This is a genomic window from Trichocoleus sp. DQ-U1, assembly GCF_039961925.1.
In the GTDB taxonomy this organism is placed as follows: Bacteria; Cyanobacteriota; Cyanobacteriia; order Cyanobacteriales; family FACHB-T130; genus FACHB-T130.
The window spans coordinates 1-57,671 of the sequence record NZ_JAMPKB010000021.1; the positions used below are offsets into that span (position 1 = coordinate 1).

Genomic DNA, 57,671 nt, shown 5'->3' on the forward strand with positions numbered 1-57,671 from the left:
CATCGACAGAGCAAAAAAGTTCTTCTAGACTAAGCATGGGACGAGCCTGTAAAGCTGTTGTGTGATGACTTTTAGCTTACTCGCTTGTCCCCTCCTTATCCCGAACTCAGGTTAATTTATTGAGATTCTCTGGCATGGTACAACGCTCTGAATTAATTTTATAGTTAATCAACAGGTAGGCTAATTAAAGATTACTTGCCTGCACTCAATTATTTATAAATCGGTAATAAAAAACCATTACTTATTCCCATCATCTACAAAAAATCTTGCTTTTTAGAGCATTCTTTAAGATTTTAGCTTTATAAAGTCTACTGTTATTTATACCCCTAGTTTTAGTAGTCTAGGAAATACTGATATTTCGCGAACGCGACAGTGGCGAGGTAAGGTGGGAAGCTTCCAAATACAAAGCGAACTGTAATCTGGGTGTGGGAAGGTTAATCGCTGGCGTTGATTGGTATCTTCTTCTGTGGCTAATGATGAAGAAGTCTGGAAGTTTTTCAAAACGCAATGGGGCGATGACACAGATAGGGAAACTTCTTGTTTTTGCATACAAAAACTGCTAGGGCAGTTTGCCCAACTCCGTAAAAATGCACCTTTGGAACTTTACCCGTTACTGTTTTACCAAACTTCTACCACAGGGCTGGGTTGAATGTTAAATTTACCTGTGATTGGAAGCACAAAACCTATGTTTAGGAAAGATAGCGCTATCGTGGATAGAACAGTAAAGTTGTCAAAACAAGCGTAAGAGCTACAGCTTTGAGACATCTGTTTTATAAAATATAAGAGTTTTAAACGGCGATCGCGAGAATTGCCTTGCACTTCTAAGATAGAATGAACCGACTGGGAAATTATTAGGCGATCGCGCATCCAAAAAAACCTTCTATTGCAGTTTCCCAGGAGGTTTTTATTTGTGTTTGCGACAGATTACAGCTTAGAGAACTTCCAGAAGACGCTGCTACGCGATCGCATACATAACGGTTTCAGTATTTCTAGCAGAGTTTTTAACTGTTTAGCTAAAATTGTATCGCTAATAAATAAACGAAATTATTCTCATTCAACCTGATTTTTCGCTTACACTAGAGGAATCAGCGAACCTTAAATCTATTTGCAATTTTGAATACAAAAAGCCCCTATCAGTTGCTTTCTAGGGGCTTGGTGTTGTCTGTCAGTATATCCCGTTGCAGCTTCTTGCGGCAGGATAACGATTATCTAAGGCTTAACTTTTATTCTCTTCGCCTGCATCCATCTGAAGAAATAGATTGATGTAAACTCATTAAATACTTGTATTAAAAATCACAAGCAATTTTAATTAGGTTCTTTCAAAACTTGTCTTTTCATACCCCGCGTAACTGAACTCTTGATTGCGTTCGTTAACGAAGCGGTGCTTAGTGCAAAGCAACTTTGTGAATCGATCGCAAAGCGTATGCAGAGAGTGATAGAATCTCCCTTGTGCTTTACTCACATTGCGCTCCGTTCCACACTACAGGGTGTTGTACATCAAAGATTTTCCAATCGCTAAATATTTAGTTAGAAAACCCTAATTATTTCCATAATCTCAAAAAATAAGCTTGAATATACATTAGTTAAATAAAATTTACTTTTTGCCGCTATTTGCATATTTAATTTATTCATTTAATAAATAGATAAATAGGGGGAGCAAGGATTGCCTCTTTTGGAAGGGCGCAATTAGAGAAAGGAATGTTAAAAGGAAAAAAGCAGTGAACTTGATAGAGGGTAAGAAGTTCTCAATCATGCCCTTAGTGAAGGTAAAACTATGAAAAATGAAATAAATGTGAACTTATTTGCCCAACAAATTCAGCAAATTAACTGGCGATTAGCTGAGCTGTACAAAGGGGCAACCATCGCTCCGCCTAAAGAGCCAGAGCTACTGCCAGTCGCCTTCAAGGAGTTGGGCATCGCCTCGGAAACGCTACAAGTGGCGCTAGAGGAACTACGCCAGCAGAATGAGGAACTTGTAGCCGCACGACAGGCGTTGGAAGCCGAACGCCACCGCTACCAGGATCTGTTCGAGTTAGCACCGCAAGGCTACCTGGTGACGGATGCAGAAGGGACAATCCGAGAAGCCAACCGCGCTGCTGCTAAACTGCTCAACGTGTCGCCAGAGTTTTTAGTGGGCAAACCGTTTGTCATCTTCATTCCTCAAGAAGAACGTCGAATCTTTCGTAACGAACTGACTCGGCTGCATGAGCAGCAACGAGTATATGAGTGGACAGTACGCCTACAGCCCCGTAAAGGTGAGATTTTTGACGCGGGGATAACAGTCGCCACTACTCATAATAATGGGGAAGGCAAAGCAGTCACATTGCGTTGGCTGATTCGCGATATCACTGAGCGCAAGCGGGTAGAGAAGGCGCTAGAAAAAAATAACTACGACCTCAAGCAAGATCGCCCTGTACAGGCTTACTCCAAAGGAGAAATCATTCCCCTCGACCCTCAAAACCTGTGGTTAGTGTGTCGGGGTTTGGTGAAGCTGAGTACGATGAGTGACAATTGTGAAGAGGTGCTGGTAGGGTTAGTCGGTCCTTCGATGCCTTTTGGCTCTTGTTTAACCGCCCTGTCAACCTATCAAGCAACTGCCGTCTCGGACGTGCAGATAGTTAACATTTCCCTCTCAGAGATAACAGCCTCCCCTCATCTTGCCCAGACTATTTTACCGAAAATTAATTTGCGGTTGCGGCAGACAGAATCGCTTTTGGCGATTTCTGGTCAGCGACGATTGCAAGACCGCTTGCAGAATCTATTGTTGCTGCTGAAACAGGAAGTTGGCGAACCTGTGCCGCAGGGAACTCGTTTGAGCGTTCGTCTCACCCATCAAGACCTTGCCAATGCCTGCTGCGTCACCAGAGTGACAATTACCCGATTGTTAGGGAAGTTACAGCAAGAAGGAAAGATTTCCTTTGACTCCAAATACCACATTATCCTCAAAGAGGGGAGCTTCTAGAGTAAGCGGTTAGGGGTGAGTTATCAGTTGTTGGTTGATTAACAAGTGACAGTGGGTAGCTTGAAATCAAGTCTGAAGACTGTCTATGCCAACGGCGTCAGAGAGGGACGCTAAGCTGTGTTCCTGCAATTTTTGCAACAGACCCTCCAGAATGCGGCGTACCATCCAAGGACCTTCATAAATCCAGCCAGTGTAAACCTGGATCAGGCTAGCACCCGCCGCGATTTTCTCCCAGGCATCTTGGGCAGTGAAGATGCCGCCGACGCCGATAATGGGCAGTTGACCTTGCGTTTGCGTGAAGATAAAGCGAATGACTTCGGTAGAACGTTCTCTTAAAGGGGCACCGCTGATGCCACCGGCTTCTTCACTCACGGGTTTACCAGTTGGGGAAAGCATCTGGGTTTTTAGATGATCGCGCCGGATAGTGGTGTTAGTGGCGATGATCCCAGCCAGTTGGTAATTTTTAGCAAGTTCAATCACAGAAGCGATCGCTTCCCACTCCAAATCTGGGGCAATCTTTACCAGTAGAGGTTTTTGTCCTTGATTTTCCTGTTGCAGGGCATCTAGAATCAGACTCAGCTGATCCGAAGACTGGAGACTTCGCAATCCCGGTGTATTGGGTGAGCTAACGTTAACGACAAAGTAATCTCCCAAATCCTTCAAAAGGCGAAAACTACCCAGATAGTCAGCAGCCGCAGCCTCTAGTGACGTTATCTTAGATTTACCTAGATTAATTCCTAGGGGAATGTTGAAGGTTGAAGGTTGAAGGTTGGAATTTTCAGCTTTTAACTTTCCACTCCAGCTTTCCAACCTTTGCGCCATTGCCGCTGCCCCTTGGTTATTAAATCCCATCCGGTTGAGGGCGGCTTTGTCCATCGGCAAGCGAAACAAGCGAGGACGGGGATTTCCTGGTTGCGCGTGTAAGGTTACGGTACCGAGTTCCGCAAAGCCGAAGCCGAGACTAGGCCAAATCCCAGCCGCGACGCCATCCTTATCAAATCCAGCGGCTAGACCCACTGGATTGGGGAACTTTAGCTTCCACAGAGTTTGTTCTAAGCGAGCATCTCTCTTGGCGTAAGATTGCTGTAATTGTGCAACAATCCAGCTTTTGGGGGGATGAGAAGGCAAACCGGCAAGAGCGCTGAACAGATGGAGCGTTTGTTGATGCAGCCATTCTGGATCGGCTTTCAATCCGGAAAATAATGCCGGACGAATTGCGAGTTGATAGATATCCATAATTTAATCATTCGTCGTTAATCATTAGTCATTGGTAAAAAAGAAAACAAAAATAACTAATAATTGACAACCGACTATCCTCAAGTAAGGGCATTCTAGATATTACAAGCTTTGCAAGAGACACCCACGAACAAAGTTCATACCAAAAACATGAAAGTCTCTTTCCCGCACGCCCGACTTCCGAGTTTTAAGACACTCACCGATGAGCAAAGTTTCACAACGAACAAGCTGAAAATCTTTCTTTTTGAGACGCTCTGGTTTGTTCGGGCAATCCGGGAGTAGAGCGCCGCTACGCTAACAGTCCTACTTTCAAGTGAGAAATCTGACAAGCGACAAGCGATCGCAATGAGTCGGGTCGCGGTTGAATAACATGGATCAACACCACACTCCAGACCAAAGTCCAGCGGACTACGAAAACCAACTTGTTGCCTTGGGGCGCGTCCTTCAGACCATGCGGGAAGAGGAGAATGTTGACGTTCTCATCGAAACCACCCTGAATTATCTCGCCTCCGAGTTTGACTATCGCCTGATTTGGATTGGCCTCTACGATCGCTTAGATCACCGTTTATTTGGCAAAGGCGGCGTCACTCCCACCGGCGACACAAAATTTCTTAAAAGTAAGTTTACCCTAAGTCCCGGCGACCTTCTGGAGCAGGTAGTCATCCAGCAGCGCTCCTTAGGCGTCCCGAATCTCAGCGAAGAAGTGCGGGCTGGAGAATGGCGTCGAGCAGCTCAACAATTTGGAATTCAGGGTGCGTTTTTTTATCCTTTGCGCTGCAAAGACCGTTGTTTTGGTGTCGTGCTACTGGGATCGTCCTTGTGGGGTGCCACTCCTCGACCGGGAGAAAAAGCCCAGATGTCAATGCTATTTGGGGGATTAGCTGCTGCCCTGTACCAGATTGAACTTGACTGGCAGCACTCCTCGACCAAGCGCCCCGACCAGCCGCTATTTCAAGTGCTAGACCAGATGGCGCGGATGCCTGCGATGGATCAACGCCTAGAGGCTGTGGTAGCCATGACGCAGCAATTTATTGGACCAACTCGCACCAGCGTCTACTGGTATTCCCCGGAGCGACGCTACTTTTGGCACCGAGTTGGCAACCGCCAGACATCTAGGGGACTCGCTTCCTCAGCCGCCAGTGCTGCTGCTGGTCTTACCGTCCAAGAAGTCAGCGAATTTTATCTAGCTCTGAATGAAAATCGGCTGATTGCCATTGGCGCGGGTAGAAGCCCCCTAAAAGCCGAAGTAACCGGGCGCTTGCTCTCCAGGTTGCGGGCACGCTCCCTTTTGGCTGCGCCGATTCGGGTAAAGCAGGAACTGGTGGGCTTTCTGGCAGTGGAAGGCAATGAAGCTCGCATCTGGGAAGAAGCGGAAAAAAACTACATTCGTGCGGCTGCTCAGTTGATTTCCCTAGGGGCAGGAAGTGAGGAGATAGAAGGAACGCTTGAGCGTACCCAACAGGATGCCCAACTGGTAGCAGAGTGTGCCCGTATCCTCGCCGACAACACAAACGCTGAGAAAGCCTTAGATGAGTGTGCCCAACTGCTCTTGAAGCGGCTGGGGGCAGAACGTTTTTTGGTACTGCAACAACCCAGAAGTGGTCAGGGGTCATGGTTCGGGAATGGGGAACAAGACTCATTGCCCATTCCCCCAGGTTCAACTGAACACTCAAAACAGAAAGCTGAAAATTATTCGGTTGTTTACCAGCGCCAGCCACTGAATAGAAGACCCCTAACAACTTCCCTCAGCGCTGTTACAGGTGCTGACCGGCAGCTAATCGAGGAAAGTCCTGAAGCCGTGGCGATTGAAGATTGGGAACAAGACCCGCGACTGGGTCGCTGGCGGGAAAGCTTGGCGGGTTTAGGCGTGCGATCGCTTTTAGTCTGCCGGATGTCCAGTCGCGACGCCTCTGAGCTTGACCCAGACGCGGAAGAGAAGTTACCCCTTGTTGTTATTGGTCATAACACCCCCCGAACTTGGAACCAAACCGAGCGCCAATTACTAGCCATCGTCAGCCAACAATTAAGTTTGGCAGTCCGCACCTTGGAGATGAGAACCTCCACCCAACTCTCAGAGTCAGCCCAATCCTTCTTCCAGGCTGGCTTAAAGATTCTCTTATCGGCACCGACAGACCCAGCCGGGTTCGATCGGGCTTGGGTGGAATTCCTCTCTGAGATGCTGCAATCTCCTCTAGCGCTCTTGCTCACTTGGGGAGGCACCCGGAAAGATTCTCGGATTGAAAACGCCAAGGTAGCGGCGGCGGTGATGGCAAACTCGCGGTTTGCCCTTCCCCCCGACCTCTCGGTTCCACTCAACGATGCGTTGATTCAGGAAGCTCTAATGACCGAGGGTCTTCTAGAAAAGCGGGGCACGCAAATCCCCGGTAGATCCCGGCAATGGCTGAGTAGCGCCAGTATCGGCTGCTTGCTGGTCATGGCTCTCCCCCAGGATGAAGGCGGAAGGATGAAGGAGGAAACAACTCCCCTTCATCCTTCCGGTGGTCTGGTTGTGCTGGCAGACAGCCCCCAGCGTCAGTGGCCCGAACACTTACTTCCGGTTGTGGAAACCTTGATAGGACAGTTCGCTCGGATTCGCCAGTACACCTTGGAAAACGCCGCTCTCTATGGGCAAGTCAGAAACCTAGAACAGCTGAACTGGTATAAACATCGTTGTATGGCAAGCTTGCATTCCTCTGCCGCCGATCGACTTAACCGCCTGAATCAACTTGTAGGGGGGGGATTATCAGACATCCCCCTGGGAGAACAAACCAATCGTGCAGACAGTTCTGTACCTTCTAAAGGGCATCCTCCAGATAAATCTTTAGCGCGTATGCATTCCTCACAACTCATCCGCGAACTAGGGAATATCCTTGGGGAGTTCGCCCCGCTCGTGGAGGAGGAGCAGTGGCAGCTGAAGCGCCGACTGACAAAGGTGCCGTTAGTGAATGTGTTGAAGCGATCGCTCTGGTTCGTTCAACCTCTCTACCATCAGCGCCAGATTCAAGTATCCATCGGAGGAGTGGGTAGCAACCTTCACGTATATAGCGACCTGCTTAAGCTGGAATGCGTCCTCTCCGAACTGTTAGCGATCGCAGCTCGTAAGGCAACCGCAAACAGCCGGATTCATCTCAAGGCTGAAGTCAAAATTCCCCAAGAGGACAGCGCTTCCCTCGTGGAATTGTTAATGACCGATTCGGAAAGTTTTGATTTGACAACACCCGTAGGAGCGGGTTTCCATCTCGAACCAACCTTGAAGATTTGCCAACGCTTCGTGCGCTCTTTTGGCGGCGATCTCCAGTTTTACCAGATGGAAGGACACCGCTACTTAACTCGGTTGTTACTACCAATGGTCTAATTAAAAATTAAAAATTGAATGCCCAATTTTTAATTTTTAATTCTTTTACACCGCTTGCGGCTGAACCTGCGGCTGGAACTGGAACAACGAATAAACCACATTCCGGCGGATATCCGTCATCATGTCCAGAAACATCTCATACCCTTCCTGCTTGTACTCAATCAGGGGGTCTTTTTGACCGTAGCCGCGCAAGCCTACCGACTCGCGCAAGGCGTCCATCGCTTGTAGGTGTTCCCGCCAGAGGGTATCAATTTGTTGCAAGATAAAGAACCGCTCGGCTTGGCGCATCAAACCAGGCTGAATTTGATCGACGGTCGATTCTTTGAGGTCGTAGGCTTTTCGCACTTCTTCTTGCAAGAAAGTTTTGATTTCCCCAACGCTCATGTCTTCTAGATGGGACGGCTCCAAATCTGCCAACAGATTGACAAATTCCTTCACCTTGGCGACAAGGCTGTTTAAATCCCATTCTTCCGAAGGTAATTCTGGATTGACGTAAGCCTCCACTATGTCATCCATTGTCCGCTCGGCATACTGAATCACCTGTTCTTTCAAATCCAGTCCTTCCAAGACGCGGCGGCGTTCGGCATAGATAGCGCGACGCTGGTTGTTCATCACCTCGTCGTACTCAAATACCTGCTTCCGGATGTCGTAGTAGTAGGTTTCGACTTTTTTCTGCGCCCCTTCCAGACTCCGGGTTAGCATCCCGGATTCAATGGGCATATCCTCCTCTACCCGCAATCGATCCATCAATCCCGCCACGCGATCGCCGCCAAAAATCCGCAACAAGTTGTCTTCCAAACTCAAGAAAAACTTCGTCGAGCCTGGGTCTCCCTGGCGTCCGGCGCGACCCCGCAACTGGTTGTCAATCCGGCGCGACTCGTGGCGTTCTGTGCCGATAACGTGTAAACCCCCCAGCCGGATCACTTCTTCGTGTTCGGCGCTAGTAAACTGTTCGTATTCTTTGTGAATTAAGTTGTAAACCTCCCGCAGCCTTTGGATTACTGCGTCATCCGTGGGTGCTTTTTCTGAGGCAACGGCTAGCTTATCCTCTGCCTCCAACTCTGGCAGGCTCCGCTCTCCATATCGCTGTACGGCAAAATCCACCGCACTTTTCAGTTTTTGTTCCGTATCCTTTGATAACTGGGTCGGGAAAATTTGCGGGCTAACCTTCCAGCTTTTCACCTTCTTACCGGGAGTAAACCCCTGCGCTGGCGCACGTCCTGACGCTCCCGCCACCTGGCTCAAGGCAAAACTATCTTCTTCTTCCGGCTGCACAATCTTGGGCATCAAGTATTCCCGCAGTTTCAGCCGTGCCATATAGTCCGCATTACCACCCAAAATGATGTCGGTTCCGCGACCCGCCATATTCGTCGCAATCGTTACTTTCCCTTTACGACCGGCTTGGGCGACAATTTCCGACTCCCGCTCCACATTTTCCGGTTTGGCATTCAGCAGGTTGTGCGGCACTTCTCGCTCGCTCAACAGAGTTGACAGCAGTTCCGATTTTTCCACGCTGGTTGTTCCCACAAGCACGGGTCGCCCAATTCTGTGCATTTCGGCACACTCTTCAGCGATCGCCCGCCACTTCCCTGCCTCTACCTTATAGACCACATCGGGCATATCCCCCCGTCCGCTGGCTCGATTGGTGGGAATTTGCGTAACTTCCAGTTTGTAGATTTTTTCAAACTCGGCTTCTTCTGTCTTTGCCGTTCCGGTCATCCCGCCTAGCTTTTCATACAGCAAGAAGAAATTTTGATAAGTAATGGTCGCCAGCGTTTGCGTTTCATTCTGAATTTCTACCCGCTCTTTCGCCTCAATGGCTTGGTGGAGTCCGTCACTCCAGCGACGACCGGGCAGTACCCGCCCCGTAAACTCGTCCACAATCACGACTTCCCCATCGCGGACGATATAGTTTACATCTTTTTTAAACAGCTCTTTTGCCTTAATCGCATTAAAGATATAGTGCGCCCAAGGATCGTTGGGGTCGTACAAATCCTTAACTTCCAGCAACTGTTCTGCTCTGGCAAACCCTTCATCCGTCATCAGAACGTTACGAGCTTTTTCATCTACCTCGTAATGTCCTTGCTTATTCCCGTCGCTCTCAACTTCTTTTTCCAGTGCCGAAGCGATCGCTGCCGCCTTCAGGTACTTCTCGGTTGGGCGCTCGACTTGCCCGGAAATAATCAACGGCGTCCGCGCCTCGTCAATCAACACCGAGTCTACTTCGTCGATGATGCAATAGTTCGGTGGACGCTGTACCACATCCGCCATCGAAGTTGCCATGTTGTCGCGCAGGTAATCAAAACCCAATTCGCTGTTCGTGGCGTAAGTAATATCGCAGGCGTAATTTTTCTGGCGTTCGCTTGGCCCCATTCCCGATTGAATCAGTCCGACGCTCAAGCCCAAGAACCGATGCACCTGACCCATCCACTCGGCATCGCGCCTCGCCAGGTAGTCGTTGACTGTGACCACGTGGACTCCCTTACCAGTCAGGGCGTTGAGGTAAGCCGGTAGGGTTGATACCAGGGTTTTTCCTTCCCCAGTTTTCATTTCGGCGATTTGACCTTTGTGCAGAACAATCCCACCGAGCATCTGCACGTCAAAGTGGCGCATTCCCAAAACTCTTCGCCCTGCTTCCCGCACGACTGCAAAAGCTTCTGGGAGCAACTCATCCAACAGTTCTTGGCGTTCCCGCGCTGTCTTAGTTTTCTCCAGTCGCTGTTTAAATTCTGCGGTTTTGCCCGTCAGTTGTTCGTCGGACAGCGCTTGGATTTCTTCCTCCAAGAGGTTGATATCTACAACATAAGGTTGGTATTTTTTGAGCTTGCGTGCGTTGGGGTCGCCCAGTAATTTTTTAAACATAGCAGCAAAAGGAAACTTTAGAAGGATGAAGGATGTTAGCGATTCGCTGTCGCGTATAGCGGTGCTTTCTTCGCAGGATGAAGGATGAAGGATGAACTTAGGAGTCAGAAGTCAGAAGTCAGCGGAGAAGTCCTACTTGATTCATCTTTCTGCCTAGCGGTTTTATGCCTCCAACGACCTTCGGCATTTATCAATCATCGTATCATTTCCACTTAGGCTGAGATGGTACGGGCATCCCGTCTAACTTTAGGGTGAATTTTCCCATTCAGCAGTCAGATCCCGGAAGTTGTATTGATTAGCGCCAGGGTGACAGGTGACGCAACTAGAGAGTTTTACGGGCTGGGGCAGTTCGACGCGAGGATGAAGTGCTTTTAAATAGCGAGATTCTGTAACCCGATAGGGCACGGTTTCTTTTTCTAGTTGGGGACGAGAGTAAGTCCTCACGTAATCCCAAATCAGTAAAAGTGAGGGAGTGATGATGCGCGGCAACTGCGTCCCGTAATGTTGGTGCGTTTCTTGCAGCAGATTTTTCCAGGTTTCCATCGGCAGAACGGCTGGGGGGACGGCAATGTGACAGGTGGAACAGTTATCCACGTAAAGTTGCTGTCCCAATTCGAGGCGACTGATAACCGGATCGACGGTGCCCATTATTTCTGTCGCTGTGTTGGCAGTGGTTGGGGACATTTGGGCAATGGGGACTTTGCTCTGAACGTCCATCGCCATTGCCATTCCCCATCCCAGGATGATGCTCCAGACTAAGAGCAGCAAAAACAAAGTAAAAAGCGATCGCTTGCGGATGCCCTTAGGCGCGGCTTCTCGCCCAGGGAAAGAGCGGGAGCGGGTTTTTGACCGGACAAGCTTTGGCATAACGGATGCTTGGGTAATGGGTAATGGGTCGTGGGTTGTGGTTTGTGAGTTACACCGACTACCTGCTACCTACTACCTACTACCAAAAGACAACTGACAAGGGACAAAAGTCTATGGAATCGGAATCGAGCGCAGCAGACGCTCCACAATCGTCTTAGCACGGCGACCGCCCGATGGAATGAGACGATGGGAAAGGACGTGAGGTGCCAGGAACTTCACATCATCGGGAATAGCATAATCCCGCCCTTCCAAAAAAGCCAGTGCTTGGGTACTTCGCTGCAAGGCAACGGTACCGCGAGGACTGGCACCGAGCGTAATTTCTTCATCTTCCCTCGTCGCCCGCACCAAGTCGAGAATGTACTGTTGCAAAGACGCCTCTACCTTCACGCCGCCACACAGACGCCGTAACTCCAGCACGTCTTCCAGGGAAATACAGGGCTGTAAATCTTCTACCCTAACGCCTTCAGCGAGCCGTTGCAGCATTTGGAGTTCTTCTTGCTCGCTGGGATAGCCCAAAGTTAAGGAAACTGTGAAGCGATCCATTTGGGCTTCTGGCAACGGAAACGTGCCTTGATACTCAATTGGGTTCTGAGTTGCGATCGCAAAAAACGGATTGGGTACGGTGCGAGAAACCCCATCAACGGTGACTTGTCGCTCTTCCATCACTTCTAATAAAGCAGATTGGGTGCGGGGGGTGGCACGGTTAATTTCGTCTGCCAGCAGCACGTTTGCAAACACGGGTCCCGGCAGAAATTCAAACTCGCGTCCGGCGGGATTCCAGATATTCGTGCCGGTGATATCAGTGGGCAAAAGATCCGGAGTACATTGAATGCGTTGAAACTTTCCGTCAATCGAGCGTGCCAGCGATTTAGCCAACAGGGTTTTACCAACGCCAGGGACATCTTCCAACAGGGCGTGACCACCGGAAAGGAGGGCTACTAGCACTAAGCGAATGGCATCTGCTTTGCCGACAACTGTGCGACCCAGATTTTGCGTCAGCTGCTCAATACGTTGTCTCATAGTCGTTATTTTTTCGTCATTCGTCAGTAGTGAATTCGTCCATTGTCCGTCGTCTGTTGCCTGTTGTCTGCGAACAGTAACAATGACTGATGACGACTGAGGATGGATGAATAAGACCGCTTAGCAATTCACGCTTAAAAAGTAAAAAGGCTCTTGCTGCCTCGCAGTCTGCCTGTATTTGTATCTCACCTCACTCTATTGCAGTCCTCAGTCCTCAACCCTCACTCTTTGGCTCCTCACTCTTCGACTCCTCAGTCCTCAGTCCTCAGTCCTAAATAAGGCTCTTGCTGCCTCGCAGTCTACCTGTATTTGCGTCTTAAGCGCGTCCAGGGAAGCAAATTTTTGTTCGGGGCGCAAAAACTGTTCCAAGCTCACAGTTAAGGTCTTTCCATATAAATCTCCGACCCAATCTAACAGGTGAACTTCTACGGTGGAGGTGGTACCGTCTACCGTGGGGCGATTGCCAATATTCATCACGCCGATGCCCTCTATTGGCAAGGAACAACCATCCGCCGCTACTTTGGCTTCCCCATTCCCTGTTTCTGTTTGCCCGGTGGCTTCCGAACCATCCTCGGTTTCGCTATAAACTCTGACACAATAAACGCCCTGTCGGGGTAAAAACTTTTCTGAAGGAAGTTGTAGGTTGGCGGTAGGAAATCCGATGGTTCTGCCTAGTTGTTGTCCTTTCACGACTAATCCAGTGAGAGTGTAAGGACGCCCTAGTAGCCGGTTTGCCTGCTCTAAGTCTCCTTCTTGGAGCGCCTGACGGATGACTGAACTGCTAATCCGTTCGCCCTCACAGGTTTGCAACGGCACCAGGGTGACATTGATGCCATAAGAGTGCGCGATCGCTTTTAAGTCCGCCCCCGTACCCGCTCTTTGGCACCCAAAGCGAAAATCCTCTCCGACACTCACACTTTGCGCTCTGAGTTGTCCCACCAAAATCTTTTCTACAAACTGCTGCGGACTCAAAGCAGCCAGTTCCCTGTCAAAAGGCAACAGCACCAGCTGTTCCACACCCAATGCCTCTAGTTGTCGTACTTTTTCGGGTCGGGGTGTTAGCAGTCCTCGGCGTTGACCTGTAAAAAACTCTCGCGGATGCGGATTAAACGTCACCACTGTAGCGATGGGATATTCGTTGGAACTGAGAATTTTCGTCTCAGGCGACCGTCCCGTGTCCTCACTTTGGCTTTGCCAATGGTATTCTAACCGCCGATGCAGGGACGATGGAGGAAGCGTTGGTACACCCGGAACGTCAGAAGCCTTCAAAATTGGTTTGACGACCTGTTGATGCCCGCGATGCACACCATCAAAGTTTCCCAAGGCAACAGCGGTTGGTTTTAGAGCAGTGTCAGGAGAAGAAGTTACCCACACGCTTTACATTTTTACATAATTTAGTCGTTCGTCATTAGTCATAAAGGATTAGCCAATGACCAATTTAGGCAGAAACGCCCGCTTCTTGGACAGCGATCGCATTTGGCAGATGATTCTGTGGCACTAGCTGAATTGACAAGCCTTCCCGCGCCATTATCGCTTCGGGAAACTCTTGCGCCACCTGTTCGCCAACCCGATCGAGAAAATCATCATTGTGCAGCGGATCGTGGTGGAAAATTACCAGTTTTTTCACATTCGCGGCACGAGCTACTTTCACGGCTTCCTGCCAGGTCGAATGTCCCCAACCTACTTTAGAAGATTTGGGTGAGTCGTATTCCTCATCCGTGTAGGTAGCATCATAAATTAGGACATCTGCATTCCGAGCCAGCCACAAAACTTTTTCATCCATGCGAGTCGGGGAGTGTTCTGTATCGGTCACGTAGGCAGCAGCACAACCCCGCCAGTTGACGCGGTATCCAACAGCTTCCCCAGGATGGTTTAACAGGGCATTTTCGACTGTAATTTCTCCAATTTGTACCTTTTGCCCGATTGGCAAATCGTAGAATTTCAAATCGGCTCCCATGATTTGTAAAGGCACGGGAAAATTTGGGTGGAGCATTTGGTCGCGCAGGCGCTGCTCAATCGTCGAACCGTTCGGAGCAACCGTTCCATGAATATGAAACCGATTCCCCTTAATAAAGGCAGGAACAAAGAAAGGAAACCCTTGAATGTGGTCCCAGTGGGAGTGGGTGAAGAACATATAAGCTTCCACCGGCATTTGAGATAGCAGGGATTGCCCTAATACTCGTAGGCCAGTGCCGCCATCGAAAATCAGGCGTTCACCACCCACTCTCATCTCAACACAAGGCGTATTGCCGCCATACCGGACTGTCTCCGGCCCCGGACAGGCGATACTTCCTCTTACTCCCCAAAAGTGAATTGTGAATAGGTTTTGCATGCTAGACATGGGTGTTGCCTGTAGGATTCCGATCGCGGGTCATCAAAAAGGTTTTACTGATTGTTCATATAGTTTGATGCCAGAAGCCTGCACGAGATTGGGACCGTGCTTGCTTGAGGAAAGTCCAGCCAATCTCAAAAAGCCTTGGTTGCTCAACCAGGCTCAACAATTCAGCGGCTGACGTAGAGAGTGATCCGGCAGAAGACCCTATTCTTCTATTTGAGTATGACTCAAAACTGCTCCCTGGCATAATTACAGATGCCGCTTTTGCAAGCGTTTTTTACGGAAACTTTTTAAGTTACGCTATTGCCTCTGGTAGGACACGCATCCAAACTAGGAGGACGCTAGCTTTTGGATTAATTTAAAAAGCTTAGCAGTTTAGTCGTAAAAACGTCTGGCACTTGTGCAACAGTAATCTGTGATCTAGCTCACCTTCAAAATATAAACAAGTCGCTAGAGGATAAAACTTGCCTTGTGTAGACAGATGAAGTTGCACACCTGGAGAGCAAAATTTCCTAAGAGGAGCAGATTATCTCTCCCTCTCTATATCGATCTTACCAAGTCTGAGTCTAGATTGCCTGCCGCTTAGTTGAGTGAAACTTTTTTAGTAAGAGTTGATTGAGAATCACAACGCTCTCCTGAACTCGTTGCCCACATATAGATTGAGGGGGATTGAGGGCGTTCTTTGGGAATGCAGCTCATCTATATCAGAATCTGAATCAGAGCAAAATATAAAGCCATCAAAAAACCGCTTTTTGTGACGGGCACTCTGGCACTCAGGTGCTTTCATCAGTCACATCCTCCACTTCTGGCGTCACTGATTATCTAGCGTGCGCCTAGAATATCTGGTTCAACAACCTTCGTCAGCTCGGTATACACAGCCATATTAAGCAAGGAAAGATATCTACCCGCTACCAGCCTCTGCCAGGTCTTGTAAACTCTGAATCATTGTATTTATTGCTTGCCTAGTAACGGGGGCACCCAGCTGACTACTACGATTGCCTTTAACAAGATTGCTCAAGTCGGTAGCAAGACAATAGCCCTTCTCCGTTGAGTACACGCTGGAGGGGCAAACAATTATTTGTCCGAACATCAGCCTTGCAGGGAATACCAGCGAGAACCGCTATAACTGCGCTGTCTCATCCCACTTTAGATTTTGGATTTCAGGTTTTGAATGGCACAAGTCCTGACAGCAAAGACTTTCAGCAATTTACTTGTGGCGACATTCAGGTGAAATAGTCTCAAAACTTGCTTGAAGCGTTGTTCATTTTAGCTAAACCGAATCTCTGTATAGCAGTAATACCACTTCAGGGCTTCGCATACTTACCCTTGGGAAGGCTGCTTACCCTCGGTAAATACTCAAAGCAAGCAGGATTGATTTAGCTAGTCGCGAAATCAATCCGTATTGATATCAGTGCCAAAAAGCATTTACTTATGATTTTGGCGCTAAAGTAACCTACCTAAATTTTTCAACTTCGTGTTTCGACTCGGTAAATACTGAAAAAGGCTTTTATAGGATTTGTATTGCTAAAATAAGTGCGTAGTTCTGCTGAAGACGTTACCCCTATAAATGTGGAACACTTAATATTAAAGCTCTATATTTTGCAATAATTGCAAAATTTTAAGCTCTGGAATAGCAGGCTGGGATTACTAACCAGTAAAGCTTTCAAGCCGCAAGCATCAGTTTTAAGCGTAGTGTCTCTTATAGGTAAGTGCCTAGCGAAATGCTCCGACTTCAGCAAAAATTTACTCAAGGATTGAGTTTAAATAAAGATACGAAGAAGTTTTAAAAAATCGATAGACAACTAAAAAAATAGTCTCTACAGTAGAAGTAACAGCAAAGGAAACATAATTGGTTTTCAGAAAAGTCAGGGGAAATCTACAAGTTCAAGGCATTTCATTGATGTTTAAACATCCTGTGATATACAACCTTGCACTGTAGTGCAAAGATCGCAGATTCCATAGCGCAACTTCAGTTCACTCTTAAATTGGTAAAGGTTTTAATTACGATGAAAAGGACAATCCCAACTCTACTTAGTTATTCCTTCGTGGCTGCTGGTGTTGCGATCGCATCTTCTGCATTTTCCCCAGCCCATGCTGCCTCAATGACTTTTAGCTCCAATGACTTTACAGGTGCTAACGCGAAGGTCAACTTTACATTGGATGACGCCATAGCCGGACCAGGCAAAATTCAGTTCACAGTGGCTGTTGACACGAAATTCTCATTTGGGGACATTCGCGGAATCTTCTTCGACATTCTTGATAACTCGCTCCTAAGTGGTCTGAGCGTAGTTGGTCAAAACCAACTAGGTCAAAACCAATTAATAACCACGACTGCCTATAGCACCAGCGACAACCTTAGCACTGTTGGTCAAGCTAATTTGAATGGCGATGGAGGCAATCACTCATTTGAATTTGGCATAGAAATTGGTGACACAGGTTTGAAGGGCGGTAAGGACGACTTTCAAACGGCCGTTTTTACCCTGTCCCATGCCACAACAGCTTTAACCCTCTCTCAGTTTTACGGTCAGGAATTCGGAGTGCGCCTGATGAGCGTAGGAGATACCAATGATGAAAAATCTCGTCAGGAAAGTAGCAAACTAATCGGAACCGCAGGTCCAGCGCCAGCACCTGCTCCAGCACCCGCACCAGCACCCGCACCAGCGCCAGCACCCGCACCAGCACCCGCACCAGCGCCAGCGCCAGCACCCGCACCAGCGCCAGCACCAGCGCCAGCACCCGCACCAGCGCCAGCACCCGCACCAGCACCCGCACCAGCGCCAGCTCCAGCGCCAGCACCAGCGCCAGCACCCGCGCCAGCACCAGCACCCGCTCCAGCGCCAGCACCAGCACCTGCTCCAGCACCAGCACCTGCTCCAGCGCCAGCACCCGCACCTGCTCCAGCACCCGCACCTGCTCCAGCACCCGCACCAGCACCTGCTCCAGCGCCAGCACCGGCACCAGCTCCAACACCAGGTGGCACCACCGGCGTTGATTACAGCAATGGCGGAACGGGAGTTGACTACGGTTCCGGCACCAATCCCAGTACCGGCGGCACTAAGAGTAACCCTAAACCAGTACCCGAACCCAGTACAGTGGGCGCACTCATGCTGACAAGTTTTGCCGCCATGCGGTTTGGCAAAAGACGGAAGACAAGCGCACAGTAGCGTTAAGCGCTAGTTAAGCGACTGTTTTACCTCCCCTAGAGATACATATTTCAAAAAGAGCTTCTCACTTACGATACGGTGAGAAGCTTTTGCTCAGGGTGAATTTACTTCAAGCCAAAAATCTCAATGCGATAGGTATGTGAAAGTAGGAAAACTTATGGAAACATCTGCTCAAGTCAAGGAGATAAAAGTCAAACTGCTTTTAGCAGGGGGGCATCAATACACTGTCTTTCTAAAGTCAGACGCCCCTATGCTAGAAAATCTGTTAAAAACTGTTGTGGCTCGCTCTTATAAGCAAGAAGATGGTTTTTATGGGTTGTTCCAGATTCCGATTGATGAGGGTCGCGCTTCTCTGTGTTTTCCAAGCGAACATCTGGTTGGTGTAGTTACCGAACCCTCAGTTTTTGTCATGCAAGAGGAACTGAAACCTCAACCAACGGATGTTTTAGCGTCTCCCTACGTGCAAATTGACAATTTTCTGACTCAAGAGGAACACAAACAACTACTCGACTATGTGTTTAAAAAAGAGCCAGCCTTTGTACCTACCAGCATTTCAACCGATGCGACTGATTATCGTCGGTCTATGGCTCTCTACTCTTTCCCTGAGTTTTCAGAACGGATAGTCAATCGCCTGCGAGCAATTTTACCGGATATATTTAGTAAATTAGGGATTCCATCATTTCCTGTATCTCAAATTGAGTCACAATTAACCTCTCACAATGATGGGAATTACTACAAAGTTCACAATGATAATGGTAGTCCTGATACTGCTACCAGAGAATTAACCTATGTTTACTACTTTTACCGAGAACCCAAAGCTTTCTCTGGTGGAGAGCTACTAATTTATGACAGCAAGATTGAAAATAACTTTTACGTGAAGGCTGATTCCTTTAAAACAGTTGAGCCTCGTAATAATAGCATTGTGCTTTTTCTCAGTCGTTATATGCATGAAGTATTACCTGTGCAATGTCCCTCAAAAGCCTTCGCAGATAGTCGCTTTACGATTAACGGATGGGTTCGACGTTGATATTTTTGCGCCTTCAGCCAGATTTTTTTCTCTAGCTTCAGCGCTAAGCAATATTAAATGGCTCTTTTTCCCTTAAGGATTGATTTCTGGGAAATTTCCACAAGAAGCTCTCCGCTTTGATTAAGCGGGGAGCTTTTTAGGATGGAGTGGGACTTCCGGTACGGGACGTGCTAACTAAGCGAACTAAGATTTTCAGTCAACTCTACTCGGAAAACAAGATATAGATGGGTTTGACTAGACTAAGATCAAGAAAAATTACTTAATATTTGAGGACAAGATGGCTCCTAAAGTGGAAATTTATACCTGGAGCAGCTGCCCCTTCTGCATCCGTGCCAAGGCTTTGCTCGATAAAAAAGGGGTTGATTATATCGAATACGGCATTGATGGGGATGAGGCGGCACGGGCGGAGATGGCAAAACGCGCAAATGGGCGGCGTTCCGTACCTCAAGTTTTTATCAACGATCGGCATATTGGGGGGTGCGATGATACCTATGCGCTAGAAGCTCAAGGCAAGCTCGATCCACTCCTGCAATCAGCATAGTCATTCGTTATTCGTCCTGAGTCACTGTTTGCGGACAACGGACAGCGAACAACGGGCAGCGAACAACGGGCAGCGAACAGCGGACAATGGACAAAAGACAAAAAGCTGATAGCGAACATGAAACTTGCTTTTATTATTGACCCCATCGAACGCCTAGATCCCGGTCACGATACCAGCGTGGCGCTGATGGAAGCAGCACAAGCGTTGGGACACGAAGTTTGGATTACTCAGGCGAATTTATTGAGTGTGGGGGATGGCAAGGCTTGGGCGTTGCTTGAGCCGGTGCAACTGACGCCGGTGCAACTGGTGGAAGGACGCTGGGTGGCGGAGTCGCGATGGTTTTCTGTCGGCGATCGCGTTTTACAACCGCTGGAAACAATGGACGCGGTTTTCATGCGAACAGATCCGCCAGTGACCGTTCCTTACCTCTACGCTACCTACATTCTGGACTATATCGATCCAGCAAAAACCTTGGTCATCAACGCCCCCAATGGGTTGCGGGCGGCAAATGAGAAGATGTACGCACTCCAGTTTAAGGAGGCGATTCCAGAAACGATTGTCAGTGCGGATAAGCAGGTGATCCGGCAGTTTCTGGAGGCAAAAGGGGCAGCAATCCTGAAGCCGTTGGGAAATAAGGCGGGGGAAGGAATTTTATTTTTAGATCCGAGCGATCGCAACTTTAATTCCCTGATAGAACTCAGTACCCTTCAGGCACGAGTTCCGGTGATGGTGCAAACTTACTTACCCGCCGCTAAAGAGGGAGACAAGCGAATTATCCTGCTCAATGGCGAACCGATTGGAGCCGTGAATCGCATTCCTACAGGGAAAGAATTTCGCGGCAATATGGCAGTCGGGGGGAGAGTCGCTCAGACAGAAATTACCCAACGAGAGCGCGAAATCTGCGCCCAACTGGCTCCTACACTGCGCCAGGATGGTTTAATTTTTGTCGGGATTGATGTGATTGGCGGCTACCTCACGGAAGTGAATGTCACCAGTCCTACTGGCATCCGAGAAATCGATCGACTTGATGGCACCCGTCTCGGCTATCAAGTGATTGAATGGGTGGAAAAGTTTAGATCGGAAAACCCTGCATGACATTCAGCAATTCAGCCCAAGCATCGAACCCGATTGGCGTAGCAGTGGTGGGGACTGGATTTGGTCAGAAAATCCACATCCCCGGATTCCAGGCACACCCGCGTACTCAGGTGGTTGCCGTTTACAATCGGGATTTGAATAAAGCGATCGCTCTCGCTTCTGCCCAGAATATCCCCCACGCTTGCGACACCCTAGAAAAAATCGTCGCTTTGCCAGATGTCGCCGCTGTCAGTATTTCAACGCCACCCTTTTTGCACTATGAAATGGCGAAGACGGTGTTGCAAGCTGGGAAGCATCTATTATTAGAAAAACCCACAGCCCTGTCAGCGACTGAGGCACGTCAGTTGTATCAGTTGGCGAGAGAAAACGGCGCGATCGCTACCCTCGATTTTGAATTTCGCTTTGTCCCCGCATGGCAGCGATTTGCGGAACTTTTAGCAGAAGGGTATGTGGGGCAACAGCGCCTGATCAAGATTGATTGGCTGGTGTCGAGTCGTGCCGATGCCACGCGCCCGTGGAACTGGTATTCTCGGAAAGACCAGGGAGGAGGAGCATTGGGAGCCGTCGGTTCTCACGCTTTTGATTACATTAGCTGGTTGTTTGCACCTGTGCGGCGACTGTGTGCCCAGCTGATTACAGGAATTCCTTCTCGTCCAGACTCGAACACGGGTGAAATGAAGCCGGTGGATGCGGATGATACGTGTATGCTGATGCTGGAACTGGCGGATGGGACGCCTTGCCAACTGTGTATCAGTTCGGTTGTCTATGCATCCCGGACACACGGGATCAAAGTTTATGGCGATCGCGGTACGTTAGTCTTGGGCAGTGAAAATCAGAAAGATTACGTACATGGTTTTCGCCTCTGGGCGGCACCTGCGGGTAAACCGCTCGCTGAGGTAGAAATTCCGCATCGGCTGGCGTTTCCCCAAACCTATACGGATGGGCGTCTGGCACCCTTTATCCGAGTTGTAGACAACTGGGTGCAGGCAATTGACGCCGGGAAAGCGATCGCGCCATCGCTGCGAGAGGGAGTTTATTCCCAGCTGTTAATGGATTTAGCCCATGAATCCCATCAGACGGGTTGCTGGGTGGATGTGCCAAGTTTGGACACTTTCCTGGCCAGTCGCTCATAGCGACAGTCAACGTAGGAGATTAAGCTTCAAATACAGTTAAGTTAACGTTTTGAGGCAACCTATTTGCACCCCCTTCGCCTCCTGAAAAAGGAGATTTTTTTCTCATCGCCCCCAATTTATCAGCGGGTTGGGGGATCTTCTTTCAAATACTGATTTATCTAAACGTATTTAACCCGAACCGGATCGCGTTGCAACTTTGCCATTTGCCTCGCGACTGAGTTAGATTAAAACATCTTTTCAACCGCTTTTCCTCAGGGTGGGCAGCAATGTTACCTGTCGCAGTTTTCGTCTGTCTTGGCTGGATCGTGTCTGTTTGTATACACGAGTTTGGTCATGCGGTAGTTGCTTATTGGGGCGGGGATACCTCAGTTAAAGATAAGGGGTATTTGACCCTGAATCCCCTCAAATATACCGATCCAACTTTGAGTTTGGTTCTGCCCGTCGTCTTTCTTCTCATCGGTGGGATTGCCTTACCGGGTGCCGCAGTTTACATCAATCAAAGCCAATTACGCAATCGTTGGTGGAAAAGTGCTGTCTCCGCAGCGGGTCCCATCGCTAGTGTAATCGTGACTTTATTGCTCACGATTCCCTTTTGGCTGGGTTGGGTGACGCCATTCAGCGAACACTGGATTGGACCAGCTTTAGCATTCCTAATTATTCTACAAATTTCCGTTATTCAGTTCAACTTTCTGCCAATTCCGCCGCTGGATGGTTATGGCATTATCGAGCCGTGGTTGCCGAATCAAACTCAAATTAAACTGAGAAAGCTGAGCAAATATGGAATTATTGCCCTCTTCATTCTGCTCTCATTCGTAAAACCGTTAAATCTGCTTTTTTGGAAATCAGCTTTTACAATTGGGGCACTGCTTGGTGTTCCAATGGAATTGGTATGGAAGGGATACGCATCTTTCAACGCAGATTCTGGCATTTTATTAGTAGCGGCGATTGGTGTTTTTTTACTAATTCGTAGGGTAATGAGTCCGCATCACGCTTGTTACGAAAAAGGTGATAAATTACTCAAATCGCAACAGTACGAAGAAGCGATCGCTTCCTATGACAAAGCCATTAAACTAAAACACAATTTTGGGGAAGCGTGGCACCATCGAGCCTGGGCGTTAGGAAACCTACAACGGTATAAAGAAGCGATCGCTTCCTACGAGCAAGCAATTGTCCTCAAACCAGATAACCCCGCTATCTGGACTGACTGGAGTGGGGCACTCGCTGCATTGCAACGATACGATGAAGCGATCGCCTGTTGTGACAGAGCCATCGAAATCAATCCTCACTACCCTTATGCTTGGTATAACAAAGCTTGCTTCTGTGCCCTACAAGGCAAAGCTTCTTTAGCGCTTGATTCTCTAGAACAGGCAATTAATCTCGATCCCAATACATTTAAAACTTATGCCAAAAATGAATCAAGTTTTTATCAAATTCGGCAACATGAGCGGTTCAAAAAAATGATTGGTGAATTGTAGCTAGTAGGATAATAGCCATTGCCTACCTTGCTGCTAACTAATGAGCCGCTAAAAATGATCTGGCATCCACGGTTCGGGACTGGCAAAGAGCAGCATGGCGGTCGATAAAGAATCGGCATCCCCTTCAATTTTCCCAATCGTTTGTAACTGATGAGCTGTCAGTAACCCTGTGAATAAAGGTGATAAGCCTCGCACATCTAACCGTAATTCACCGCGTCCGCCTCTTGTCACTTCACCGCGTCCGCCGGAAACTGCCAAAACAAATTTTCCATTGTTATCGGGCAATACATTATCTTGAATCTCAAGATGTAATTCGGCTTCTAACCCAATCGGATAGCCGCGCATTGATAGTGCTTTTGGCACATCAACGACTCGCACCAACCATCGTTCTAAATGGGCAATTTTGTAAGTTTGTTCTGTGAGTAAAGACAAAAGCGGGTCTCCTGCCTGACCTTGCCAAATCACCTTGTCTGCGAGAGAACGGTGATCGGCAAAGAAAGTCCACAAACGACGTGCTGCTGCTGGTGTTAATGCCACCATGTCTCTGACTTCAAGGTGATAGCTTGTGTCGCCCCTCTTTTGGCTGAAAATGACGTAACCTTCTGGTTTGTCTTCAAAGCCAATTCGGTAGGCGTAAATCACGTCTTCTGGGGACTCGACAATGCCTTGCCAAATGGCTTGGTGGCGATCCAAGTTGCCACTGGAAGCGATCGCTCGTTGACGGTAGAGTTCGTGAAATTCGTGGTGAGTCGCTTCCACGCGCTGCATCGGCAATGTGCGATCTTTTAGCAAAATCGTATCTGTCGGCACCGTCAAACGACAATAGTTCCCAGCTTGTTCGTAACCCACTTTCCGATAAAGGGCGCTGGTAGAGGCGTAGAGCGTCGATAGGGGAATTCCCTTGGCGTGACACTCCTTAACAATATTCGTCATCAGCGCCGCCGCTACCCCTGTGCCTCGATACTCTGGCGCAATGCCCACGGCGGCAATTCCGGCGATTGGTACGCGAGAAGATCCGAACCACTGACCCATGTGGAGAATGGCTAAGCCCCCAGCCGCCTGTCCTCCTTGGCGGATGACGCGGAAGTTCTCCAAACCAATCCGATTCAAATACATCTGCCAGCTATCTGGCGGTGAATTGAAACACTGGGTTAATATTTGCCCAAGCTGTTTAGCTTCTTCAGGGTTAGAAATCGTGCCGAATTCAAAGTTAGTTGTCATATTAGGCTGCTAATTGCTGATTAATTTTTTACGATCAGCCATCATTATCTGCGTCTGTGAAATCGAAGCGAACCGAAGGTCGTCCTTGGAGGATATCGCATTCTGGATGAACTGCCTGAAACTTCATCCTATTCTCTGCCACGATGGGATTGAACTCACGCGCCACCACCTCCCGATAGGTAGAATCGTGACATCAGGGTTGCATCGCCACCGCCATACCAATGCCTATTTCTCGTGTGCCTGCTAGCGATCGCAGTGAAATAGTCGCCGTGTTTGCTGAGTTCGTAATCGCACCGTGTCCAATAAAAAGCATCAAAACTGTAGCCGTCAGCAGCATTAAAGCTAAGAAAATTTGGCGTTTCATGCTGGAACCACTACAGAGAAAATTTAGGGGCAAATTTATCATAGACTCAACCAAATGTTGCATCTTCTACGTATGAGCTGTTGCCTCAACCCCGATTGTCAGAATCCTCTCAATCCTGATACGACAAAGTTTTGCCGCAGTTGCGGGACAAAACTAATGCCGCTGTTAAGAGGACACTATCGCATTATCCAGCTTATTTCCAATGAGGGAGGATTTGGTAGAACTTATCTGGCAGAAGACATAGATAGGATGAATGAACCCTGCGTTGTCAAGCAATTTAGACCCCAAGTCCAAGGAACTGCGGCACTCAACAAGTCTATTCAACTGTTTAAACAAGAGGCAAAGCGTCTGCAAGAGATGGGACATCATCCGCAGATTCCCACGCTCTATGGCTACTTTGAAGAAGGAAATTATTTATATTTAGTGCAGGAGTTTATCGATGGGCAGGATTTATTGCAGGAGTTGCAACAAGAAGGTGCTTTCAGTGAAAAACAAATTCGAGAGATGTTACTGGATATTTTACCTGTTCTCAAATTCGTTCATGATAAAAATGTAATTCACAGAGATATCAAACCAGAAAATATTATGCGTTGCCGCTTAACAAGGGGAGGAAAGCGGGAGTTAGTACTGATTGATTTTGGTGCAGCTAAGCAGTTAACAGCAATAAAGGCAACTCAACGGGGCACGAAAATTGGTTCGTTCGGATATACTTCTTATGAACAAATGCAGGGAGGTGAAGTTTCCCCAGCAAGCGATTTATTTAGTTTAGGCGTAACTTGTTTCCATTTACTAAGTAATTCTAATCCACATTCATTGTTTCTTGACTACGGCTATGATTGGGTTTGTCAGTGGCGGAAATACCTAAAATATTCAATTAGTAGTAATTTGGGTAATATATTAGATAAGCTATTGCAAAAAAATGTTGATTACCGCTACCATTCGGTAGACGAGGTTATTCATGATTTGATGCATGCCCCGCAAAATTTAACGCCTAGAATATCTGGAGCGCCGCCTGGAATTAATAACCCTTTTAAAATTACGTCTTCAGCGGTTACACTGGTTAGAAACAACTTTAAAAATCAAGTTTTGGCAGGTGGTACCACGTTAATATTATTGGTACTTGGATATAGTTATTTTAAACACGTAAATCTAAATAACTTTTCAATTAGTAATCTAACGTTAAGTCCGAATCAACCAATTTTTAGAAAAAAATTTGCTTTAGCGAACACTTTAAAGGGACATTCAAAGTCGGTTGCTTCTGTCACCATCAGTCCAAATGGAGAGATGCTAGCTAGTGGGAGTTTAGACAACACGATTAAATTGTGGAATCTAAACACGGGGCAGGAAATTTCCACTTTAAAGGCGCATTCAAAGTCAGTGGGTGCTGTTGCCATCAGTCCAGATGGACAAATTCTGGCTAGTGGCAGTTGGGACAACACGATTAGATTGTGGAACCTGAAAAAAGCAGATAAGGTTCGCACGTTAATAGGGCATTCGAGCCAGGTTGTTTCTGTCGCCTTCAGTCCCAATGGAGAAATTTTAGCGAGTAGCAGTTTAGATAATACGATTAAATTATGGGATTTAAAAACAGGTCAGGAAATTCACAATTTAAGTGGGCATTCTAACTGGGTTGTTTCTATTGCTTTTAGCCCAGATGGACAGATGCTAGCGAGTGGCAGTTGGGATAATACGGTTAAATTGTGGAATTTAAATAATGGGCAGGAAATTCGCACGTTGCATGGGCACTCCAACTATGTTAATTCGGTTGCCTTTAGCCCGGATGGACAGATGCTAGCGAGTGGCAGTTGGGATAACACGGCTAAATTGTGGAATTTGAATAATGGGCAGGAAATTCGCACGTTGCATGGGCATTTAAAAGCGGTTTATGCTGTCAGATTCAGCCCAGATATGCAAACCCTTGCCAGTGGTGGTATGGACGATACGATTAAATTGTGGAATCCAAGCACTGGCAGGGAACTCTACACCCTTAAAGGACATTTTAACAACGTTGTTTCCCTGGCTTTCAGCCGCGATGGACGGACGCTGGCGAGTGGAAGTCAGGACTTTAGTATCAAAATTTGGCGAGTGCAGTAGCAATTTAAGATATTCGATTTGGGATTGGTAAGGGTAGCGATCGCGCTTAAGATTTCTGATACCGCATCCCCGGCAATTGGGACACTAATCCCATAAGTTCTAACTGCAAAAGCGCACTAGAGACTAAGTTCGCTGGCTTACCCGTTTGCTGCACAATTAAATCAAAAGCTGTAGGTTCTGAGGAAATTGCTTGCCAAATCTGTTTAAGTTCTGGTTCCAAATCGGGTACAGGAGGCTGATTAAATAAGTCTAGCTGCTGCACTGGATCGAGTTTTGGAATCGCTCCCAGCATCTCTAATAAATGATTTTCATCTAGAAAAGGCGTCGCTCCCTTACTGATTAATTTTAAACAACCAAGGGACTGCCGATCGTCCAACCTTGCAGGCAAAGCATAGACATCTCGACAGAATTCATTGGCATAATCAGCAGTAATTAATGAACCGGATCGCGTAGGCGCTTCCATTACCAGCACCGCACGACTCAAACCGGCGATAATCCGATTGCGAGGGGGAAAGTGTTCGCGCTTCGGTTGGGTGCCAGCAGGATACTCACTCAGCGCTAACCCGCGATCGCATATTTGTTCGTATAGGGACTTGTTGCGCCAAGGATAGACAACATCCACGCCAGTACCAAAAACTGCCAGCGTCCTTCCTCCAGCTTCTATACAAACGCGATGCGCTTCCGTATCAATGCCATCTGCCATGCCGGAAACAATTGTGAAACCGCTTTTCGTCAAAGCAGCGGTAATTTTGCCAGTCCAGCGCTTGCCATACTCGGAGGGTTGGCGCGTTCCGACAATGCCAATCGTTGGCGTAATGCCCTGATTTTCTTGCTGTTGCACTTTGCCGCGATAATACAGCACTGGCGGCGGGGTAGGCGTCTCTAAGAGTAAGCGGGGATAATCAGCATCTGCTGGCGTCCAAAAACAGGGATTTTTTACCAAGTGTTCTTCTAAAAATTGTTGGGGATGCAGGCGCGATCGCTTCTCTATCACCCCCTCAATCGTTTGACGCCCAAACCCCTCCACCTCCCTCAAGGCGGCTGGATTGGCTTTCCAGGCTTCACTGAGCGTGCCAAAATGCTGGTGCAAGCGCCTGAGCAAAATAGGGCCAATTCCAGGGATTTGCGACCATGCTAGCCAGAAGGCACGTTCTTCCATAAGATATAGGGCGTTTAATCGCTTTCCTCAAGCCTTCGCCGAATGCTGTTGTTTGAGATAGACAAATACCGACTTATCACCAATATCCGGTGGAATTTCTTGGACAACCTTACGCAAGGCAAAGATGACAAATAGAATTGCCCAAACTGCCAATAATCCCCGTTCTACTGACACTGGCAATACACCCGTCAGGTGTCCCAACAGCAACATTGGCAGCAAAGGCGTGAGAACTTTAGTTTCCAGACGGTTGAAGCAAAAGGCTTCTTTGAAGTAAATCCCCGTTAATGCCGCAAAGGTGAAGCCAACTCCAAAAAGGGTTATTGGGTGATTGTAGATATATAGGGCAAGAGGTTCGCTACTTTGCAGCGCCAGCACTGTCGCTGATAAAACACCAATTGCCCAAAAAGCTTGAAGGAGTCGGTGTAGCGGTTCTAGGTAAATATGGATGGTAAATAAACTGACGCCCAATGCCAAACAAAAACAAGCGTACAGCGGGGTGAGGAGTGACAATCCCATGTTTGTCTTTAGCACCAGAAAGCTACCTAAAGCAAAGCTTAAAGCCGCTACCATTAAGCCGCTACGGTAAACGATCACTCCAGTGCGATCGCTCTCGGTTATCGTAAATTCGCCAAACTGACCTTGGTAAACTGTCGAATCTGACGCATTTAACTGAGTCATAAAACCTATCCGAAAATTGCTATAGAATATCAGCGATGCGGATGTATAAATCCCGATTAGGAATTGAATTAATCCAGATGAAGAAGCACCTCATCTCCCCAGTCTAGTTGCAGTTGCGACTGAGCATTGCCTCCGTTGACAGCAATTTCGACCCAACCGTGACTGCCAATTAAAGCGATCGCTTCTCCGGTTGGACTGTCGCTGTAAGTCTGGCAACTGGGTAGCCTAAATCCCACAACCACAGACCAGATTTTTCCTTGGACGAAGGTACCTGGAATATTTGTAATTAAGTTGCCAAAGCGATCGATATACTGAATGCAACCCGTGACACCCGCCTCTGTCTGGCTGCATTCAGGGATGGGCAGTTGAACTACGCTGGCTGGATCGATAGCGTCTCCCAGTTGTTCTAGTGGAACGCCGCTGGCAAGATGGGCACCCACGGGAGCAAAAATATCTCGACCGTGAAACGTTGAACTGGGTTCGGTGGTGCGCCAGTAGTCGGGGTTCGTGAGTTCGACGGCGGCAATTTCGGGTAGGGACGGGGAAACCCCAGGACTACTCAGAATGCCACTAAACAGCCCGTTATCTGGTCCCACCAAGAAACCGGCGGCAAATTTAACAGCGATCGCTCTGCGGCTACTCCCCACTCCCGGATCGACGACAGCAATATGCACTGTCCCTTTTGGGAAATAAGGGTAGGCATTCATTAAACAAAATCTTGCGGCTGTAAGATTCTGAGGGGGAATCTCATGAGTGAGATCCACCACCGTCAGCGTCGGGTTGATTTGGGCGATCGCTCCTTTCATCACCCCTACATACACATCGCTTAAGCCAAAATCGCTCGTCAGAGTAACGATCCGGTTGTCATACATCTTTGTTAAGAGGGATTCTTTGTGCCAAGCGCGGGTGCGATGCTGTTGATGCAACCAGAACGCGCGGTGGTTTGAACGTCTTTTTTGAACGTTTTCAGAGTCTAGCTTACCTTCAGCAAGGGCGATCGCTCCCAGACCCTAATTCGTTCCACAGCCTCAACCCTTAACGCTAGCTAACAAACTATGAATATTCTGTAACAAAAACTACCATTTTTTGGGTATTTAGGTTATATTAGATAAGTAGCAGATACCTCAAGTCGCTTAAAAAAAATGTCCATTATGAACGGAAGACGCCAAGATAACCAGAAAAATGCGGCTGCGGCTCACCGCGAAAATATTCAAAAAAGCTTGCAGCATCGTCTAGAAATCGCCAGAGCCAAAGGTGACGAAGCTTTGATTCGCCAGTTGGAAGCAGAAGCCAACTACTTCCACTAAACCTGAATTAAGCGATACTCTCAGTCTCAAATACCGAGCCTTCGGAGTCTGCTGTTTCCGTGCAAGTGTACTGGGGCAAAACCGCCACAAATGCCATGCTATGCACGTTAATTAAATAAAACAAAAGGGGATGCCGTTTACTAGCGGCATCCCCTTTTTGATTAGAGGGTCTATCGATTCAGATCCCCGACTTCTTAGGGAAGTCGGGGATCTCGCGTTCACGAATCATTTAGAATTGCTATACGGTAATGGGTCATTGGAGAAAGGGAGAGAATTCTTCATAGCTTCCCGGTTCCTCCTAGCGACCGCCCACCACGACATTTTTAATTCGCAGATGGGGACCCCCCACACTCACGGGTAGCGGCATTTGTCCGCCTTTCCCGCACCCGCCATTGATATAGATGGAGTCGTTCCCAATCGCCTCAATATCTTTGAGCGTTTGGAAGACATTGCCAGTCAGACTGACATCAGTCACTCTTTCAGCTATCTTGCCATTGCGAATCATATAGCCTTCAGCAGCGGCAAAGGTAAACATCTCGCCGTTGGTTTGTCCGCCAAGCATCCGCACCGCATAGACGCCTTCCTCGATATCCCCAATCATGTCATCGAAGGAGTGTTCCCCCGGTTCAATGCCGGTATTGGTCATCCGCACCAACGGAGGATAAGTCGCGTTAAGTGCCCTAGCGTTGCCGGTGGGAGCTTCGTGTAGCTTGCCAGCAGTTTCGCGGTTATGCAAGCGCTGGGTGAGGATGCCGTCTTTAATTAAATATTTGCGTTGAGCGGGGACGCCTTCATCGTCATACTTGAGAGAACCAGGTAAATCGGGCATCGTGGCATCATCAACCACATTCAGTTGTTTGATGGCTAAGGGTTTGCCTAGAGTAAGCAATTCCTGCATCCGGGGGTTTTCGTAGACAAAATCAGCTTCCGAAAGATGTCCAAAAGCTTCGTGAATGAACACACCCGCGAGATATGGGTCGAGAACGACGGTATATTGTCCGCCTTTGACTGATTTGGCTTCCAATTGACCGACAGCGCGTTTGGCGGCTCCCAGTACCTGGTCTTCAATTCCTTCGAGAATGTTATAGTCTGTGCGGGAATGGACAGATTCAAAGCCTTGGCGGGGGGCAGAACCTTCTTCCCTAGCGATCGCCCCAAATCGACCCGACACATCCAAGCGTTCTTGGGCAATACAGGTGCCGAGAGAATTGGCAAAATAGGTGATGCCGAAGCGATCGCGCAAATTCACCATTGTCGTTTGAATTCGGGGGTCAAAATCTAGCAGCAGTTGGTTATATCCCTCCAATAACCGCCGCTTTTCTGCCAGAGAAACCCCACGTGGATCGCGCCCGATTTCCACCGCCACATAATCTTGAATGGGTTCCACTGGCGCTAGCATCGTCGTTTCTTTTCCGACCAGATGTGCTTGAGAAATCGCTTCTTCAATCCGGTCTTTCAACTCAGCTAAACCATTGAAAGTGACAAAACTCCAGCCGCCCATGTGGCAAGCGCGAATGCCCCCAGCGAGGGTAAAGTTACGATCTACGGCATCCAGCTGATGACCGCGAAAGGAGATAGAGGTAGACTCACTTTGTTCTAAGCGAATTTCTAGATAATCTACCGCTGTGCGATAAGGAGCGATCGCTGCCTGTAACCGATCTTGCATAGAAGTTTCCACTTTTTAATCCTTTTATTTAGCCCCTGATAGGGATTCTAGGCGATTGTTAGGGCAGGCTGCTTAAATCGATTGGCACTGGATTATTGCTTAATTTGTACTAAACCGAAGGTGAAATCAGATTAATTATCGGATTTCTCCCTTCAGTTAAAAATTTGTCTATATTTACCTTTGCAACATCTAGCTCAGCGGATTATGGTTGCAAGGAGAAAACATCTCGCATTTTGAACCCCTAAACCGCCGTATTATGTCCCAAACTCGGCTTTGGCGATACTTAGCCAGCGTCGCCATACTGACTGCCATCTACATTGGTGCAGCAAAACTATCACTGGCGCTTCCGGTGTTGAATAAGTACGTAACGCCGGTTTGGCCTCCGGCGGGGATTACCCAAGGCGTGCTGTTTATCGGGGGGCGAAAGCTTTGGCCTGGAGTCGTGCTAGGTGAATTTTTATTTGCCAAAGTAGTTCTGCACGTACCCCTATCTGTTGCCATTGCTGGCAGCTTGGCTACCACCTTGCAGGCTCTAGTCGGGGTCACGTTGCTTCGTTCGATTCGTTTGCGCCCCTCTCTGGATCGCCTGCGAGATGTTTTCGGTTTTCTCGGCTTGTCTGTGATGCTGTCTACTCTAGTCGCTTCCACTCTGGGTTTGACGACTCTTTGCTGGGCAAATCTTATCCCTTGGAGCGACTATGCGACGACGTGGTGGACGTGGTGGTTAGGGGATGGCATGGCAGTTTTAGTGTTAGTCCCGGCGATCTTGACTTGGAGTGTCCTTCCTCGCTTAGACACAAGACGAGAGCGAATCATCGAGGCGATGCTTTTGCTGACTTTGCTTGCAACCGTCACCCAGTCAGTTTTCTTCGCCAAAACTGCTACAGCGATCGCTCACTATCCCCTTGCCTACTTGCCCTTCCCTTTGGTCGCTTGGGCAGCCCTCCGATTTAATCAGCAAGGCGCTGTACTGGCAACTCTACTTGTCTCCTGCATTGCTATCTGGGGCACCGCCTTGGGGGATGGGCCGTTTGCGGCAGTTGCCATTAATACCGACCAAGCTTTGCAATTTTTACAAGCCTTCATGGGCGTTATCGCAGTCACTGCTTTGGTTTTGGGGGCGGCGGTTGCGGAACGCGCCTCAGCTGAAGCGTCACTACGCACTAGCGAAGCCAGTCTCGCCAACGCCCAACGGATCGCCCATCTCGGTAACTGGGATTTAGACTTGGTTAAACAGCAACTGCGATGGTCGGATGAACTTTATCGCATCTTGGGTTTTTCACCAGCAGAATTTGAGCCAAGTATGGAACGATTGCTGACATCCGTTCACCCAGATGACCGAGAACGGGTCAGAGAATTGATAGACGCCGCATCGTATTTCAAGCAAGCCTTCAGCACTGACTTTAGAGTTGTTTTATCCGATCGTTCTGAGCGCATTGTCCACGGCACTGGCAAAATTATTCAGGAGCAAGGAGGGAAAGCCGCTCGACTCATCGGCACGATTCAAGACGTTACAGAACAAAAAAGAATCGAGCAAGCACTGCTGCAATCGGAAGCTCAATTACTCGAACTTGCCCACAATCTCGATCGGAAAGTAACCGAAAGAACTCTGGAGTTAGAAGAAAAGAATAATGAACTCGCGCGATCGCTCACCTCGCTCAAACTAGCCCAACAACAATTAATTCAAGCTGAAAAAATGTCGAGCTTGGGGCAATTAGTAGCAGGAATTGCTCATGAAATTAATAACCCCATTAACTTTATTACTGGCAATATTAGCCATATTACTGCTTATATTCAAGACCTCCTCGACATCCTGAACCTTTACCAGCAAAATTATCCCACCCTACCCCCGGCGATTCAAGCGTATAGCGAAACGGTTGAACTGGACTTTGTGATTGAGGATTTACCGAATCTTCTAGAGTCCATGAAAACGGGTGCAGAACGTATCCGTCAGATTGTGATATCCTTACGCAGCTTCTCCCGTCTGGATGAAGCCGATATGAAGCCGGTGGATATTCATGAAGGCATCGATAGTACGTTGCTGATTTTACAGCGTCGCCTGAAAGCGCGTCCGGGACATCCAGGCATCGAAGTGGTTAAAAATTACGGTGACTTACCCCTCGTGGAGTGCTATCCGAAACAACTCAATCAGGTGTTTCTCAACCTGCTTAGTAATGCCATTGATGCCTTAGAAGAAAGAATGAAAGAGGAAGAAAAGGTCAAGGATGAAATTACCCTTTCAGGATTTTCACCTCAGCCGTTTGCGATCGCCCTCACCACCCAAATTTTGTCACCCACTCAGGTGCAGATTGAAATTTCCGACAATGGCATCGGCATGACTCCGGAAGTCAAAAACCATATTTTTGAACCATTTTTTACCACCAAACAAGTCGGCAAAGGCACCGGCTTAGGTTTATCGACTTGCTATCAAATTGTGGTAGAAAATCATCAAGGACAACTCATCTGTCTATCGCAGCCAGGATTAGGGGCAACATTCCAGATCGTCATCCCCCTGCGGCAGAGTGGTCATCCCGGAATCAGTAGTTATACTGGTAGCTTCAATGTGAACTAAAACTGCTGATTCAACAATGAGACAGCGCGTATGAAATTTGAGCTGATTCGCTGGACTTCACATATATTGCGGGTTTTGTCCCGTAATCTGGACTGGATGACGTGGAATCTGTTTCTGGCGTTTATCCCTCTGCTGTTGAGTATTTGGCTATTTCGCAGCAGGCAAAAGCGCTCGCCGATCTGGTGGGCGGGAGTCTTAGTTTTTATCGCGTTTTTGCCGAATGCGCCCTATTTGTTGACAGATATCATTCACTTGATTCATGATATTCGCGCTAACTACTCGGTGTGGATGATTACGCTAGTTCTCATCCCCCAGTATTTGTTAGTTATCCTGGCTGGCTTTGAAGCTTACGTTATATCTTTAATTAATCTAGGTTACTATTTACATCGCCACGAACGTAGTAAATACATTCTTTGGATGGAGCTAACTTTGCATGGTCTTAGCGCCATTGGCATTTATTTAGGGCGATTCCTACGCTTCAACAGTTGGGATTTTGTTACTCAACCGGATGCCGTATTTACTAGCGTACTGGATGACTTAGTCGGCAAATGGCCTGTGGTGGTTATGGTTGTCACCTTTGTCATCATTTCTGGCTTGTACTGGCTGATGAAGCAGGTGACTTTGGGGATAATTTTGCGAAGGCGGTTAAAAGCTATCCAGTCGCCATCCAATCACAATCATACGGACTCCCCGACAGCTTAAGCGTTTGTTTCTTTCAAGCTGAGCCGAGAATCAATTAATTTAGATATCAATCTCATCAGCCGCAAATTGACGAACTGCTTTCACCAGATCCGCAGGGGTGCCGATATCCAGGTAGGTTCCATCCGCAAATGTTTCGGCTTCCACCCGCAAGCCGCTGTCAATCGCTGCCTGAACCACATCGCTAATCGGTAACTCTTTCGCCTGTGGCAGTTGCCCAGCTTGGATTGCAGCGAGATACTCGTGCATAAATTGGGTAAATACTGGCGTCCAAACCGCGATCGCCCACATATACTTTAAATCGCTAATCGGCGGTTTTTCGACCACGAAGTGGACTCGTCCTTGGGCATCAAAATCAACCATCCCGGCTTTATGAGGTTGATCGTTCGGAAATAATCCCAAAACCGCATCGGCATTACCAGCCGCAAGCCGTGCCAGCAACCGCACAAAGGCGTCTTCAGGCTGAAAAAGGATGTCGGGAAAGCCCAGTGCTACCACTGCGTCTTGCACGAAGGGATAGGCTTGATCCAAGGTATAAGGAACGCCATAAGGCAACCCCAGCATCAGATAGCCGAGGTTCATGTCTAGCAGGGTGCCGTCCCCAAAATAAGCCGGAATATCCCATTTTCCCGGACGCAGTACGGTGTATGCCTTCTTAATCCCTGCCAACCGCATTTTCTCTAGTAAGTAATGACTCACGACTTTGGGGCGTAAGGTGCCGCTGCCGCTATCTACCGGACGAAATCCAATCGGGTACAGCTCTTTGCTCATCGGTAAGGGGGCGATTCGCGTTGCTTGCCCTCCTGCTGGTAGCAGTCCAATGACTTCCCGCTGGTGAATGCGATCGCTATCAATCATAAAAATGCCGATTGCGGTGGAATGGAACAGGGAAACCCTCAATCTTATTATTCTCCCTGAATCTTTTTGACAGATAAAGACTTGCTGGGATTTTTGCTGGGATTTTGGTCAGGTGTGAGCCAAAGTTCCTATCAAAAGAAAGATGGCATTGCATCTGTCTTAGTCTGAAATGAATTTAGGTTGGGTTTTGCATTTAAGAATTTCCCGCAGCCGCAACCATAATTATTTCCCTAGAAGGGCGGATTTCCTGTATGGCCTTTTCCGCCATATCTTTCTTTAGAGATTGCCAATTTTTGTCGTCCTTTCTGAATATTTTTGAAAGGAGTCCAATCAGATGCCGCTATTGTCTACTGATGAATTAAAAAGTTTGATAGAAAATTCCGCTAGTCCCTGTATCTCGATTTATATGCCGATGGAAAAGGCAGGGCCAGAGATTCGACAAAACCCGATTCGCTTCAAGAATCTCATGCGTGAGGCTGAGAACCGCTTGGAGGAAATGGGGATAGACCCGGATGAGGCGAGGGCATGGCTTGAGCAAGCGAATGGGATTGATAACTCTGAATTTTGGGAAGAAAACAAAGGCGAGGGGATAGCAATTTTTATCTCTCCCGAAATCTTTCGTTACTACCAGCTTCCCGTTGATGTTGAAGAATTGGTAATCGTTAGCGATCGCTTTCATATTAAGCCGCTGTTGCCTATCGTCAACAACGATGGACGGTTCTACATCCTAGCCCTTAGCCAAAAGGATGTCCGGCTGCTTCAGGCAACGCGCACTACGGTCAAAGAGGTGCATATTGAAGACTTGCCAAAAAGCAAGGATGAAGCCCTCCAATATGACGCGACTTCCAAGGACGGTCAGATCCGGATTGCCACATCAAAAGGGGGAACCAACAATACTTTTCAGCAACCCGGTAGTTTCCACGGGCAGGGAAGCCCGGATCAGGATGATATCAAGAAGGATCTCCTGCAATTTTTCCATCAGATTGATGGTGCATTGCACGACTTCTTCCGGAATAAGAAAGGGCCTTTAGTGTTAGCGGGAGTTGAGTATCTTTTCCCGATTTACAAAGAGGCGAATACTTATCAACATTTGGTAGAGCAAGGGATTACTGGAAATCCTGAAATATTCAAGCCAGAAGAATTGCACGAACTCGCTTTACCGATTGTGGAGCCTCTGTTACAAGAGAATATTGAGGGGGTTGTAGAGGTATACAAAGAACTGGCTGGAAACGATACGAGTAAAGTATCCCACGATATCAAAGAAATCATCCAATCTGCTTATTATCACCGGGTTGATTCTTTGTTTGTGGCGGTCGGCGAGCAGCGCTGGGGTCACTTTGACCCTGAAACCATGACCGTAGATTTACACCCTGAACCACAGGCGGACGACGAAGATATGTTGGATTTTGCCGCTACTCATACAATTTTGAACGGTGGTAAAGTCTATGCAGTGGAGCCGGAAAAAGTACCGGATGAGGCTCCGGTAGCAGCAATTTTCCGCTATTAATCAGCGATTGACTGCGATCGATCGTAGGGTTTCAAAATTGCTAAGTTTGTCAACCCCCCCGCTTCCCCAAGGACGGGGGGTTGAATATAAGTTAGGTCACTCAAGAAATCGTTTGGATCGCAATTAGGAGGAAAAATAAAAATTTCCTTTCCCTCTTTTAGTGCATTCTGGTGAAACGCGATCGCTTCTACCAAGGGACAAAACATAATTGGAATCCATCTGCCACTGTAAAAACAGACAACGACGCGGCTCATTGTGTACTCTTCCAGCAGGAGTGGATTTCGCCAAGGTGAAACCACACGAATTCTATGATAGGTATACTCTTTAGTTGTTCACGATTAGAAGCAAAAGCGCAACAGCCTTAAGTAGTATCTATTAACCTTTCTCGGAAGGGAATTATTAGAAAAATCGGTTGGCAGACACCCCTTGAAAGACAACCCTTGAAAATAGGATGACTTAAGACAAAGGGCAAAAAGTGGGTGTGGATTTGAAACCGTCTCTACCAGATTTTTGCCGATCGCTACTTATTGATTCAACTGACGACGGGCGGCTGCTAAGAGAAGGCGTTGTTCGGCACGAGCGATCGCGTTATAGGTTCGCTCAACGGCATCTAGTTCCACAGAAATTGAGGGAATGCCCCACTGCACAAGCCGATCGATCAACTCTGGATATTGAGCCGGTGCTTGACCGCAGATGCAGCAGGGAATTCCTGCCTGTTTTGCCATTTGGATGAGTTGCGCGATCGCTTGCGTGACTGCTGGATGACGCTCATCAAACGCCGCCGCCATCTGCGCTTGGTCTCGGTCAACTCCCAGCAGCAGCTGGGTGAGATCGTTAGTGCCGATCGAGATTCCCTGGACACCCGCTTTCACGTAATCAGGTAGCAAAAATAGAACCGACGGCACTTCAGCGACGATCCAGAGTTGGAATTGAGGCGATTGGCTGAGTCCGGCTTGTTCAACGCGGCGGCGACAGAAGGAAAACTCTTCCACCGTGCGGACAAAAGGCAACAGCAAGCGGAGATTGGTATATCCCGATTGCTGCACCCGTACTAAAGCTGCCAGTTCTACATCGAACAAGGCGGGATTGGAAACATAGCTGAATGTTCCCCTCATCCCCAGCATCGGATTGGCTTCCGGGTGCCCCAAAGAACCACCAACTAAGTATTGAAATTCATGCGATCGCAAATCTAGAGAGCGATAAAATACCGGGCGAGGCGCAAATGCCTCGGCAAACTGGCACAGTTGTTGGGCAAGAATTTCCCTCAACTCGTCTTCACGCTGCTGCTGGAGCCATCGTTGAGGATGTTGTCCCTGCAAAACTTCCAGCAGCATCAGCTCAGAGCGCAATAATCCTACTCCATCCACCGGCATCTGAGCCGCGCGTTTGATACTGCTGGGTTGACTGAGGTTGACCAGCAGTTGAGTTGCGAGGACTGAGGACTGAGGACTGAGGACTGAGGGCTGAGGACTGAGGACTGAGGGCTGAGGGCTGAGGACTGAGGGCTGAGGACTGAGGGCTGAGGACTGAGGGCTGAGGACTGAGGGCTGAGGACTGAGGGCTGAGGGACGAGGAGTGGAAAGTGCAGCGTGAGGAGCCGGGAGTCCAGAGTGCGGGGTGGAAAGTGCAGCGTGAGGAGTGGGGAGTCCAGAGTGCGGGGTGAAGGGTGCAGAGTGTGGGGTGGAGAGAGAGGAGTGCGGAAGAATTTTCTCCCGCTCGCCTGCTTGAGCCTCAACGCGATAAACTGCTCCCTTGTCACCATCTACTAGCACGGCGTCGCCGGTTTGAATCAGCCGGGTGGCACCGACAGCACCAACAACCGCTGGGATGCCTAATTCCCTGGCAATAATGGCAGCGTGACAAGTCATCGCACCCTGTTCGGCAACTACAGCGACAGCCTGTTTTAGCAGTACCAGCCGATCGGGAGTAATGCTTTTGACGACTAAAATTTTCCCATTAACAGGCGAGTTTTCATCTCCATCGGTATCCGGGAAGTGGAGATGATTGGAATCAGTTAATACATGAGCGATCGCAATTGTCCGTCCTGCTGACGCTCCCAGCCCTTCGATCAAAGGCTTTAGGTCTGGTTCTGGCACTGTAGGCACTTTCCCTTCCTGTAGGCGGTGCTGAGTCTGGGGCGAAAAGAAGGATAAAGGAGCGAGCATCAAGGAGGAATGACCGATCTCTACTGAGTGCTGTAAGGATTCCTTAACCGCTCCTACTTTAATTTTGGACTCCTTCAAGCTCATTGCTGAGTGCCCAACGATGACTTGTGTGAGATACAACTGGTTGCCTTCATTTTCTTTTCCTGGAGAGAGCGTCCACTCCAAAGTAAAAGTTGGGCCGAGTTCAGTCCTCAGTTGCTTCGCCAGTTGAATAAGAACATCTAAGTGTTTTTCTTCCAGGGCGTAATAATTTTGTTGCTCTTCGTTGAGCAGATAAGCTTCTAGACAATTATCTACCCTTAATCGAGAAGGGTGGGTGTTTGTGAAATTCTCCGTGCTGTTTGTGTTGGTTTGGGCGTCCCTAAAGTTCTCAAGACGATAAGCACGGGTTTTACTGCCCAGATATCGAGTTTGCACTTCCCCCGTTTCTGGTTGCACCTGATAGAAATCTGGAACCACTTCTCCCAAGACTAGCGCCTTGCCCAGTCCCCAAGTTGACTGAATTTCCCAGCACTCTGGAGTTGCTTGAAGAGTCCCGGAAGCGATCGCATCTAAGACGGGTTGCACTAAAATCGCCAAGTTCAGCTGAGCAGTCTGAATACCCCAACAGTGCCAATAAAACAAACTTCTGGCACGAAACAGCTCTGCCCAAGCCAGCTTCAAACCCATCGCCAAGCTCTCTGGCGTCGCCAGACAAACGTGGGATTCTAAAAGCCCAGACTCTGGTAAAAGCACCCCGGTTGCCTGAACTTTAGACGCCGGATCTAAAGCCAAAGAGGGGCGCAAAATCAGCACCTTCGTTTGCCAATGCGCTTGTGCCGATTCTATCTCCGACATCCAAGACGACGGTAGCGTAGCGGCTGTAATTTCCTGCCGAATCGTTTGAGCAACGCTCTGTAGTTGGCGGGGATTATCTACATCCAGATGTAGCGAAGAATAGGGCAGGTCTAAGCCAAGCGGTGCCGACCATTGAATGCTTTCGAGAAATTGACGGGCTGCGGTTGCCGGAACGACAAAACCGGGCACGACCGGATAGCCACGCTGTATGACTCGGCTCAAGGAAAAAGCTTTGTCGCCTACCAGGGTGCGGTCGAAGGGTTGAATTTGGTCGAGCCAGTGGAGTTTTTCCACTCAGGTGAAAGGGTAAATAGGGAACAATGCATCATAACTTAATTATTTATTCATCATTCCGAATTTGACCCGGCGATTTCCAAAGATTCGCCACGACTGCTACCAACTGGGCGGTTTCCACCGGCTTAGAAAGATGGCGCTGATAGCCAGCGGCAAGAGTTTGCTGCTGGTCTTCCTCAGTGGTGTAGGCGGTCAGCGCGATCGCGGGAATCTTGCCTCCGCGTTCGGCTTCTCGATTCCGCAGTTGGCGAATCAGCCCATAGCCGTCCTCTAACGGCATTCCGATATCGCTAATCACCAGGTCTGGCAACTCTCGATCCAGTGCCTTTATGGCTTCTGGCACTGATGCCACGGCTCTCACACTTGCTCCTGCCTCCTCTAGAGTGGTGACAACGACTTCGCGGATATCGGCATCATCTTCCACTAACAGAAGGCGCAATCCGCTGAGAGCATGAGGATTGAGGGAAGAGGAAGAGGACTGAGGGCTGAGGACTGAGGACTGAGGATTCAGGGAAGAGGACTGAGGGCTGAGGACTGAGGGCTGAGGATTCAGGGAAGAGGAAGGGGATGAGGAGTGAGGATTGAGTGAAGAGGATTGAGGATTCAGGGAAGAGGATTGAGGATTGAGGGAAGGGGAAGGGGAAGAGGAATTTTTTCTTTCTTGATTTGTGTTTTCTACCTCAGTCGGCACTTCGTGCTGGTGCGCTAACAGTCCTGAAGTTTTCAGCCCTACTTGCGTACTCTCTAAAAGAGGTAGGCGCACTGTAAAAGTGGCTCCGAGTCCTTCGCCTGGACTTTGGGCGCTGACGGTGCCGCCATGCATTTCTACAAGATAGCGGACAATCGCGAGTCCTAGCCCTAGACCGCCATGCGATCGCGTGGTTGTACTATCAGCCTGACGGAACAAGTCAAAGACATGGGGCAAAAAGTCAGGAGTAATACCCACTCCGGTGTCGCTGATTTGGATTTGGGCATAGTGAGTCATTGGTAATTGGTAATTGGTAATTGGTAATGGGTGAGATTCTTCCGCATTAGCCATTACCGATGACCTATTCCCAATAACGATTGACATTCGCACCGTCACTTGTCCGCCGTTCGGTGTGAACTTGAGAGCATTCGAGAGCAGATTTGACATTACCTGCTGCAATCGGACGGGATCGCCTTGGACACGTCTGCCAGAGGGGTCTAGCACTGTCTCTACTTGAATTTCCCGTGTCTGAGCTGTTGCCAGTACAGAATTAATTGAAGTTTGAATCACCGGCACTAGGTCAACTGGGAGGAGACTGAGGGGCAAGTTCCCCCGGATCATGCGCGAGACATCCAAAAGCGACTCAATCAGCTGCGTCTGTGCCTTGGCATTGCGCTCGATAGTTTCCAACGCCTGCGCCGTCCGGTTTTCATCAAACTTGCGGCTGCGGAGCAGCTGTGCCCAACCCAGGACGGCGTTGATCGGAGTTCGCAGTTCGTGGGAGACAATCGCCAGGAACTGGTCTTTCATGCGATTGGCTTCTTGAGCTTCGTGGTAAAGTCGCGCATTGTCTACCGCCAAGGCAGCGCGGTGAGCTAGTTCAGAAGCCAAGGAGAGATCCGCCTGATTGTAGTGACGACCCGATTCGGCAGTAATAAAGGCGATCGCTCCCAAGATTCGTCCACGGGCAATTAATGGTAGGCACATATAAGATTTGAAATCTGCCTTGCGGAGGATTTCCAAGTGTTCCGGATCGCGGGCGATCGCGACGAGCAATTCATCGGAAACCTCCGGAGCGAGTTTTGCCTCACCTGTATGCAACACTTTCGCCAAACCACGGGGCACCTTGGGATCGAAGGGATAACGACGCTCTACCTCCCATGCCAGCTCAACCTTTGAGGCGTCTGCATGGGCAACCGCTCGTTGGCGAATCGAGCCATCCGGCTCAACTGTATGAACGGCGCACCAGTCGGCAAGGTGCGGCACCGCCAGATGTACGAGGCGTTCTAACGTAGCTTGATAATCCAGCGAGTCAGCCAGCACGACGCCAGCTTCCGAGAGGAATTGCCGTGACTGTTCCGCGCGTTTGCGATCGTCAATGTCGGTGCAAGTCCCGAACCACTTGACGACCCATTGATGGCGATCGCGTAGCGGCAATGCCCGAACCAGATGCCAGCGGTAAACGCCATCTGAGGCTCTCTTAAAGCGGCATTCCGCTTCGTAAGTCTCACCCGTATCAATAGCATTGTTCCAGCCGTCTACCGATGCCTGCAAATCGTCTGGATGGAGTACAGGCTGCCATCCCCAGCCTTGGGCTTGCTCCAGCGTTGTTCCCGTGTAGTCAAACCAGCGTTGGTTGTAGTAATCCACTGACCCATCTGGCTGTGCCGTCCACACCATCTGTGGAATCGCCTCTGCTAGGGAGAGATAACGCTGCTGCGCCTCTTCAGCTTGGGCACGCGCTTCCTGTTCGCGGACGAGCTGGAGCCGTTCTTTCTCAGATTTTTTGCGGTTGGTGATGTCCTCAATCACATACGCAAATTTCGGATGCAAACTGGAAGCTCCCTCGATGGGACAGACGCTAGCAGACAGCCACTTCTTACCTAAGTCAGTCTCGTGAGGGTATTCAAAGCGGATGGTTGTCTGGGTGCGTTGAGCCAACCGATATTGATGAATCCACAATCGCAGGTATTGCGGCGGGACTCCCAAACTGCTACTCAGTCGATTTTGCATCGCTTCGGGAGTTAGCCCAAAGAACTTTGCTGAGGTGGAGTTATCAGAAATATGCCGGATGTCATCTTCCACCAACTCGACAATCCCCATCATCAAAGAAGCGCTATCGAAGAAGCTGCGAAGGATGGATCTTTCCCATTTGAGTGCTTGAAGTGCTTGGTGCCGTTCGGTGATGTCCTGAACGAGAGCCACGAAGTAATCAATTGAGCCGTCAGTACGGCGTACGCAGCGAGTCGAGATGCTGGCGTGGATCGTTTGACCATCTTTGCGGATAAACCGCTTGTCCATTGAGTAGGCTTCAATTTCGCCTGCTAAAATCCGCTGGAATTGCTCTACATCGGCTGGCAAATCATCGGGATGAGTTAATTGATCCCAAGTCATTTGCGTGAGTTCTTGCCGGGAATAGCCAAAGATGTCGCACAATTTATCGTTGGCGTCTAGCCAACCTTTGTCTGGCGAACTGATGGCGATTCCGACTAAAGGAAGTTCAAAGTAGCTGCGGAAGCGTTGTTCGCTCTTCCGCAGCTCTTGTTCGGCTTGTTGAGCCAGGGCAATTTGTTCTTGAAGTAATTCATTCGCTGTTGCGAGTTCGGCAGTTCTTTCCCGAACCCGAATTTCTAAATTTTGATGGGAAGCCTGCAATTCGCGCTGGCGGGAGGTGAGTTCTTTGGCTAAGGTGGCGAGGTCTATATCCAGAGTTTGTAACTCCTGCTGAAGAATCTCACGGGTGCGTTTCATAGCGATCGCATTGCCCACCCGCGCCCGGAGTTCCTCGATATGAAAGGGCTTCATCAGGTAATCTTGTACGCCTTCTCGTAACATCTGCACCCGTAGCTCGTCGTCTGCTTTCGCCGTCAGCAGAACAATCGGGATCGTATCGAGTTCCTTGATGGCTCTGACTTCCCGCACTAGCTGGTCGCCGTTCATTTGAGGCATCATCATATCGGTGAGGATTAAGTCAGGATGCAGTACGATCGCTTTGTCCAATCCTTCCTGCCCATTCCGGGCACTTATGACCCGATTCTCTGGCGCTAAACTCTCGACGATGAAGCGATTCATTTCCGGATTGTCTTCAACTACCAGCACGAGTGGGGATTGAGAATTAGAAATTTCACCTTGAGGATTTTGCGCGGACTGTTCTGATGGGAAAATTTTTGATGACTGGTAATTTAATCCCGATTCCAAATCGTTGGGTTGATGCCCCAGTTCTGCCATTACAGAAAGGGCAATTTCCTTGTAATTTATGGATGTTTTCGCCTGGGGCGATCGCGTCGAATCGATTTGAAGATTTGTCGAAGTCAGCTTGTCGGAGTCTGTAGCAGCTGGTTGCGCGATCGCAATCGTCTCCCCATCCAGATGAAAATCGCGATTCCCATCGGGTACTAGCAACTCTTCTGCATTGGTACTTAGAACGTCTGAGGGTGCTGCTTGCGGCATCCAGGTCGTGAAAACTGCCCCGCCTTTTGGAGCCTGGTTAACTTCTATGGAGCCGCCGTGCAATTCAACGAACTCCTTGACAATGGCTAGCCCCAGACCAGTACCGCCAAATCCTTGCTGAGTAACGAATTCCTCTTGGCGATACGGCTCAAAAATGACTTCCCGGAGTTCTGGTGGCACGCCTGGGCCAGTATCTTCAATGGTGAGGGTGAAGGATGAAGACGACAGGGAGTCCAGGGCGAAGACTTGCTCCTCTGTGCCTCTGTGCCCCTGCTCCTGAGGACTGACTTCCGCAAGGATGCAGCGGATACTACCCCCCATCGGGGTGAATTTGAAGGCGTTGGAAAGTAGATTGAAGCAGATGCGCTGCCACTTATCTGGATCGACACTCGCCCTAAGAGATGAAGGAGTTTCGACAACGAAGGATATCTGACGGTCTTCTGCAATGGTTTCAAAGTTGGCAGCAATCAGCCGCACCAGCTCAGCCACGTCGCTGAGCGCGTAGTTCACTTCCATTTTGCCTGCCTCCAGCTTGGAGACATCCAGCAAATCGTTGACCCGTTTGAGCAGGGTACGGGCGTTACGATCCACCAATTCTAGGTTTTGACGTTGTTCTGGGTTGGTCAGATTCGGCTCGGAGAGCAGTTTCTCCGTTGGCCCCAAGATCAAGGCAAGTGGTGTCCGCAAGTCGTGGCTAACGTTGGCAAAAAATTGGGTTTTTAATTGGTCAAGTTCCTTAAGTTTTTGGTAAAGCGTCTCTAACTCAACGTTTGCCGTTTCTAGTTGGAGTTTACGATCTTCAGAGGTTTTTGCAGAGGCAATCAGCGTCAGGACTTGAGGAACTAATGGCGGGATTACCAAGGCTGTCGTCACTGAAGCGATCGCTGTAATTAATTTAATCGTTCCAGATAGCCAATAAACGGGCATCCATAGTGTCCACACTTCTATAAAATGCGTGGCACCGCAGGCAATAATGAAAAATCCAAAGGCGATAAATACTGAATGAAAAGGAATATCTCGACGCGCTTTGTGGACTAAATAAACTAGCGTCACTGAAATCGAAACATACGCCAGTCCGATTAACGTATCGGTGGCAACATGAAGTGACACCAACCCTGGTTTCCACAAGTAGCAATGTCCATGTGGGATAAAACCATTCGCTGCAAAAAGATTGTTTAATAATTCCGGCCCTAGCCACAGACCCAGCAAAGTACAAATAGATACTACTAGCCCGTAGCCGAGAGCGGCCCAAGGTATGATATGCATAGATTGCTTTTCCCCTCCTGATACTATTTTGAGGGTTAAATCCCGACTTTGGGGATCGCGCCGCTCTCGTTCTTTCAGCCAATTGAGCAAGCAGTGCGTCTAGCGAATAAGCTTAGCGATCGCTTCTGCTAACAGGGATGGCTCAACTGGCTTAGCGATGTGTCCATCGAAACCCGCAGCGCTCGCTCGCTCGGTATCTGCCGAACTTGCATAGGCGGTGAGTGTGAGTGCTGGCAGCCGCCTCACTCGTTCTGCCGAATGGTTCCTGACTTTGGCAATTAGCGAATAGCCATCCTCCAAGGGCATTCCGATGTCGCTGACAAGGACATCCGGCTGAAACTGTTCGAGTGCTTCTAAGGCATCGAGAACGGATGCCACAGCAAGTATCTTTCCTCCATACTGTTCCAAGGCTGTGGAAAGAAATTCTCGTGCGTCTGCTTCATCATCTACAACCAGTATCCGCACTCCACTCAGAATGTTCAGGACAGGAGGAGTGAGGGAAGAGGAGGGAAGAGGACTGAGGGCTGAGGACTGAGGACTGAGAGAAGAGGAGGGAAGAGGGCTGAGGGCTGAGGGCTGAGGGTTGAGGGTTGAGGAGTAAGAGTAATTTTGGGTTTTCTCATTTGCTTGTTCTAGGTCAATCTGCACTTCCTGCCGCTGCGCTAACAGTCCTGAAGTTTTTAGTCCTACCTGTGTCCTTTCTAAGAGGGGCAACCGCACTGTAAAGGTCGCTCCGAGTCCTTCTCCTGGACTCGTCACCTCAACGGTGCCGCCATGCAGTTCCACCAGTTGGCGGACGATGGCTAACCCTAGCCCCAAACCCGCTTGCGATCGCGTCGTTGTACTATCCGCTTGCCGAAAGCGCTCGAAGACGTAGGGCAGAAAGTCAGGACTGATGCCCAATCCGGTGTCGCTGATTTCAATTTGGGCGTGGTTGGGAATGGGGAATGGGTTCGATGGGTTGCTATTCCCGATTCCCGATGACTCATTCCCCTTGACCGTTGACAACTTTACCGTGACTCGTCCGCCTTCCGGTGTGAACTTAATGGCATTGGAAAGGAGATTCCAGACGATTTGCTGCAAGCGTTCTGCATCACCCATCACAACGCCAATATCAGGAACGAGCATTGATTCTAGAGCGATCGCTTTGGCTTCGCAGGAAGGTAAGACGGTATTGATGGATGACTCAATTACCGATATCAGGTCAACTGGACGAATATTCAGGCGGATTTGCCCGCGAATTAGGCGCGAGACATCTAATAAATCCTCAATCAGTTTTACCTGTGATTTGGCGTTGCGCTCAATCGTCTCTAGCGCCCGTGCGGTGGTGGTTTCATTGAGTTTCCGCGTCCGGAGCATCGTCGCCCAACCCAGCATCGCGTTTAAGGGCGTCCGCAGTTCGTGGGAGACGATTGCCAAAAATTCGTCTTTGATCCGGCTTGCTCTCTCTAATTCTTCTGCCTGTTGCCGCAGAGTCGCTTCTAACTGCTTGGCGCGAGTGATGTCCTCGGCAATGCCAACAATGCGGTAAACCTCTCCCCGATCGTTTTGGATCGGAAAAGCGCGATCGCGTATCCAGCGCTCCTCGCCGTCGGGTCGGGCAATCCGATACTCTTGATCGTACTTTTCGTAGCTCTGCTTTTTCGCCGCAGCGATTACCCGCTCTCGATCTTCTGGATGGATGGAATTCACCCAGGATGAAGGGTCTTCGTAAAGGCTTACGGTCGTGCGACCCCAGATTTTTTCATAGGCGGGACTGACATAGAGTAACTGTTTCGGAGCGTCCGAACGAATCCAGAACACTTCATCGATGTTTTCTGCCAGCTGACGGAACCGCTTTTCACTTTCTTTGAGTGCTTCCTCTGCACGCTTGCGTTGGGTGCGGTCGAGGACAAAAGCAACGCAACTATCGGGAGATTCTTCCAACCGAGCCAACCCGACGAGAACTGGAACGCGGCTGCCATCTTTACGAACGTATTCTTTTTCCCAAGGCGTACACGTGCCGGAGTTCAGCATTTCTTGGTTTTTGTGCCGATCCAAATCGTCGAATTCCTCCGGGGTCATGATATCCCAACGCACTTTGCCCGTTTGCAGCTCTTGGCGGGTGTAGCCAAGCAGATTCAAAAAGGCGTCGTTGGTATCGGTGACATTGCCGTTAAAGTCGGCGAAGACGACCCCGATGATATTGGATTCCACCAGACGCCGAAATCGGGCTTCGCTTTGCCGCTTTGCCTCTTCGGTGCAGTGACGCTCAATGGCGATGCCTGCCAGATTGGTCGATATCTCAACCAGTTTCTGGTCGTGCAAACTAGGCTGTTGCGGCTTGCGGTAATACATCGCAAAAGTGCCTAAGATATCTCCATTCGTGGCAAAAATCGGGACTGACCAACACGCTTGGAATCCATGAGACAAGGGCAAATCTTTGTATTCTGCCCACAGGGAATCGTTGGCAATATCCGACACAACTACTGGTTCGCGCCGATAAACCGCCGTACCGCAACTGCAAGCTACAGCACCGATGGGAATCCCGTCAGGGACTGCTTGAAAGTAGCTGTCTGGAATGCTGGGTGCTGCACCGCGATAGAGTTTTTGCTTTTCTTTGTTCATCAGCAGAATGGAACACAGAGCGTCATCCGACTGTTGTTCGATCAACCGGGCGAGAACATCCAGCACGGAGGGGAGGGCGGCACCTTTGGCAATCATTTCCAAGACCGTGTTTTGCGTCGCTAACAAAGCTTGGTTTGAAGAGCGCTGGGTGATGTCGAAAAAGGTGACAACAGCAGCGACGAGGTTGCCCGCGCGATCGCATACCGGAGAGGAGCTGACGTGCATTGTGCCCCGCGTATCATCCCCCCGCAAAAATTGAATTTCTTCATCAATGACGACTTCGCCGGTGCTGATGGAACGTGCCAAAGGCCATTCCTGCGGCTGATAAGGTCGCCCGTCGGCGTGGAAGCCTTGGTACTCGCGGTACTCCTCAATATCCCTAGATTGCCGAAAAGGATGACGCCAAATCCGATCCACCTGCTCATTGCCGAGGATCAGCTTCCCGGAGGGAGCTTCGGCAACAATCGCGCCGACTGGTAGCTGCCGCAGCACCGCTTCTAGGAGGGCGCGTTCGGTTTCCAATTGCGAATGAGCGCGATCGCATTCGTCTTGAGCAATTCGGCTTTCGCTGATGTCTAAAGTACAGCCAACCACGCGCACTGCACGCCCATCAGCATCTCGCACGATTAGCCCTCTATCCCAAACATATAGATACCGATCGTTTTTGTGGCGAATCCGATATTCAACGGTAAAACTACTACTGGCGGCGATCTTGCTGTTTATTTCCTCGTGTACCCGCTGTCGGTCATCCGGATGAATCCGCTCCATCCACCACTGAACAGTTGTTTGGGCTTCTTCAATTTGATAGCCTAGAACCTCACTCAGCCCTTGTGTCCTTTCTATCGTGTTCTGAGTCAGATCCAATTCGTAGATAATCCCATTAATTGCCGCAGCCGCCAGCTCAAAGCGCTCGTTTGCCCTCCTCAGCTTTTCCTCGACCTGTTTGCGTTCGCCCAGTTGCTGATTCAGAATGTCGTTAGTCGCCTCTAGCCTCAAAGCTTGTTCTGCGCGGCGCTTTAGAAACCCGACCATCAACACCAGAGCTGGTGTGGTGAAGGCTAGTACGAGCAAGTGACGGGCATTTTCGTCTGTGTACTCAAACAAATGTCCGGGGTTGGAAAAGAAGCCAAGGGCATACACCAGCGAAATCGCTGCGCTAATCAACCCAGCCCAAAAACTGCCGCTGAAGGTAGCATAAACAACCGTGGTGAGGGAAATCGGGCCTGGGTTGGGGATGGCAAATTTTGTCTGAGACAGCACCTCAATGGCGACAAGCGTCACCACTGTTAGGATGGGGCCAATGACCTGCGACCCGAAGCTCGTGTTCGACGACTTTTTTCTGACATGATTAGAGTCAGCCATTATTCTGGAACTTCAGCTAATTTTTTGGTGTAATTCGGTGTGAAAGTTTAAAAAAACTCTGATTCTTAAAGTTAAATTCATTAATTTTGTAAAAAATTAAGCTAGACGTTACTTGCGCGATCGCTTACAAACCTACTTGTATTTTAAAGAAATCTTCCCCAAGGATGAGGTATTGACGATGGGGCATTGGAGCCAGACTGTAAAAGGTTTGCTAAATCTATTTCTGAAGTCCAACTGCCCACTCTGCCAGCGCCCGACTTCTCAAGAATTTTGCGAAGACTGTCAGCGGCAACTGCAACGCTGTCAGATGTCCAATCCTAACCAATTTTGGCAAGGGCAACTACCCGTGTTTGCTTGGGGCGGATATGGAGGGGCAATGAAGAGAGCGATCGCTGCCCTAAAATATGAAAACCATCCCCAACTGGCTCGTCCGTTGGGTCATTGGCTTGCTCAAGCATGGCTGAATTCTCCGGTATCCGCTCAGCTCAAATTAACCGTAGTGCCCATCCCCATGCACCCCTCCAAAGTGAGTCAGCGAGGCTACAATCAGGCAGATTTACTGGCTCAAAGCTTTTGCGATTATACCGGCTACCCCATGCGATCGCTGGGTTTGGAACGGGTACGGGCGACAGAGGCTCAGTTTAGCTTATCTGGCACCGAGCGAGAAAAAAACTTAGCTGGCGCTTTCTCCCTTGGAAAAGAATTTCTTCGTAGCCGTCCATCTACGCCAGTCCTGTTATTAGATGACATTTACACCACGGGAGCAACCGCTCAATCTGCGGCTCAAACACTCGCACAACATGGCATCCGAGTATATGGTTTAGTTGCAGTCGCGACTCCTAAAAGGGTGAAGGATGATGGTTGATACGAACCAATTAGCAATTACTAATGACACCCGGTGTGCAACTTTCTGTATTTTCGCCCAATCAATAGGGGTTAAGAAAAAGTGGCGCAGGGCGTAATGCACGAAATTTAATTTTTCCAAATCACTAACACCACGCCGCTGATAATCAGACCCAAACCCACCACGCGGCTCAAAGGAATCGCTTCTCGGAAAATAAAATAACCCAGCAGCACAGAGAATACATAAGTCAGACTTACCGCAGGGCCAGCGATGCTGAGATTCACCCGCGTCAGTAGCAAAATATAAACAAAAGCCCCTAAACCATAGCAAGCCAGACCCGCTAGAAGTTCTGGTGTACCGAGAATGCTGAAAAGATGACCGATCCAATTAGCTGCATTGACTCTGCCTAACTTCAAAGCTCCAGCTTTGAGCAAAAATTGCCCTGCAACGCTCGCTAGGATCGAAATCAGGAATAATCCAAATTCTGGTGAATTCACAGAAATATCAATAAAGTGAGGAGATCCGTCTCTAAGTTTACAGCCATCCGAGGCTGAGCCAGAGCTAGAATCGACTCAAAGGGATCGCAACGTAAATTCAAGCAAATCAGAGTGTTATGACGAGCGTACTTCAGTCTCCCTATACCAGCGAGCAAATGGCGGTTTGGATACGCGGCTTGCTAATGGTTGCTTGGGCAGACGGCAATTTTGACGCCGAAGAACAGAAATTAATTTCATCGCTGACTCAGAACCAAGTAGCGCCCACAATGGATTTGGGATCGCTCGAACCGATTACTGCCGATGAATTAGCAGCGGCTTTTAGGCAAGATGCCAGAAGCGCAGAAGATTTCCTGCGTACCGCTGTGATGGTGGCAGTCGCAGATGGCGTTTATTCCTCCAGCGAGGATGAATTGCTATTCCAGTTTTGTGAGGCATTAGGACAGCAGCCGAAAGCGCTTTCATTGCTGCGGCAAACGCTGATTCCTACCTCAGAAAGCGAGATTTCCGCTGACTCGGACAAAGGAGCAGCGGCTCGGATTCGGCAGCGGGATGTGCTGCGCCCAGTACGGGTATGGCTAGATGGGCTAGAAATTCACGATCCGCGATTGGCGAGATTCTTGTGCAAAATGATTCCTGCCCAGTGCCCGTTTGAGCGCGATGTCAAGCTATTTGGTCACAAAATTGTCCACATTCCACCGCTGTGTAAGCTCAATCCCATCTACGAACAGTTAGTAGGTTTGCGCTTCCGCGCTTTATCCTATTTGGCGGATGATTGTGGTGAAGATGTGTCACCGTATTGTTAGTGGAAGACTGGCTAATGGCTAATGGTTCATGATTCATGGTTCATGGTTCATGGCATCCCGGAGCAAACGATCAATCAGTAACAATTAGCAATTAGCAAAGGAAATTTATGCAATTTATCGATCAGGTAGAAGTTGAAGTGGAGGCGGGGAAAGGCGGCGATGGAATTGTCGCTTTCCGACGGGAAAAATATGTGCCAGCTGGGGGGCCATCCGGGGGGAATGGCGGTCGCGGTGGTTCGCTGATTCTAGAGGTGGTTGAGAATTTGCAAACCTTGCTGGACTTCAAGTATACCCATCGTTTCAAGGCTGAAGACGGTTCGCGCGGAGGGCCAAATAATCGCACGGGTGCCGCGGGACGCGATCGCGTGATTCATGTTCCCCGTGGCACGATGGTTTATGATGCCGAAACGGATGAGTTGCTGAGCGATTTGGTTGAGACCGGGCAAACTTTTTGTGTGGCGAAGGGTGGCAAGGGAGGTTTGGGAAATCAGCACTTCCTGAGCAACCGCAATCGAGCGCCGGATTATGCTTTAGACGGGTTGCCAGGTGAAAAACGGCAGCTGCGTTTAGAACTGAAGCTCTTAGCTGAGGTGGGGATTATTGGTTTACCCAATGCCGGTAAGTCTACGCTGATTTCGGCGATTTCAGCGGCACGACCGAAGGTAGCAGATTATCCTTTTACAACCTTGGTGCCGAATTTGGGGGTAGTACGCAAACCCAGCGGTGACGGCACCGTATTTGCTGATATTCCAGGTTTAATTGAGGGTGCCCATATGGGTGCCGGGTTGGGACACGACTTTTTGCGTCATATCGAGCGTACCCGATTACTGCTGCACTTGATTGATGGGACTAGCGAAGATCCCATTGTTGCGTATCAAACGATACAGCAGGAGTTGCACTCTTACGGTCGGGGGCTAGCAAATCGTCCGCAGATTGTGGCGCTGAACAAGGTGGATGCAATCGATCCCGATCGTGATGTGGAAGCGATCGCGCAACAGCTTCGTCAGTTAAGTCATGCACCCGTATTCCTGATTTCAGGGGTTGCTGGCATTGGGCTAGATCAAATGTTGCACGAAGTTTGGCAGACCCTCGCTCAACTGGATGAACTAGCCACCATTAATCATTAATAACTAAAAATTAAAAATGTAAGAATTTATCTTTCATTTTTAATTTTTACTTGTGACTTTTGCTGGGGATTAGTCCTAATAACGCTTACAAATTACTGAATTCTTAGCTTCGTTTGAGGTTAGAAACCTAACCAGTGTGAGTTTTTTCTCAAAACAAGCTAACAATTTTCAGTAATTAATCTCATCCTCCGCTTACTTGAGAAATACAAATTATTTCGTTGCGACTACAGCAAGATTCCAGGCAAAACGCTTCATTAAAGGAATCTTTTTTAAAACGCCATCCATCTTTTCTAACCGTTGATAATTGGGTGCCAATCTTTCATGTTCAATAATAATTTTTTTCCAGTAACGCTCTTTATTTGGATCGATTTTTTCAATCAAATAGAAGCGTAGAAAAATCCACAGCGTTGCCAACCAAAACGTATCGTAAGACGTTTCTGAAAACTGGGATTTTACAAAATTGACAATATTAATATCCAGCGGCGTTTCATCTTCAGTCCGCACTTTCGTCGCAATCCGGCGGTACACATTAATGACTGGATTGTGTTTCAGAGGGTCCCAAAAACAAGCTTTTCCACCAGGTTTAAGAACCCGGTGCATTTCCCGAATTGCGAGTTTCGGATTGGGTAAATGGTGCAACAAATTCGAGGCGTAGACGATATCGAAACTATTATCGGGGCAATCGAGCGCGATCGCATTCATGGTTCGCCCCTCAATCTCGACGCCGTTTTTCTCTGCCAGTTGTAGGGCGACTTCCACCATGCCGGGAGAGTAGTCAGATGCCACGCACAGCGCCCCTTTTTTGGCAAAGTAAACGCTATTTTCCCCAGCACCACACCCTAAATCGAGAAGCTTTTTGCCTCTGATATCTCCCAGTCGTCTGAGGATGAAACGATTTTCAGGGGAAGTACAAGCTTCAAAATAATCTTTGACTTTAATTCCCTCTACATCAATGGTAGATGCCCATTGATCGTGGAATTTTTTCTCTTTGTCAAAAATATCTTCTTTCATGCTGGGTATTCAGAATTAAATAAAAAGGTACGCAAAGGATTTTCTCACTTTGCGTACCTCTATGGCTGTTTGCGGTTTATACTTTTTGGGAGATTACTGCCGATCGCGTCTCTTCTTTTTCCAAGGCAACATACAAGCGATTCAGGGCGTTGACATAGGCTTGGGCGGAGGCGACGATGATATCGGTGTTGGCAGCATGACCGGAGAATACTCGATCTTGGTGCCGTAGGCGAATCGTAACTTCTCCGATGGCGTCAATTCCAGCCGTTACCGATTGAACGGAAAATTCAATCAGTTGGTTGGGGACGTTGACGACGCGGTTGATTGCTTTATAAACGGCATCTACGGGTCCCGTCCCGATGGCGGCGTCGGTGAGTTCTTCGCCTGCGGGAGTGCGAAGTGTGACGGTTGCGGTGGGCTGAGAGTTGCTGCCGCAAGAGACTTGCACCAATTCTAAGCGGAAAATTTCCGGGGCTTGTTGGATTTCATCGTTGGCGATCGCTTCCAAATCCCAATCGGTGATTTCTTTCTTTTTATCCGCTAAGTCTTTAAACTTCAGAAAGGCTTTATTTAACTCACTTTCTGATAGTTCAAATCCCAATTCTTTCAGTCGAGCGCTGAAGGCATGGCGACCGGAATGTTTGCCCAGTACAATCTGATTATCGGTTAAACCGATAGATTGGGCATCCATGATTTCGTAGGTGAGCTTGTTTTTCAGCACCCCATCTTGGTGAATGCCAGACTCGTGTGCAAAAGCATTTGCGCCCACGATTGCTTTATTCGGCTGCACCAACATCCCTGTTAAGTTGGAAACTAACCGAGATGTTTTGTAAATCTGCTTTGTGTCAATATTCGTGAGGGGTTCTTCTGACTCCTCTGGGCGTCCTAAAAATGGATTGTAATACTGACGCCGGACATGGAGTGCCATCACCAATTCTTCCAGCGACGCATTTCCCGCTCTTTCGCCAATGCCGTTAATGGTGCATTCTAGCTGTCGTGCGCCATTCTTCACAGCTTCCAAGAAGTTCGCCACCGCCAAGCCTAAGTCATTATGACCGTGTACGGAAATAATTGCTTGGTCAATATTCGGCACATTCTCTTTAATTCCCTTAATTAAGTCACCAAACTCGCTGGGAGTCATGTAACCAACGGTATCGGGAATATTGACAGTTTTGGCACCCGCCGCAATTGTCCGCTCTAGCACTTGGTAGAGGAACTCTGGATCGGAGCGAGCGGCATCCATTGGGGAGAATTCTACATCGTCCATGAAGGATTTAGCGTAGGCGACCATTTCTTCTGCGATCGCTAACACTTCAGCCCTTGTCTTTCTTAGCTGATATTCTAAGTGAATATCAGATGTCGAAATAAAGGTGTGAATCCTACCTTTTACCGCCGGTTTTAGCGCTTCTGCCGCGGCTTCAATATCTGCTTTGATCGCTCTTGCCAAACTACAGATAACCGGACCATCTTCTGTCCCGACTGTCTTGGCAATTTTCTGAACTGCCTCGAAATCTCCTGGGCTAGCATAAGCGAACCCCGCTTCAATCACATCCACGCCCAAACGAGCCAATTGTCGCGCGATACTCAGCTTTTCGTCTACATTCAGAGTTGCGCCGGGGCACTGTTCCCCATCTCGAAGGGTCGTATCGAAAATAATAATCCGGTCTTGGCTAGGTTCAACGTTCATAGGTCAAAAAAACACATCCTTCAAGTTTGATTCATTCGCCGTTAGTCATTAGTTCTTGCTAATTAGTTATAGCCAAAAAAACTAAGGTTTGAAGACTAATATTCAGTTTTTTCAATAAATTCCCGAATTTCATTCAGGTCTATGTAGCGGTCTGTAGCGTTTCTTAGCTCTCTCGCTATCATTCCTTCTGTGGAAACTACTGTAATATGCGTATTTTTAGAACGTAACAGTTCGATGGCTCTTTCAAAATCGCCATCTCCACTGAATAAAACTACTCGATCGTACTGTTCTACTGTATTAAACATATCAACAACAATTTCAATATCTAAGTTCGCCTTTTGCGAATAGCGACCGGAAGTGTCATCGTAATATTCTTTAAGAATTTTTGTACGGACGGTGTATCCCAAACTAATTAGTGCGTCTCGAAATCCTCGCTGATCCTGCGGATCTTTTAGCCCGGTGTACCAGAAGGCGTTGATGAGATTTGTATCGGGCTGTTCCTTTCTAAAGTATTCCAATACTCGCCTAGGATCGAAAAACCAACCATTTTTTTGTTGAGCGTAGAACATATTGTTCCCGTCTACAAAAATAGAAAGACGGTTCATTAAGAAAGCCATAGAAACTAAAACCTAAAATTTGTAGAAAAGAATTTTAGTGGAATGATTTATTCTAGCAATTTGTTACGAATAATTATTCATAAGTACTTTAGTGCAATCCCTATTCTTTTTTATCTTTCCGGATCTCCCCAAAACCTGCTGGCATTCAGGAGGTTTTTCGGGCAAAATCGGCGATTAAAGTCGAAAAAGGGGAACAGCACCGATAAAGTCAAACATAACTTCTTCTTTAAACTCTACCTTAGTTGAGGACTCTATTACTGTCCTAGTGGACACTATCGTATAGTTAGGGCAAGTACTTAAGCACTGCCTTTATAGTATTTACAGGTAAGAACACCAATCACTCCAACTACCAGCATATAGCTTGCCCGTATGAACTCCCGCTATTTCTAAAGACAACAGATTTACGCAGGCGGTAACGCCAGAACCACAGTAGACTAAAACCTCCTCAGCTTGCTCTAAGCCTACCCATCGTGCGCGTTGTTCCGTCATCGGTCGTAGGTAAGATTGACTACTCGATACTTCCTGCCAAGGATAGTTTACGGCTCCGGGGATATGACCGGCAATTGGGTCAATGGGTTCTTGTTCGCCAGAAAAGCGATCGCCTTCCCGCGAATCTACCAGTACCACTCCTGGCAAGTCTTTTCTGGCTTTGACGGTTTCAATATCTACTACCCAGTCTTGTCGCACCTGAGGCACAAACTTGCCTATTTGAGGCGTTGGAAGAACATCTGTAACCGGATATTCCGCTGCCTGCCATCCGGAAAAGCCGCCATCTAACAAAGCCACGCGATCGTGCCCTAGGTAACGCAGCAGCCACCAGAGACGTGCAGCAAAGGCGAATCGGGAATCATCGTAGGCAACAACCAAGGTTTCCTGAAAATTTACCCCAATGGCTGCTAACTTCTTGGCTAATTCATCGGGATTGGGCAATGGATGCCTTCCCCCGTGCTGTCCGACGGGTGCAGAAAGGTCTTTGTTGAGATCCAGATAGTAGGCACCGGGAATGTGACTGGTGAGATACTGCTGGTGTCCCAATTCCGGATTGGCAAGGGAAAAGCGACAGTCCACGACGATAACTTGCGAAAGCTCCGGAGCCGCTGCGCTAAGGCTCAGGTGTTCAAAAAGCCACTGGGCGGAAACGACAAAAGGGGTATCGGTCATTGACTTGACTCTTTGCAATCAAAACAGTGTACAAGTCTTCAGGGAGCGATCGCATCTG

General features: G+C 48.6%; 38 protein-coding genes and 1 pseudogene. 16 read left to right on the plus strand and 23 right to left on the minus strand.

Annotated features, from left to right (window positions below):
* The first annotated feature begins 1,774 nt into the window (after positions 1-1,774).
* Entirely contained in the window at positions 1,775-2,962 is a 1,188-nt protein-coding gene (locus NDI34_RS11185) for a PAS domain S-box protein (protein ID WP_199292331.1), read from the plus strand.
* A 66-nt stretch (positions 2,963-3,028) separates the two neighbouring features.
* Here the strand turns inward: NDI34_RS11185 and NDI34_RS11190 are convergent, their stop codons facing one another.
* Complete coding sequence (locus NDI34_RS11190) at positions 3,029-4,198, minus strand: quinone-dependent dihydroorotate dehydrogenase (protein ID WP_348232673.1); 1,170 nt, start codon at positions 4,196-4,198, stop codon at positions 3,029-3,031.
* 370 nt (positions 4,199-4,568) lie between these two features.
* Between NDI34_RS11190 and NDI34_RS11195 the strand changes: the two genes are divergently transcribed.
* A complete protein-coding gene (locus NDI34_RS11195; RefSeq protein WP_190534004.1) occupies positions 4,569-7,553 on the plus strand; it encodes a GAF domain-containing protein in 2,985 nt (994 codons plus the stop codon).
* A gap of 45 nt (positions 7,554-7,598) precedes the next feature.
* Here the strand turns inward: NDI34_RS11195 and secA are convergent, their stop codons facing one another.
* The 5 genes from secA to NDI34_RS11220 form a co-directional block, all read right to left on the minus strand.
* Positions 7,599-10,415, minus strand: coding sequence for a preprotein translocase subunit SecA (gene secA, locus NDI34_RS11200; RefSeq protein WP_348232674.1), 2,817 nt, complete (start codon positions 10,413-10,415; stop codon positions 7,599-7,601).
* A gap of 246 nt (positions 10,416-10,661) precedes the next feature.
* Positions 10,662-11,282: a diheme cytochrome C gene (locus NDI34_RS11205; protein ID WP_190414083.1), complete on the minus strand. Its 621-nt coding sequence runs from the start codon at positions 11,280-11,282 to the stop codon at positions 10,662-10,664.
* A gap of 111 nt (positions 11,283-11,393) precedes the next feature.
* A complete protein-coding gene (locus tag NDI34_RS11210; protein ID WP_190414084.1) occupies positions 11,394-12,302 on the minus strand; it encodes a MoxR family ATPase in 909 nt (302 codons plus the stop codon).
* 258 nt (positions 12,303-12,560) lie between these two features.
* Entirely contained in the window at positions 12,561-13,676 is a 1,116-nt protein-coding gene (locus NDI34_RS11215) for a bifunctional riboflavin kinase/FAD synthetase (protein WP_348232675.1), read from the minus strand.
* A 64-nt stretch (positions 13,677-13,740) separates the two neighbouring features.
* Positions 13,741-14,643, minus strand: coding sequence for an MBL fold metallo-hydrolase (locus NDI34_RS11220; RefSeq protein ID WP_190414088.1), 903 nt, complete (start codon positions 14,641-14,643; stop codon positions 13,741-13,743).
* A 2,000-nt stretch (positions 14,644-16,643) separates the two neighbouring features.
* Between NDI34_RS11220 and NDI34_RS11225 the strand changes: the two genes are divergently transcribed.
* The 6 genes from NDI34_RS11225 to NDI34_RS11250 all read left to right on the plus strand — a co-directional run bounded on the left by NDI34_RS11225 (position 16,644) and on the right by NDI34_RS11250 (position 23,072).
* A complete protein-coding gene (locus NDI34_RS11225; protein ID WP_348232676.1) occupies positions 16,644-17,801 on the plus strand; it encodes a PEP-CTERM sorting domain-containing protein in 1,158 nt (385 codons plus the stop codon).
* Between the two features lie 157 nt (positions 17,802-17,958).
* Positions 17,959-18,828, plus strand: a complete 870-nt coding sequence (locus tag NDI34_RS11230) for a 2OG-Fe(II) oxygenase (protein ID WP_190673749.1) — start codon at positions 17,959-17,961, stop codon at positions 18,826-18,828.
* 277 nt (positions 18,829-19,105) lie between these two features.
* Entirely contained in the window at positions 19,106-19,369 is a 264-nt protein-coding gene (grxC, locus tag NDI34_RS11235; protein ID WP_190686200.1) for a glutaredoxin 3, read from the plus strand.
* Positions 19,370-19,486: 117 nt separating this feature from the next.
* Positions 19,487-20,464 carry a glutathione synthase gene (gene gshB, locus NDI34_RS11240; protein ID WP_348232677.1) on the plus strand — a complete coding sequence of 326 codons (978 nt, stop codon included), beginning with the start codon at positions 19,487-19,489 and terminating at the stop codon, positions 20,462-20,464.
* Positions 20,461-21,597, plus strand: a complete 1,137-nt coding sequence (locus tag NDI34_RS11245; RefSeq protein WP_348232678.1) for a Gfo/Idh/MocA family oxidoreductase — start codon at positions 20,461-20,463, stop codon at positions 21,595-21,597. The genes gshB and NDI34_RS11245 overlap by 4 nt, the downstream gene beginning before the upstream one ends.
* A gap of 266 nt (positions 21,598-21,863) precedes the next feature.
* Complete coding sequence (locus NDI34_RS11250; RefSeq protein WP_348232679.1) at positions 21,864-23,072, plus strand: tetratricopeptide repeat protein; 1,209 nt, start codon at positions 21,864-21,866, stop codon at positions 23,070-23,072.
* Between the two features lie 48 nt (positions 23,073-23,120).
* Here NDI34_RS11250 and NDI34_RS11255 read toward each other — a convergent pair whose 3' ends face one another.
* From NDI34_RS11255 to NDI34_RS11265, 3 genes and pseudogenes are all read right to left on the minus strand, one after another.
* On the minus strand, positions 23,121-24,293 hold the full coding sequence (locus NDI34_RS11255; RefSeq protein ID WP_348232680.1) for a GNAT family N-acetyltransferase: 1,173 nt from the start codon (positions 24,291-24,293) through the stop codon (positions 23,121-23,123).
* Positions 24,294-24,327: 34 nt separating this feature from the next.
* Positions 24,328-24,465, minus strand: a pseudogene (locus NDI34_RS11260) (endo-1,4-beta-xylanase); the annotation flags it as partial.
* A 21-nt stretch (positions 24,466-24,486) separates the two neighbouring features.
* On the minus strand, positions 24,487-24,657 hold the full coding sequence (locus NDI34_RS11265; protein WP_348232681.1) for a hypothetical protein: 171 nt from the start codon (positions 24,655-24,657) through the stop codon (positions 24,487-24,489).
* A 72-nt stretch (positions 24,658-24,729) separates the two neighbouring features.
* On the opposite strand from NDI34_RS11265, the gene NDI34_RS11270 reads away from it, so the two are divergent.
* Positions 24,730-26,751, plus strand: coding sequence for a serine/threonine-protein kinase (locus NDI34_RS11270; RefSeq protein ID WP_348232682.1), 2,022 nt, complete (start codon positions 24,730-24,732; stop codon positions 26,749-26,751).
* 46 nt (positions 26,752-26,797) lie between these two features.
* On the opposite strand, the gene dprA is transcribed toward NDI34_RS11270, so the two are convergent.
* The 3 genes from dprA to NDI34_RS11285 form a co-directional block, all read right to left on the minus strand.
* The gene (dprA, locus tag NDI34_RS11275; protein ID WP_348232683.1) at positions 26,798-27,910 is read right to left on the minus strand and encodes a DNA-processing protein DprA; all 1,113 of its coding nucleotides are present in this window, start codon (positions 27,908-27,910) and stop codon (positions 26,798-26,800) included.
* 27 nt (positions 27,911-27,937) lie between these two features.
* Positions 27,938-28,588: a DUF2301 domain-containing membrane protein gene (locus NDI34_RS11280; RefSeq protein WP_348232684.1), complete on the minus strand. Its 651-nt coding sequence runs from the start codon at positions 28,586-28,588 to the stop codon at positions 27,938-27,940.
* A 68-nt stretch (positions 28,589-28,656) separates the two neighbouring features.
* A complete protein-coding gene (locus NDI34_RS11285) occupies positions 28,657-29,460 on the minus strand; it encodes an SAM-dependent chlorinase/fluorinase (RefSeq protein ID WP_348232706.1) in 804 nt (267 codons plus the stop codon).
* 279 nt (positions 29,461-29,739) lie between these two features.
* Here NDI34_RS11285 and NDI34_RS11290 point away from each other — a divergent pair, with 279 nt between their 5' ends.
* Entirely contained in the window at positions 29,740-29,895 is a 156-nt protein-coding gene (locus tag NDI34_RS11290; protein WP_190414178.1) for a hypothetical protein, read from the plus strand.
* A gap of 298 nt (positions 29,896-30,193) precedes the next feature.
* Here NDI34_RS11290 and NDI34_RS11295 read toward each other — a convergent pair whose 3' ends face one another.
* On the minus strand, positions 30,194-31,561 hold the full coding sequence (locus NDI34_RS11295; protein ID WP_190438142.1) for a TldD/PmbA family protein: 1,368 nt from the start codon (positions 31,559-31,561) through the stop codon (positions 30,194-30,196).
* A 256-nt stretch (positions 31,562-31,817) separates the two neighbouring features.
* Between NDI34_RS11295 and NDI34_RS11300 the strand changes: the two genes are divergently transcribed.
* Both NDI34_RS11300 and NDI34_RS11305 read left to right on the plus strand, forming a co-directional pair.
* Complete coding sequence (locus NDI34_RS11300) at positions 31,818-34,133, plus strand: MASE1 domain-containing protein (protein WP_348232685.1); 2,316 nt, start codon at positions 31,818-31,820, stop codon at positions 34,131-34,133.
* Positions 34,134-34,163: 30 nt separating this feature from the next.
* Positions 34,164-34,835 (plus strand): DUF1361 domain-containing protein, encoded by a 672-nt coding sequence (locus NDI34_RS11305; RefSeq protein ID WP_348232686.1) that lies wholly within the window; start codon positions 34,164-34,166, stop codon positions 34,833-34,835.
* 39 nt (positions 34,836-34,874) lie between these two features.
* Here the strand turns inward: NDI34_RS11305 and NDI34_RS11310 are convergent, their stop codons facing one another.
* Positions 34,875-35,672 (minus strand): sugar phosphate nucleotidyltransferase, encoded by a 798-nt coding sequence (locus NDI34_RS11310; protein WP_348232707.1) that lies wholly within the window; start codon positions 35,670-35,672, stop codon positions 34,875-34,877.
* A gap of 352 nt (positions 35,673-36,024) precedes the next feature.
* Here NDI34_RS11310 and NDI34_RS11315 point away from each other — a divergent pair, with 352 nt between their 5' ends.
* Positions 36,025-37,197 (plus strand): hypothetical protein, encoded by a 1,173-nt coding sequence (locus NDI34_RS11315; protein ID WP_348232687.1) that lies wholly within the window; start codon positions 36,025-36,027, stop codon positions 37,195-37,197.
* On the opposite strand, the gene NDI34_RS11320 is transcribed toward NDI34_RS11315, so the two are convergent.
* From NDI34_RS11320 to NDI34_RS11335, 4 genes are all read right to left on the minus strand, one after another.
* Positions 37,194-37,451, minus strand: coding sequence for a hypothetical protein (locus NDI34_RS11320; protein ID WP_190414119.1), 258 nt, complete (start codon positions 37,449-37,451; stop codon positions 37,194-37,196). The two genes, NDI34_RS11315 and NDI34_RS11320, sit on opposite strands and share 4 nt — an antisense overlap.
* A gap of 270 nt (positions 37,452-37,721) precedes the next feature.
* The gene (locus NDI34_RS11325; RefSeq protein ID WP_348232688.1) at positions 37,722-40,493 is read right to left on the minus strand and encodes a putative PEP-binding protein; all 2,772 of its coding nucleotides are present in this window, start codon (positions 40,491-40,493) and stop codon (positions 37,722-37,724) included.
* A gap of 46 nt (positions 40,494-40,539) precedes the next feature.
* The gene (locus NDI34_RS11330; protein WP_348232689.1) at positions 40,540-45,897 is read right to left on the minus strand and encodes a PAS domain S-box protein; all 5,358 of its coding nucleotides are present in this window, start codon (positions 45,895-45,897) and stop codon (positions 40,540-40,542) included.
* A gap of 99 nt (positions 45,898-45,996) precedes the next feature.
* Positions 45,997-49,866 (minus strand): PAS domain-containing protein, encoded by a 3,870-nt coding sequence (locus tag NDI34_RS11335; protein WP_348232690.1) that lies wholly within the window; start codon positions 49,864-49,866, stop codon positions 45,997-45,999.
* Between the two features lie 178 nt (positions 49,867-50,044).
* Here NDI34_RS11335 and NDI34_RS11340 point away from each other — a divergent pair, with 178 nt between their 5' ends.
* Positions 50,045-50,731, plus strand: coding sequence for a ComF family protein (locus NDI34_RS11340; protein ID WP_190414126.1), 687 nt, complete (start codon positions 50,045-50,047; stop codon positions 50,729-50,731).
* Between the two features lie 107 nt (positions 50,732-50,838).
* Here NDI34_RS11340 and NDI34_RS11345 read toward each other — a convergent pair whose 3' ends face one another.
* Positions 50,839-51,207: an EamA family transporter gene (locus NDI34_RS11345; protein ID WP_190414128.1), complete on the minus strand. Its 369-nt coding sequence runs from the start codon at positions 51,205-51,207 to the stop codon at positions 50,839-50,841.
* Between the two features lie 116 nt (positions 51,208-51,323).
* Between NDI34_RS11345 and NDI34_RS11350 the strand changes: the two genes are divergently transcribed.
* A complete protein-coding gene (locus tag NDI34_RS11350; RefSeq protein WP_190414131.1) occupies positions 51,324-52,010 on the plus strand; it encodes a Mo-dependent nitrogenase C-terminal domain-containing protein in 687 nt (228 codons plus the stop codon).
* 107 nt (positions 52,011-52,117) lie between these two features.
* On the plus strand, positions 52,118-53,137 hold the full coding sequence (gene obgE, locus NDI34_RS11355) for a GTPase ObgE (protein WP_190414133.1): 1,020 nt from the start codon (positions 52,118-52,120) through the stop codon (positions 53,135-53,137).
* A gap of 210 nt (positions 53,138-53,347) precedes the next feature.
* Here the strand turns inward: obgE and NDI34_RS11360 are convergent, their stop codons facing one another.
* The 4 genes from NDI34_RS11360 to NDI34_RS11375 form a co-directional block, all read right to left on the minus strand.
* Positions 53,348-54,148, minus strand: a complete 801-nt coding sequence (locus tag NDI34_RS11360) for a class I SAM-dependent methyltransferase (protein ID WP_348232691.1) — start codon at positions 54,146-54,148, stop codon at positions 53,348-53,350.
* Positions 54,149-54,224: 76 nt separating this feature from the next.
* Positions 54,225-55,835, minus strand: a complete 1,611-nt coding sequence (locus tag NDI34_RS11365; RefSeq protein WP_348232692.1) for a 2-isopropylmalate synthase — start codon at positions 55,833-55,835, stop codon at positions 54,225-54,227.
* Positions 55,836-55,930: 95 nt separating this feature from the next.
* A complete protein-coding gene (locus tag NDI34_RS11370) occupies positions 55,931-56,452 on the minus strand; it encodes an NYN domain-containing protein (RefSeq protein ID WP_190414139.1) in 522 nt (173 codons plus the stop codon).
* A 318-nt stretch (positions 56,453-56,770) separates the two neighbouring features.
* Positions 56,771-57,613, minus strand: coding sequence for a sulfurtransferase (locus NDI34_RS11375; protein WP_348232693.1), 843 nt, complete (start codon positions 57,611-57,613; stop codon positions 56,771-56,773).
* Between the last annotated feature and the right edge of the window lie 58 nt (positions 57,614-57,671).

Bases quoted from the DNA above. Each gene is read 5' to 3' on its own strand.
- NDI34_RS11335 (WP_348232690.1), bottom strand. From the start codon at position 49,866: ATGGCTGACTCTAATCATGTCAGAAAAAAGTCGTCGAACACGAGCTTC.
- NDI34_RS11255 (WP_348232680.1), bottom strand. From the start codon at position 24,293: ATGACAACTAACTTTGAATTCGGCACGATTTCTAACCCTGAAGAAGCT.
- gshB (WP_348232677.1), top strand. From the start codon at position 19,487: ATGAAACTTGCTTTTATTATTGACCCCATCGAACGCCTAGATCCCGGT.
- NDI34_RS11195 (WP_190534004.1), top strand. From the start codon at position 4,569: ATGGATCAACACCACACTCCAGACCAAAGTCCAGCGGACTACGAAAAC.
- grxC (WP_190686200.1), top strand. From the start codon at position 19,106: ATGGCTCCTAAAGTGGAAATTTATACCTGGAGCAGCTGCCCCTTCTGC.
- NDI34_RS11315 (WP_348232687.1), top strand. From the start codon at position 36,025: ATGCCGCTATTGTCTACTGATGAATTAAAAAGTTTGATAGAAAATTCC.
- NDI34_RS11295 (WP_190438142.1), bottom strand. From the start codon at position 31,561: ATGCAAGATCGGTTACAGGCAGCGATCGCTCCTTATCGCACAGCGGTA.
- NDI34_RS11360 (WP_348232691.1), bottom strand. From the start codon at position 54,148: ATGAAAGAAGATATTTTTGACAAAGAGAAAAAATTCCACGATCAATGG.
- NDI34_RS11320 (WP_190414119.1), bottom strand. From the start codon at position 37,451: ATGAGCCGCGTCGTTGTCTGTTTTTACAGTGGCAGATGGATTCCAATT.
- NDI34_RS11370 (WP_190414139.1), bottom strand. From the start codon at position 56,452: ATGGCTTTCTTAATGAACCGTCTTTCTATTTTTGTAGACGGGAACAAT.
- secA (WP_348232674.1), bottom strand. From the start codon at position 10,415: ATGTTTAAAAAATTACTGGGCGACCCCAACGCACGCAAGCTCAAAAAA.
- NDI34_RS11190 (WP_348232673.1), bottom strand. From the start codon at position 4,198: ATGGATATCTATCAACTCGCAATTCGTCCGGCATTATTTTCCGGATTG.
- NDI34_RS11375 (WP_348232693.1), bottom strand. From the start codon at position 57,613: ATGACCGATACCCCTTTTGTCGTTTCCGCCCAGTGGCTTTTTGAACAC.
- obgE (WP_190414133.1), top strand. From the start codon at position 52,118: ATGCAATTTATCGATCAGGTAGAAGTTGAAGTGGAGGCGGGGAAAGGC.
- NDI34_RS11250 (WP_348232679.1), top strand. From the start codon at position 21,864: ATGTTACCTGTCGCAGTTTTCGTCTGTCTTGGCTGGATCGTGTCTGTT.
- NDI34_RS11230 (WP_190673749.1), top strand. From the start codon at position 17,959: ATGGAAACATCTGCTCAAGTCAAGGAGATAAAAGTCAAACTGCTTTTA.
- NDI34_RS11270 (WP_348232682.1), top strand. From the start codon at position 24,730: ATGAGCTGTTGCCTCAACCCCGATTGTCAGAATCCTCTCAATCCTGAT.
- NDI34_RS11185 (WP_199292331.1), top strand. From the start codon at position 1,775: ATGAAAAATGAAATAAATGTGAACTTATTTGCCCAACAAATTCAGCAA.
- NDI34_RS11365 (WP_348232692.1), bottom strand. From the start codon at position 55,835: ATGAACGTTGAACCTAGCCAAGACCGGATTATTATTTTCGATACGACC.
- NDI34_RS11265 (WP_348232681.1), bottom strand. From the start codon at position 24,657: ATGAAACGCCAAATTTTCTTAGCTTTAATGCTGCTGACGGCTACAGTT.
- dprA (WP_348232683.1), bottom strand. From the start codon at position 27,910: ATGGAAGAACGTGCCTTCTGGCTAGCATGGTCGCAAATCCCTGGAATT.
- NDI34_RS11285 (WP_348232706.1), bottom strand. From the start codon at position 29,460: ATGTATGACAACCGGATCGTTACTCTGACGAGCGATTTTGGCTTAAGC.
- NDI34_RS11350 (WP_190414131.1), top strand. From the start codon at position 51,324: ATGACGAGCGTACTTCAGTCTCCCTATACCAGCGAGCAAATGGCGGTT.
- NDI34_RS11225 (WP_348232676.1), top strand. From the start codon at position 16,644: ATGAAAAGGACAATCCCAACTCTACTTAGTTATTCCTTCGTGGCTGCT.
- NDI34_RS11330 (WP_348232689.1), bottom strand. From the start codon at position 45,897: ATGCATATCATACCTTGGGCCGCTCTCGGCTACGGGCTAGTAGTATCT.
- NDI34_RS11210 (WP_190414084.1), bottom strand. From the start codon at position 12,302: ATGAGACAACGTATTGAGCAGCTGACGCAAAATCTGGGTCGCACAGTT.
- NDI34_RS11300 (WP_348232685.1), top strand. From the start codon at position 31,818: ATGTCCCAAACTCGGCTTTGGCGATACTTAGCCAGCGTCGCCATACTG.
- NDI34_RS11340 (WP_190414126.1), top strand. From the start codon at position 50,045: ATGGGGCATTGGAGCCAGACTGTAAAAGGTTTGCTAAATCTATTTCTG.
- NDI34_RS11305 (WP_348232686.1), top strand. From the start codon at position 34,164: ATGAAATTTGAGCTGATTCGCTGGACTTCACATATATTGCGGGTTTTG.
- NDI34_RS11290 (WP_190414178.1), top strand. From the start codon at position 29,740: ATGAACGGAAGACGCCAAGATAACCAGAAAAATGCGGCTGCGGCTCAC.
- NDI34_RS11245 (WP_348232678.1), top strand. From the start codon at position 20,461: ATGACATTCAGCAATTCAGCCCAAGCATCGAACCCGATTGGCGTAGCA.
- NDI34_RS11280 (WP_348232684.1), bottom strand. From the start codon at position 28,588: ATGACTCAGTTAAATGCGTCAGATTCGACAGTTTACCAAGGTCAGTTT.
- NDI34_RS11220 (WP_190414088.1), bottom strand. From the start codon at position 14,643: ATGTCTAGCATGCAAAACCTATTCACAATTCACTTTTGGGGAGTAAGA.
- NDI34_RS11205 (WP_190414083.1), bottom strand. From the start codon at position 11,282: ATGCCAAAGCTTGTCCGGTCAAAAACCCGCTCCCGCTCTTTCCCTGGG.